Here is a 57,671-nt window from a genome sequence, read left to right on the forward strand (position 1 = left end):
AGACGCGCGCTGACAGGCACATCGATAGTCGACGCGCCGATGGGAACGGGAAACAGCGAAGCCGCCGTAAGAACGGCGGCCAGCGCAACAGACTTGCAGGCAGAGGAAGCCCGACCCCGCTTATCCGGCACGGCGAATCCTGCGGGACGAACCGGAAGCACCGCTCGTATCCTCGAAGAGGGCAGCGAGCTGCTCGGTCATCGCGCCGGCCAGTTCGTCCGCATCGACGATGGTGACCGCGCGGCGGTAATACCGCGTCACGTCATGGCCGATACCGATTGCCAGTAGTTCCACCGGCGAACGTGTCTCGATCTGCTCGATGACGGCGCGCAGGTGCCGTTCCAGATAGTTACCCGGATTGACCGACAGGGTGGAATCATCGACCGGCGCACCATCCGAAATCATCATCATGATCTTGCGCTGCTCGGGGCGGCCGATCAGGCGGTTATGCGCCCACATCAGCGCCTCGCCGTCGATGTTTTCCTTGAGCAGTCCCTCGCGCATCATGAGGCCGAGATTGCGCCGCGAACGCCGCCATGGGGCATCGGCCGACTTGTAGATGATATGGCGCAGATCATTGAGGCGGCCCGGCGAAGCGGGCTTGCTGTTCGCCAGCCACTGCTCACGCGACTGCCCGCCCTTCCACGCCTTGGTGGTGAAACCGAGGATCTCCACCTTCACGCCCGAACGCTCCAGCGTACGGGCCAGAATATCGGCGCAGGTGGCCGCAACCGTGATCGGCCGGCCGCGCATCGAACCGGAATTGTCGATGACGAGCGAGACGACGGTATCGCGGAACTTGGTGTCGCGCTCCTTCTTGAAGGAGAGCGGCTGCATGGGATCGATGATGAGCCGCACGAGCCGGGCAGGATCGAGATAACCCTCTTCCAGATCGAAATCCCAGGAACGGTTCTGCTGCGCCATCAGGCGGCGCTGCAGCCGGTTCGCCAGCCGCCCGACCGCGCCCTGAAGATGGGCGAGCTGTTTGTCCAGGAAGGCGCGCAGACGGTCAAGCTCGGCCTCGTCGCAGAGTTCCTCGGCGCGGATTTCCTCGTCGAATTCCTCGGTGAAGATGCGGTAATCGACCTTCTCGTTGAAATCGTCGAAGGGGCTGTTGGGGCGGCGGGTCTCGCCGGGCGTTTCGGAATCCTCGTCGAGATCGTCGGACATTTCCTCGTCCGACATCTCGGCGCCGTCCATCTCGCCTTCTTCCATTTCCTCCTGCGAGGCCTCGTTCTCATCGGCGGGCGTCGCGTCGGAGCCGGCCTCTTCCTCGACCTGCTCTTCCTCGGTCTCGTTGGTGCGCGGCTGGTCCTCGTTGGACTCCGCTTCCTGGCTTTCCGGCTCGTTATCCTCGTCGCCGAAATCTTCCGCCATCTGCATGGAAGTCAGCATCTTGCGCACCAGCCGCGAAAACGCCTTCTGGTCGGTGATAACGCGTGAGAGATCGTTGAGGTCGCCGGCCGCCTTGTCCTCGATGAAATCGCGCCACAGATCGACAACCTTGCCGGCGCTTTCCGGCGGCTTTTCGCCGGTCAGCTTCTCGCGCACCAGAAGTGCAACGGCTTCCGCAAGCGGCGCGTCATCCTTGTTGCTGATGCCCGAAAAATTCGCCTTGGCATATTTCTCGGTGTTCATGGCGTTGATGTTGGAAGCCATGCCCGGCATGCGCAGCGCGCCGATGGACTCCACGCGAGCCTGTTCGACGGCGTCAAAGATCAGCCGTGCTTCCGCACCCTGCGGCGACATCACCGCATGGGTATCCGCATCATGGCAGGCCAGGCGCAGCGCCATGGAATCGCCGAGGCCACGCGTAATGGCGATTTCCTGTGCGGTGGGTTTCTTGGATATTTCCGGCAGGCGCATGCGTTCGCCGGCAAGGCCCGGCCGCTCATTGGCAAAAACGACCTCGACTTCGGCATCGCCGGCAACGGATCGCACGCATCCGGCAATCGCCTGACGCAACGGTTCCGTATCGACCGCCGTACCCGGTTTCGCTCTGGAATTGTCGCCGCGCCCTGCCATTGTCTTTCCTGTCATTCGTCGGCGCCTGCGGCACGCCCATCCCTAGGATGCGCGGCCGGCCGGCGTCTTCAAGTCATCGGTGATCTTCTCCGGACAGACCGGGGACGATCAGGCGCTGAGAACGATGTTCGCGGCGCTTTCCTTCAGCTCGACACCGAAGGCCCGCTGATATTGCTCGGCCACCAGCGTGCGCTCCAGTTCGTCACACTTGTTGAGGAAGGTCACACGGAAGGCAAAGGCGAGATCGCCGAAGATTTCCGCATTTTCCGCCCAGGTGATAACGGTACGCGGGCTCATGACGGTGGAAAGATCGCCATTGATGAAGGCCGAACGGGTGAGATCGGCCACGCGCACCATCTTGGAAACGGTTTCGCGACCCTTCGGATTGTCGAAGCTCTTCACCTTGGCGGCAATGATGTTCACTTCCTGCTCATGCGGCAGATAGTTCAGCGTGGTGACGATGGACCAGCGGTCCATCTGCGCCTGGTTTATCTGCTGCGTGCCGTGGTAAAGGCCCGTCGTATCGCCGAGGCCGACCGTGTTGGCGGTCGCAAAGATGCGGAAAGCGGGGTGAGGACGGATGACGCGGCTCTGGTCGAGCAGGGTCAGACGGCCGGAGGATTCCAGCACGCGCTGGATAACGAACATCACGTCCGGGCGGCCGGCATCATATTCGTCGAAAACGAGCGCGACATTGTGCTGGTAGGCCCAGGGCAGAATGCCGTCCTTGAATTCGGTGACCTGCTTGCCGTCTTTGAGGACGATGGCGTCCTTGCCGACGAGGTCGATACGGCTGACATGGCTGTCGAGGTTGACGCGCACGCAGGGCCAGTTGAGGCGGGCGGCGACCTGCTCGATATGGGTGGATTTGCCCGTGCCGTGGAAACCGGACACCATGACACGTCGGTTGTGAGCAAAACCGGCGAGGATCGCAAGCGTCGTATCGCGATCGAAAAGATAGTCGGGATCGAGGTCAGGCACATAGGCGTCGCCCTGGGAATAGGCGGGAACCCGCAGATCCGTATCAATGCCGAAAACCTCCCGCACGGACACCGTCGTGTCGGGCAGGTTGGAAATATCAAGGTCGATTTTGCTCATCACGTCTCCAAGGCGGGCGGCAGCCACCCGGCCACATCATCAATCAGGCGGTAAACACGTAAGTTGGCTTAGCAGAAACCTGACTGCTTTAACAATTGATATGCTTGAACAACAGCCCGAAAACGTTCTTCCGAACCACGATCGCCACCATTAGCATCAGGATGGTGCTTTTTGACAAGCTCCTTATAGCGCCTTTTTATGTCTTCCTGCTTTGCGCTGGAAGAAAGACCGAGCGTATCGAAGGCTTTTGCCTCCAGCGTCTTCAGCTTGCGGTCCTGCTGCATGCGGGTGCCGCCTGCCCTCGAGCCACCCGCAAACCCGCCCGCAAAGCCGAAAGGATCGCGGATACGGGCATTGCCGCTGGCAGTGCCGGAACGCAGGGTGGAGTGAAGCGGGCTATCTCGGGCCGTCTTGTTGACGCCCACTGTCCAGGTGGGGCGATGGCCGGTGATCGCTTCCTTCTGGTAACGGGCGATCTCGCTGTCGGAGAGGCCGGAAAAATAATTATAGCCCTTGTTGTATTCCTTCACATGCTCAAAACAGAACAGGAAGAATTGCCCCTCGGCATTGCGGCCGACGGGTGCCCGGTGAATACCCGGCTTGTCGCATCCGTCCCACTGGCAGGTTGGGGCCTGAACCTCAGGTTCCCGCTCCCTTTTCCGGCGCGTGCGGATGCGATCGAAATATTTCGAATCCAGTTTCATGATGCCCTGATTATGGGGTGCGAAAAGCCGCACAACAAGAATTGACAAAGCGGAATGTTACAGGCTTTTAGGGAGCCCCCTTCAAAGACCGAAAACAGAATTGGAGCCCTTCGCATGTCGCTGCGAGACCGCATAGAAACCAAGCTTAGGGAAAGCTTTTCACCGGAACGCCTGAGGGTCGTCGATGAAAGCCAGATGCATGCAGGCCACCAGCCCGATATGACAGGCACGGGCGAGACGCATATGCGTGTCCAGATAGTGTCTGAAAGCTTCTCAGGCAAGTCTCGTGTCGAGCGTCACCGGGCGATCAACGCGCTTTTGAAGCCGGAACTCGATGCCGGGCTGCATGCGCTGGCGATTGAGGCAGCGGCGCCGGGGGAAGTGGTGCGGTTTTAGTCGCGCAGCATTACTTTCGTATTTCCGGGTTAAGAATTCAGTCAGCGCGAATATTCTGCACTCCAAGACAGAACCTTAACTCGGTGGATCACTCGAATGTCGACGGTAGACAATCCTTCGGTCCGCATCGCCGTCATCGGCAATAGCGGCTCGGGCAAAAGCAGCCTCGCAGCAAGAGCCGGTTCGGAGCTGAAATTGCAGGTCTACGATCTCGATCACGTTCACTGGCAGGAGGATGGCCTCAAGCGGGACGAGGCGGACGCGAGACTTCTCGTGACGCAACATGCCAGCACCAGCGACTGGATAATCGAAGGGGTCTATGGCTGGCTGGCCGAAGCAGCGCTGCCTCGCGCGAAAGCGCTGATATGGCTCGACCTGCCTTGGGCAGAATGCCGTGATGGCCTGTTGCGGCGCGGGGTGCAGCACGGCGAAACCGAGGGCGATCAGGCGGCGCTTCTCACTTGGGCAGGAGAATACTGGACACGGACGACGTCATCCTCCTTTGCCGGGCATCTGAAGCTTTACGAAACCTTCAGCGGCGGCAAAATCCGCCTTCAAACGCGGGCAGACGTCGCAGCCCTTGCTCCGCTAACGATAGGGCGTCTCGCCAGCAAGACCGCGCCTTCTGATTAAACGGTGGTCGACCAGTTTATCGCGGATGTTTCTCCGACAGGAAAGACTGCACCTCGGACGCCGCCACATCATCGGCCACGAAGGACTGGCCGATGCCGTGGGTGAGGATGAAGGTGAGCTTGCCGCCCTTGACCTTCTTGTCCTGCGCGATTGCCGCCATCAGCGTCTCGACCGGTGGCAATTCGCCGGGAATGTCCTTCATCGTCGTCGGCAGGCCAACAGCCTTCAGATGCGCCTCGACGCGGGCCGCATCATCAAGGCTTGCGAGGTTAAGGCGGGCGGAGAACTGGTGCGCCAGCACCATGCCGATGGCGACGCCTTCGCCATGCACCAGCCGCTTGCTGTCGTAATTGGTCGCGGCTTCCAATGCATGGCCGAAGGTGTGGCCGAGATTGAGAAGCGCGCGCACGCCGTTTTCCTTCTCGTCGGCCACCACCACATCGGCTTTCGCTTGGCAGCTCGTGGCAATCGCCTGAATGCGGGCCGGGCCACCGGTGCGGATGTCATCCCAGTTCTTTTCCAGCCAGAAGAAGAAATCCGGCTTGTCGATCAGGCCATATTTCACCACTTCGGCATAACCGGCGCGGAATTCCCGCGGGCTCAGCGTATCGAGCACCGCCGTATCGGCCAGCACCAGATCTGGCTGGTGGAAAACGCCGACGAGGTTCTTGCCGTGGCGGCTGTTGATGCCGGTCTTGCCGCCGACGGAGGAATCGACCTGCGCCAGCAGCGAGGTCGGTATCTGCACGAAGCGCACGCCGCGGCGCACGATGCCCGCGGCAAAGCCGGCGAGATCGCCGATCACGCCGCCGCCGAGCGCGATCACCGCATCGTTACGCTCCACCCTTGCTGCCAGAACCGCATCGCAGACAGTGACGAGATGCTCGAAGCTCTTTGTCTTTTCGCCGGCCGGCAGGGTCAGCGAGACGGCCTCGATGCCATCCGTCTGCAGGCCATCCATAAGACCTTCGAGGTAGAGCGGTGCAACATGCTCATCGGTGATGATCGCCGCGCGCCGGCCCTTCAGCCGCGCCGAAATCTCGCCGCCCGCCCGGCCGATCAGGCCCGGCCCGATCAAAATGTCATAAGCGCGCTCGCCGAGCGGCACATGGACGAGACGTTCATCGGCGTGGATTTCGGAAGGCGTCATGGGGATCAGTCTTTCTTTTCGATGCCGGCTATGGCGGCCAGCACTTCGGTCACGATGATTTCCTTGCGGACATCACGGGATTCGATGGTGAGATCCGCCTCCGCATAGATCGGGTAGCGCTTCTCCATCAGGGCCGCCAGCGTGGCCTTGGGGTTTTCGGTCTTGAGAAGCGGGCGGTGGTCGCGCTTGTTGACCCTCTCCCATAACACCTCGAGATCGGCCTTCAGCCACAATGAAATGCCGCCGCGCGTGATGTGCCGGCGGGTATTGTCGTTGATGAAGGCGCCGCCGCCGGTGGAAATGACCTTGGGGCCACCGCGCAAAAGCCGCTTGATGACCCGCGTTTCCAGCGCCCGGAATTCTTCCTCGCCATAGGTGGCGAAAAGCTCCGATATCGTCATGCGCGAAACGCGCTCGATTTCGACATCCGTATCGATGAAAGGAACCTTGAGCTGCTGGGCGACCATGCGGCCCACCGCCGACTTTCCAGCCCCCATCAGCCCGACGAAGACGATGTTGCGCCGTCCGAGCTTTGCCCGCGCTTGCTCCCCGAGTGTGGCCGGGACGGATAAATTCGTTTCATTCATAAATTTGAAAGCCCGTTTGGCATGGATATCTGCAAATGTTTACGAAGCGTCAAGCCAAATTGCTGACTGAATGGTGGTGAATCACAATCAACGCCGCATGCGGCGCGGGGTGGAGCGGGCATTTTGATCTTGTCGCCGCTTTCGCCGCACCGCATATACGTTTCGACCGCCACCTTCACGGAGCCGCCATGCCCACCCTCTTCCGCTTCACGATGATACTGGTGACCATCGCGGGGCTGATCTATGGCGGCATGGTGCTGCTCGTCATGGTCGTCAAACCGCGCGATCGCGAAGTGACGGTGCGCATACCCTCCGAGCGGCTGAACCCGCCCACCACCGAACCGGCAAGGCGCACCCCATGAGCGGACAGCCGACGGCAGGGCGCGACGGCGCGCGGCTGGAAAGTTTTCTGGAAATGATGAGCGCCGAACGGGGAGCAGCCGCCAATACGCTCTCCTCTTACGAACGCGACCTTTCCGATCTCCGCGACTTTCTCTCCGGTCGCGGCCAGTCCCTCACGGAGGCGCAGACACCGGACCTTTCCGCCTATCTGACCCATCTTTCCGCTCAGGGTTTTGCCGCCACCTCACAGGCGCGGCGCCTCTCCTCCATGCGGCAGTTTTATCGCTTTCTTTATTCGGAAGGGCTGCGCGACGATGACCCGACCGGCATCATCGATGCGCCAAGGAAAGGCCTCGCCCTGCCGAAAACCATGAGTGTGGCCGATGTGAACCGGCTTCTTGGGCTTGCGGCGCAGGAAGCGGCAACCGAAGGCCCCGGCCAGCTTGCCCGTATCCGCATGCATCTGCTGCTCGAACTGCTTTATGCCACCGGCATGCGTGTCAGCGAGCTCGTCTCGCTGCCGGTCAAGGTGCTGCGTCAGGAGGGCCGCTTCCTGATGATCCGCGGCAAGGGCAACAAGGACCGCATGGTTCTGCTGTCCCGCGCTGCCATCGAGGCGATGGAAAAATACGAGGCCGCCAGAAAGGCGCTCGCTTCGGAGAAAAGCAAGGTGGCCGCTTCGCAGAAAAAACCGGAGACACCGGAGAGCCAATGGCTGTTTCCTTCGAACGGCAAGGAAGGTCACCTGCCCCGCCAGGTCTTTGCCCGCGACCTCAAGGACATCGCCATTCGTGCGGGCCTAACCCCGTCCGCCGTATCGCCGCATGTGCTGCGCCACGCCTTCGCCAGCCACCTCCTGCAGAACGGCGCGGATTTGCGCGCGGTGCAGGAACTGCTCGGCCATTCCGACATTTCCACGACACAAATCTATACACATGTGCTGGAAGAACGCTTGCAAGAGCTGGTACAAACACATCACCCCCTTGCCAAACAGGGCAAAAACCTTGATTAGAGCGACCGGAACCGCCGGATAATCCGGTCAAACCTTGCGCAAAACGATCGGAAACGGATCTCATGCACAATTATCTCGACTTCGAAAAACCTATCTCGGACCTTGAGGGCAAGATCATCGAGCTGAAGAAGCTTGCCGATGAAGACGAGAGCATAGACACCTCGGAGGAGATCAACCGTCTGGAATCGCGGGTCAACGACGCGATGCAGGACATTTATTCCAAGCTGAATGCCTGGCAGAAAACGCAGGTCGCGCGCCATCCGCAGCGTCCGCATTTCGTCGACTACGCCAAGGCGCTGTTCACCGATTTCACGCCGCTGGCCGGCGACCGCAAATTTTCCGAGGACGCCGCCATTCAGGCCGGTCTTGCCCGTTTCAACGGTCAGCCCGTCGCCATCATCGGCCAGGAAAAGGGCAACGACACCAAGAGCCGCCTGAAGCATAATTTCGGCAGCCCACGCCCGGAAGGTTACCGCAAGGCGATCCGCGTCCTGGAACTGGCTGACCGCTTCTCGCTGCCGGTCGTCACCCTCATCGATACGGCTGGCGCTTATCCCGGCGTTGGCGCGGAAGAGCGCGGACAGGCCGAAGCCATCGCCCGTTCGACGGAAATGTGCCTCAACGTCAAGGTTCCGATCGTCTCCGTCGTCATCGGCGAAGGCGGCTCGGGCGGCGCGATCGCAATCGCCACCGGCAACCGCGTCTACATGCTCGAACATGCGATCTATTCGGTGATCTCGCCGGAAGGTGCCGCCTCCATTCTCTGGCGCGATTCGACCCGTGCCAAGGAAGCTGCGACCAATATGAAGATCACCTCGGAAGATCTGAAATCGCTCGGCGTCATCGACGGCATCATTCCCGAACCCATCGGCGGCGCGCATCGCGATCCGGCAACCGTCATCCATGCAACGGGCGAGGTCATCGCCCATGCGCTGGCCGATCTTTCGCAGCGTTCGGGAACGCAGCTTCGCGCCGAACGCCGCCAGAAGTTCCTGGATATCGGCCGGAACCTCTAGAGCATCTCCAGTAAAATTGCGTAGCGGTTTTACGTCCGGAAAATGCGTCAAAAGAAAGAGTGAGATTGATTTGGCGGTTCGAAGAAAAGCCAAATCAATCTGACACCAGCCTTATTTTCCTTGAATATCGCCCCAACTCGGCCATAGTCCGGTCACATCAACAGATGTATCGGCGGCCGCGGGGGCGGATCCGATTTGAGTTAAGAAGATGTAAACGGTTAATACCGTATTTAAATTACACACGGAACGGTATAGAACTGCCGCCGCTTCGTGCCATCGTCTTTCGGATCAGATCATGCGTTTGACACATTTTGCCCTTCTTGCCTGCACCGCGCTCGTTCTTGCCGGCTGCAACGATACGCTCGAAACCGTCGAACGCGACGTTTCCCACGTCAAGAACAAGGTCGATTACCCGCTGTCTCCCGCCATTCTGGCCGAGATCGACAAGCGCGGCATGGACCGCACCTCGCCGATCATGATCCGCATCTTCAAGGAAGAAGGCGCGCTGGAAATCTGGAAAGCCAGGCGCGACAACCGTTTCGAGAAGATCGCCGGCTACGAGATTTGCGCGTGGTCCGGCAAACTCGGCCCGAAGGTGAAGGAAGGCGACCGGCAGGCGCCGGAAGGTTTCTACAACCTGACCCCAGCCCATCTCAATCCGAATTCCAAATATTATCTCGCCATCAATACCGGCTTTCCGAACCGCTACGATGCCGCCAATGGCCGCAACGGCACCAATCTGATGATCCATGGCGCCTGCTCATCGTCAGGCTGTTATTCGATGACGGATGCGCAGATTCTTGAAATCTACGGTTTCGCCCGCGATGCCTTCAAGGGCGGCCAGAAGACCGTGCAGCTGCAGGCCTTCCCGTTCCGCATGACGGCGGAAAACATGGCCCGCCATCGCCAGAGCGAGCATCTGGAATTCTGGAAGATGCTGAAGGTCGGTTACGACAATTTCGAAGTGACCAAGCGCCCGCCGGAAGTGAATGTCTGCGACAAGAAATACGTCTTCAACCAGCAGACGGAAGGCGGCAGCTTCAACGCGTCGGCCCAATGCCCGGCCATGAGCACGCCGCCGGCGCTCGTCAGCGCGCTTTCGAGCTACGAGAAGACCTACGATCTCGCCTATGAAAAGGCGATGAAGAAATATGATGGCATGGCCTGGTACGACCCGAGCGAGGCGGAGCGCAAGGCGCTGGTCGCCGAAAAGCGCAAGGGCCGCGAGCCCGCCTATGCCCCGACCGGCTCGGCGCTGAAGGCCGGCAAGCTGATGAAGGAAACGGAATATGCTGCGCTGATGGAGAAAAAGGCGCAGCAGGTGACGTCGTCCTCTCCAACCACGACCGCAACCGCCTCGGCCCTGCGCGGCCCGCGTCCTTCGGCGGTACAGCCCGCCACGGCACCGCAATCGAACCCGGCGCCCGCGGCACCGACGATGGTTGCCTCGGCCACCCCCGCAGCCGCCGGTCAGACCGGAACTGCCGCCCAGAGCATCCCGGTTCCAGCCATGAACCCGCTTGCCTATTCCGCAGCACCTGCACCGGAAGCGCCGGAAAAGAAGCCGTTCTGGAAGTTCTGGGCCAAGGAATGAGCGACACGGCCGAGATCGTTTATGATTTGAGGGGGCTTAAATGCCCCCTTCCGGTTTTGAGAAGCCGCAAAAAACTCGCAACCCTGAAGGCAGGCGATGTTCTGACCGTCGAGACGACCGATCCGCTGGCGGTGATCGATATTACCCATATGTGCAATGAGGATGGGCATAGTCTGGTGGAAACGGTTGCGGTGGATAAGGGGCATCGATTTCGGATTGTGAAGGGCGGGTAAGCGACATTCGACGCTGACGGCTGTGGTTTACCCCCCCCTCTGTCCTGCCGGACATCTCCCCCACAAGGGGGGAGAGCAGTTGTAGTGACCGCTCGTTCCCTCGCAAATCTGCTCACAGCGGTCGTGTACGTAGATAAGAGCATTCGGATCAAGCCGCTTGTCGATCTCCCCCCTTGAGGGGGAGATGTCCGGCAGGACAGAGGGGGGTTACCCCGCCCACGCCCCAACCAAAGCTGGCGCAAACTTCAAAACCGCAACCCGGAAACCGCCAGCGGATTATCCGTCATTGCCTGCCTGTCCGGCCGGTCGATGCCCGGCGCGCTGGTAAAGGCCGCGAACAGATCCTGTACGAAGGCTTCGGGCAAATCCTTCGTAATCAGCACCATGCGCGTGCGCTGATCAACCGGGTCCGGCCACGCCGCGAGGCGCTCCGGCGTGTGGAAAATAGCCTGAACCCCATGCAGCACGAGCGGCCGGCCCGGATTATCCGACAGCTTGACGATGGCCTTCATGCGCAGGAGCTTTTCACCATGTGCCGAGCGCAGCAAATCCACGAACATGTCGATCGCCATAGGACTGACCGGCTGATCGTGAATGATCGAAAAGGACCGGATAGATGCATCGTGCCGGTTCACATCGTGATGATGGTGATGGTCATCATGATCGCCATGATGGTGATGTTCATGGTCGTGGTCGTGGTCGTGGTCGTGATGGTGGTCATGGTGATCATGAGCCGTCTCTTCACCCAGCCAGCGGCCGACATCGGCAGTCTTGCTGCCGGCATCGTAAAGGCCGTTGTCCAGAAGCCCCGCAGCGCTCCAATCGGTTTTGTCGCCATCCTCGATGGTCGCACGCGGATTGAGTGCCTGAAGACGGCCTGTCAGTGCGGCAATCGTGGCGGCATCGGCAAGCGCGCGCTTGGTCATCACCAGACGGTCAGCCACAGCGACCTGTTTCACCGCCTCCTGGTGGTTATCGAGCGTGGAAAGGCCGTTCACAGCATCCACCACCGTGATCATGCCGTTCAGGACGAAATTCTGTGCAATGACCGGATTGCCCATGACCGACTGCATGACGGGGGCGGGATCGGCAAGGCCCGTGGTCTCGATCACCACCCGCTTTACCGGCTTCAGCTTGCCGGTCTGGATACCGTCCATCAGTTCCGCCAGCGTATCCACCAGTTCACCGCGCACCGTGCAGCAGAGGCAGCCCTCCGCCAGTTCGATGATGCCCTCACCCGCGCTTTCAACCAGCATGTGATCGATGCTGACATCGCCGAATTCATTGATGATGATCGCCGCATCGCTCATCTCGGGGTCTTTTAGAAGCCGGTTGAGCAGCGTCGATTTTCCGGCGCCGAGAAATCCGGTGATGATGGAAACCGGGATGCGATCGCGAGACATGATTTGCCTGTGTGTTGACGGCTGCTCCGGCATGTCATTGCACGACACAAGAAACCGGAGCCGCATAGAGCGAAAAGAAATCGCCCGAGGCTGGAAGCCACGAGCGACACTGTAATATCATAACATCATCGGCCTGCGAATACACAAAGCGCATCTCAACCGCGCCATTGCCCCCGAGGCCGTCACCGACGATCAGAATGTCGGGCGCGGGATCGGGATCGGCACATTGGCCACTTCGCCCTTGCCGGCCGCGCCCTTGGCGGTGTTCACCGCCACGGTCTCGCTGCCGGGAATGAGGCCGGCGAAGGAATATTCCGGCGGGCGGGTCATTTCCTGAACATAGGGCGAATGGATGACCATGCGGCCAGCCTCGTCGCGGCTTTCGCTGCGCACCTTGGCGGCCTTCGGGTTGCAGATTTCGGCGCTGACATCATTCACCTCACCGGTATCGCCATAGGGCGCCAGTGCGGCGAGCGAAACGCCCTGACCGGAAGGTGCGGTCAGCCCCATCTGCAAGAGATCGGCAGACTGATCGGTGCGCCCGGCAAGACTGTCCGCACCCAGCACCACGGTGATGACCGACCGGCCGTTGCGCACGGCTGACGACACCTGGTTGAAGCCCGACGCACAGATGAAGCCGGTCTTCATGCCATCAGCGCCATCGAAGCGGCCGACCAGCATGTTGAAATTGGCATAGTTCTTCTTGCCGGTGCTGACGCCCTCCAGCGAGAAATAATGGGCATATTCCGGGAACTCACGCTTGATGATCAGCGCCAGCAGCGCCAGATCCCGGGCGGTCGTATATTGTCCCTTGCCGGGCAGGCCATTGGCATTGATATAACGGGTGGAGTTCATGCCGAGGCGCTGCGCCTGCGCATTCATCTGCGCCACGAAATTGTCGCTGGTGCCGCCGATCGTCTCGGCAATCGCCACGGCGATGTCATTGGCGGACTTGATGAGCAGCAGCTTCAGCGCGCTGTCCATGGTCAGCTTCTGGCCGGGCTTGAAATACATTTTCGAGGCCGGCTGGTCGGCGGCCTTCTTGCTCATCACCACTTCCGTCTGCGGGCTGATCTTGCCGGCCTTCATCTGCGAAAAGGCGATATAGGCGGTCATCAGCTTGGTCAGTGACGCCGGATACCACTTACGGAAGGCTTCCTGATGGGAAATCACCTTGCCGGTTTTGACATCGACCACCATTTTCGGATTGGCATTTGCCACGGGCGCCACGGCAACGAGGCCTGCGGTCATGATGGCAACGGCTGCGGAGAGCCGTCTGGCGGCGTTTGGCGATTTCACTGTGTTTGGCAAGGCTAGTCCTCGAATTCCCGTCTTCGGTCGGGGAATGGCAATATTCACCATATATGTCCTAGCAATGGCAAAGTACATTGATTACGTCAATTATGCGGCGCACTATCCACCATGGAGGATAGGATTTTACCACAAGCCGCACCGATGAACCCAGGAATGAACGAATGCCGATTTTGAACAGAGCCGCCGAACTCCAGCAGGAAGTCAGCGAATGGCGGCATCACCTGCATGAAAATCCCGAGATCTTGTATGACGTCGACAACACCGCGGCCTTCGTTGCGGAGAAGCTGAAATCTTTCGGCGTTGACGAAATCGTGACCGGTCTCGGCCGCACCGGAGTGGTCGGCATCATCAGGGGCAATCTTTCCGGCAATCGCACCATCGGTTTTCGCGCGGATATGGATGCCCTTCCCATCGTTGAAGAAACCGGCAAACCCTGGGCCTCAAAAACGGCGGGCGCGATGCATGCCTGCGGCCACGATGGCCATACCGCCATGCTGCTCGGCGCGGCGAAATATCTCACCGAGACCCGCAATTTCGCCGGCTCGATCGCCGTCATTTTCCAGCCTGCTGAAGAAGGCGGCGCGGGCGCTCTCGCCATGGTCGAGGACGGGCTGATGGAGCGCTTCGGCATCGATGAGGTCTATGGCATGCACAATATGCCGGGAATTCCGCTCGGCGCCTTCGCCATCCGCAAGGGCGGCATCATGGCGGCACCGGACAAGTTCTCCATCACCGTCAAGGGCCGCGGCGGCCACGCGGCGCAGCCGCACCGCACCATCGATCCCATCACCATCGGCGCGCAGATCGTCGGCAACCTGCAGATGATCGCCTCGCGCAATGCCGATCCGATCCGTTCCGTCGTCGTCTCCGTCACCCGTTTCCAGGCCGGTTCCAGCCACAACATCATCCCCAACGAGGCATTGATCGCCGGCACGGTGCGCAGCCTGGATGAAACGGTGCGCGATCTGGCGCAGGATCGTATCAAGCAGATGGCGGAAGGTATTGCCCTTGCCAACGGCGCGGAAGCGGAAGTCGTCTACGAGCGTTATTGCCCGGTGACCTTCAATCACGCCGCCGAGACCGACCACGCCATCCGTGTGGCCCGCGATGTGGCGGGCGAACCGAATGTCGACCCCGATGTCGACCCTTCCATGGCGGGAGAGGATTTCTCCTTCATGCTGAAGGAAAGGCCGGGCTGCTTCATCTTCATCGGCAATGGCGATTCGGCCGGGCTTCACAATCCGGGTTATGATTTCAACGACGAGGCCATCGCCTACGGTATTTCCTATTGGGTGAAGCTGGCCGAGCAGCGCCTGACGAGCTGATTGCCGGGGCGCGGGAAGAAAGCCGGAAAAGAGATCGACCGCGATGAAGAACGCGGTTGATCCGCGGGCATCGTCGGGTTAAAGAGCAATTCAGTGTCCACGTAGCTCAGCAGGATAGAGCACAGGATTCCTAAGACAAATTGGGGGTTGCGCCCGGAAACGACGCAATCGATCTGCTCAAAGTCGGGGAAAGCTTCGCTGGTCTTCCAGCATGCCAATCCCGAGCCAAGCTCCGGAGAAATCCGGTGAAGGTGTAGAGACTGGATGGGCAGCACCTAAAGGCCTGATGGCCCATGGTGAAGGGACAGTCCAGACCACGAACGTCTTGCCCGACCAGCGGCGGGGCGGCGGTTAAAGCCGAAGTGGTATGAATCCTGGGGTCGGAGGTTCGAATCCTCTCGTGGACGCCATTTTCCTGTTTTATTTGCTATCGAAAATGCAAGGCGCATTTATGCGAGATCAGGAAGATATGATATCAACTGTCAGCGGAGCCACCGAGACCGCCTCCACCTTATTGGCTTTCAGGAAACCGGCAACTAGACCTTCGGCTTTGGCGCTTTCCACAAACGCGGTCAGATAGTTCTCCGCCACCGGACCATGTGTCCGTGCCACTCCCATCGCCTGCTCGATCACCATAAAGCGGCCGGGCAGAAGCCGCAGTCCACCGAACCGGTCCGCGTCCTCTTCGAGTTGCTGGCGAACGCCCGCCGCGACGTCGGCTGACGTTTCCAGGAAATGCTGGACGACGGTGGGGGACGTCGCGGCGCGCTCGATCGCGGCATGTCGAAGTTCTCGTGTAAGATACAGGTCGTAGGCACTGCCCTTGCCCACAACCACCCTGCGGCCCGCAACATCAATGTCTTTCATTTCGGAGAGCGGAGAGCCGTCTCGGACAAGATAACAGCCCTCGATCAGCACGTAGGGGGCGGTGAACGCAATCAGTTGCGCGCGCGCGGGATCGCGAGCGAAGAAGCCGATATCGGCACGGCCTTCCTCAACGGCGGCGACTGCCTTACCCGCTGACTCCAGAACGACAAGTTCGAGCGGGAGGTCCAGCCGCGCAGCCAGCGTCCGGGCAAGATCGACGGAAACGCCTGCGACGCCTCCTGGCACGTCCTTCCGGCTTGCGAGGATCGGATTCCCGACATTTATCGTCGTCCGCAACGTTCCCGAGGGGGCGATCGCGCGTCGAACTTCGGCGATGTCGATGTCTGCCATTTCGCTTCTCCGATTACACTTCCTGCCCGGATGCCTTCCGACCCGGCCTGTTCAGCACTTGCCTGAGGATGAGCGGCAGCACACCGCCTGCCCGAAGAATGCCGACCTCCGCGCTGGTTTCGATTGCCGCTACGGCATCCAGGATCATCGAGGTGCCATCCGCCTTCCTTATTGTCACTGTCACATCGCAACGTGGCGCCATGGTCTGTGGATCGGCGTCAATCACGACGACATCGTCGGCCGAGACGCCGAAGTCAGCGGGCTTGACGCCTGGCGGTAACCGTAGGGGCAACACACCCATGCCGATCAGGTTCCAGCGGTGAATGCGCTCAAAGCTGGTTGCGAGCACGGCGCGGACACCGAGAAGCGCCACGCCCTTGGCTGCCCAGTCACGAGAGGAGCCCATTCCATAACGCTCGCCTGCCAGCACGACCACGGACCTGCCCTCGGTTTGGTATCGTTGCGCCGCGTCCCAGAGCGACAGGACATCGCCCGATCCGGCGTGAATGGTGGAACCGGCGGGAATGTCGTGGCCGAGAAGATTGCGCACCGTCTTGTTGGTGAACAGGCCACGGATCATCACTTCCCAGTTGCCACGGCGCGACGAGAAGACGTTGAGGTCAAGGGGGTTTTCCCCGCGTTCGATCAGATGGCGCCCGGCATCGCCCTTTGCGGGGATCGCGCCGGCCGGTGAAATATGGTCGGTCGTGATGTCATCGCCGACGACGAGGATCGGATGCGCCTCATAGGTTCCGAGTTTGGTACCCTTGCCGAAACTCGCGAATGGCGGACGGCGGATGTAGGTGGATGTCTCATCCCAGGGAAACAACGTCGTTGTTGGAGCCGGAAGCTCCTTCCACGCCCTGCTCGCTTCGGCGGCATCGTAAGCGGGCGCGAAGTCCTCGATCTTCGATGCGGCAGCCAGGGCTTCGTTGATCTCCGCAGCACTCGGCCACAGCATGGAGAGGGTCACCGGCGTACCGTCCTTTGAAACCCCGATCGGATCCTTCATGATATCGAGTTCGACGGTCCCGGCGAGTGCGAAGGCCACGACCATTGGCGGCGAGGCGAGGAACCCGGCCTCCAGCTGGGGATGGACGCGCCCGGGAAAGTTGCGGTTTCCCGAAAGCACGGCGACCGGAAGGATGCCACGCTTGGCCATCGCATCCGCGACCGGCTCGGTCAGCGGGCCGGAATTGCCGATGCATGTCGTGCAGCCGTAACCCACGATACCGAAGCCGATGGCTTCGAGATCGGACAAAAGCCCTGCCCGCACGAGATAACGCTCCGCCGTCGGCGAGCCGGGAGCGGTGGATGTCTTGACCCAGTGCGGAGGACGGAGCCCATAGGCCTTCGCCTTGCGGGCCAGAAGTCCAGCAGCGATCAACAGACGTGGATCGGACGTATTGGTACAGCTAGTGATGGCCGCGATCGCGACCGAACCGTCGTTCGGTTTGCCCTCGACGGAAGGCGCGCCGCCGTTCTTTTTCATTCCCGCGATTGCGCTACGGGTTTCGCTGACCGCAATCCGGTCCTGCGGGCGGCGGGGGCCTGCGAGGCTAGGCTCGACGCTGGACAGCTCGAGATCGATTGTGGACGTGTAGCGCGGATTGGCGTTCGGATCGAACCAGATGCCGACCCGTTTCGCGTAGGTCTCGACGAAAGCAGCGTGTACCGACCTGCGCCCGGTGGCGAGAAGGTAATCGATCGAGTGGCGGTCGATCGGGAAATAGCCGCTATTCGCCCCGAATTCGGGCGTCATGTTGGCGACGACCGCACGGTCGCCCGCCGTGAGGTTTGACACACCCGGGCCGTAGAACTCCACGAACTTGTCCTGCAAGTCGATCTGGCGGAGCAGATGGGTAACGACAAGCGCCAGGTCGGTCGCAAGAACACCCTCCCTCAGCGCCCCCGTCAGCCGGACGCCGACAACATCGGGAACGCGAAGGGCGACAGGCATGCCGAAGAAAACGCTTTCCGCCTCCAGCCCGCCGACACCCCAGGCCAGCACACCGATCCCATTGATCATCGGCGTATGACTGTCCGTCCCGATCAGCGTGTCCGGCATGGCCCACAGCCTGCCGTCGCGCTGCACCGACGTCACGACCGTCGCGAGCCGTTCGAGGTTGAGCGTGTGCATGATCCCGGTTCCCGGCGGATGCGCCCGGAAGTCGGCAAGGCTGTTGGTCGCCCATTTCATGAAACTATAGCGCTCGGCATTACGTTCATACTCCCTCTCCATGTTGCGCGCGAGCGCCGCCGAAGTCCCGAAAGCATCGACGGCGACCGAGTGATCGGTGGAGACATCGACGGGAACCACCGGGTTGAGCAGGGCCGGATCGCCACCTGCCTCGGCAAGCGCCGAGCGCATTCCGGCGATATCCACGAGCGCGGGCCCGCATGTCGTGTCGTGCATCAGCACCCGGTTCGGCAGGAAGGGGATTTCGACATCGCTCTGGCCCGTTTCGAGCCAGGCGAGCATAGCATCCTTGGCACGAAAGGCGTCGTCCCCTGCCGTACGGAGAACGTTCTCCAGCAGGATGCGATGGATATAAGGCATGCGCACCAGACAATCGCCAGCCTCGGCCGGAAGATCGATGATGTCGTGGCTGACGCCGTTGATGTCGAATGTGGTGCGCATGCTGTTTTTCCATTCAGGCTTTGCGGGAGAACGTGCGGCCGGCGTGGAACTGTCCGGTCGGACTGTCATCGGCGTCGGGAGCCGGGAAACGCATGAACCATGTCATGAAGAATGAAATCACGAGAAGCACCGCCAGGAACAAAAGGCCGCCGAGCGGGCTGCCTGTCGCCGTCTTGGCCCAACCCATCGCGTAGGGTCCGACGAAACCGCCGAGGTTGCCGATCGAGTTGATCGCCGCAATCGATACCGCCGCCGTTGAACGTGACAGGAAGAGGCTCGGCAATGACCAGAACGGCGATTTGAACGCATAGATGCCGGCGAGAGCCACCGAGATGAGGCCGATCGCGACATAGGGATCGTGCGTCAGGCCTGTAGCGGCCAGTGCGAGCCCTCCGATCAGGAGCGGTACGGCACTATGCTTTTGCCGTTCGCCCGTGCGGTCGGAACTCTTGGACCACAGGACCATGGCGACGGTGGCGATCGCATAGGGAACCATGGCGACGAGGCCGATCTGGGTATGTGTCAGCGACTTACCGAAGCTCTGGATGATCTGGGGCATCCAGAGGCCGATCCCGAGATTGCCGACCTGATAGATGAAATAGATCGCTGACAGGAAAAGCACTTTCGGGTTGGAGATTGCAGCCCACAGCCCAAGATGCTGGACGTTCTTGCGCTTGTTATGGTCTTGGGCAAGCTCGCCGACCAGCCAGTTGCGCTCGTCCTCGGTCAGCCACTTCGCCTTCTCCGGGCGGTCTGTCATGTAAAAGTAGTTGAAGACGCCGGCCAGGATCGCGGGCAACCCTTCGAGCACCAGCATCCAGCGCCAGCCCGCATGTCCGAACCAGTTCACGTTGTCCATGATCCAGGTGCTGAGCGGCGCGCCGAGCAGATAGGAAGCCGGGATAGCGGCGGTGAAGAACGCCACCGTCGTCGCCTGTTCCTTGGCGCGGAACCAGTAGGTGAGATAGATGATGATACCGGGGAAGAAGCCTGCTTCCGCGACGCCGAGGAGGAAGCGGAGTGTATAGAGCTGCCAAGCTTCCTGAACGAAGCCCGTCAGGACCGCAACTGCACCCCAGGTGAGAAGAATACGCGAAATCCAGATGCGCGAACCGTATTTCTGGAGGGCGACGTTGCTTGGAACCTCGAACAGAAAATAGCCGATGAAGAAGATTCCCCCCGCAAAGCCGAAAGCTTCGGCGGAAAGCGCAAGGTCCTTGTTCATCTCCAGGGCCGCATATCCGAGATTGGCGCGATCCAGATAGGAAATGACATAGAGGATGAAACAGTAGGGCACGATTCTCCAGAAGACTTTACGCGTGGTCGTCTTCTCAAGCGTGCTCGTATCGGTGAGCGTCATGGCTCCCTCCCAAAGGTGTTTATGTCGCTTGCCTCCCAAGGCAGGAGCTTTATTTACATATTATAGTTATAAAATGCAATTGCGATTTTTGAAAGATAGGCTTATCAGGTTCTGGGAGATAAGGAGGAGACCTGGGAAATGGAAAATTGTGGCGATCTGGTCGTTTATGTCGGCGCACGAACAACGCGGCAACGCAACGCGCGCGGCAACGGCCTCAATGTGTACCGTCTTCGCGATGGCATGCAGTGGGAACACCTCCAGCTCCTCGAGATGGAAAACCCGTCCTTCCTGACATTCGACCGAACCGGCCAGTTCCTGCACACCGTCCACGGCGACTCGGATCGGGTGACTTCCTTCTCGATCGAACGATCGACAGGCAAGCTGAGGCAACTGGGAACGCAATCGACGCGGGGACGCAATCCGGTCGATCTCTCCTTCGATCCGACGAACCGATACCTTGTCGTGGCAAATCACGTTACGTCGTCGATCGTCCTTCTTCCCCGCCTCGAGAACGGATCCCTCGGCGAGGTATGCCACCTTGCCGCAATTAACGGGGGAATCGGCCCGCATCGCGTCGAGCAGCCCATGCCCAAGCCTCATCAGGTGGAATTCGATCCGAGTGGCCGGTGGATCGCGGTGCCGGACAAGGGTACCGATACGGTCCTCATCTACGAGATCGACGCGGCGAACGGAACCCTGCGGGAAGCGAGTGCCTGCGCCGCGCGGGAAACGTCGGGTCCCAGACACATCGCGTTCCACCCCAGCGGCCGCCTCGCCTATGTTGTCAACGAGCTCGATTCAACTGTCACCGCGTACCGTTTCGATCCCGACAACGGACGCCTCTCGCCCTTCCAGATACTCTCGGCCCTTCCCGACACCTTCACCGGAAACAGCCGCGCTGCCGAAATCGCGGTATCGGGCGACGGACGGTTCGTCTATGCCAGCAATCGCGGCAGCGACACCATCGCGGTCTTCGAGCTGGACCGCTCCGGCCACATGCGTCTCGCCGGACATTGGGCGACCGGCGGAAAGACACCGAGATTTTTCACAATCCTTCCAAACGGCGTCCTTCTCGCGGCAAACGAGGATTCGGACACCGTGACCGCGTTCGACATAGACGCAATGACCGGTCGCCTGTCTGCGAGGGATGAGGTGCTCTCGGTCGGGAGCCCTGTCTGCATCGTCTTCAAGGCGCAGGACTGATGGACGTCAGACCTTCGGGGTCTTGATGCGGCTTGCGCCCATGATGTGGGTGAATAGAAACGCCGCAGCCTCGTTTCGTCGCCCGTCCTCAACGAGATCGAGGATATGGAGATGTTCCGCCGTCTGCTTCGGCAGGCGGCTGCGGTCGATGGTGATGTGATATTCGATGAGGCGGCGAAGCCTGTTGATCCGCTTGATGGAGTCGAGGAAGAACTCGTTGCGGGAGCATGCGACGAGCATCTCATGGAATTCGTTGTTGGCCTTGAAGATATCGGCACGCGACCAGGTCTCGAAACCACCGTCGCGCAAGGCGGTCTGGACCTCGCGGGCGCGCTTCAAGCCCTCGACGTCGGGCTCGAACGTCGGCAACAGCATCGCCTGCTGCTCGATCACGGCCCGAAATGCATATCCATCCTCGTAACTCTGTCTGGACGTCAGAGCCTGGCGGAACGCCCACCCATTCCCCGGCAGTCGCTCGATCCAGCCTTCGTCAGCGATGCGGTGCAGAACTTTCAGGAGACGGGTTCTGGGGACGTCGTAGAAGCGCATCAACTCGTTTTCGCTGACGCGCTCCTCAAGCTTGCCCGACAGACGGTCTTCGGCCATGCGGAAGTAGATTGCCTCGTCGCCCGCCGTGTCCATATCGTCGTTGGCGGTTTCAAGCGCGATATTCTCAGCGTCGACGGCAAGGAAGTAGCCCCTGTTTGGCTCGGCCCGGACGATGCCATCTCCTTCGAGTTTCTGGAGAGCGCTCAGGATCGGTGCACGCGAGACCCGAAACGTGTCGGCCAGCATCTGCAATGGCAGGTGCTGGCCCTGCTGCATGCGGTTCGTCTGCACATATTCGATGATGTTGCTGCTGATCTGTGGTACCAGGCTTTTCCTAGCCATCCGCCGCCCTGTCCTGTTCGTCGCATGCTCGCGATGTCCCTTTAAGGAACATCGCGCCATGTTACCATAGCGCGATGGGTCGATGGTCGCCACTCAATCCTCGTCCTGCTGGAAACGTGACAGCCCGCGGAAAATGAACGGTGCGACGAGAGCGACGACCGCGATCCCGATCATGATGGCCGAACTCGGATGTTGTAAGAAGACAATCGGATCACCGAGGCTCATCTGAAGCGAGCGACGCAATGCACTGTCGGCAAGAGGCCCAAGGATAAGGCCAACGACAGCAGGGGCGATCGGATAATCGAAACGCCGCATGAGAAATCCGACGACACCGAATCCGGTGAGCAAGAGCAGTTCGACGACGGATGGATTCGCCGCGATCGTTCCCATGGAAGCGAAGACCAGAATTCCGGCGTAAAGCCATGGAAGCGGGATTTTCAGCAGTCTGATCCAGAGGCCAACCAGCGGTAAATTAAGCACCAGCAGCATCACGTTGGCGATGAACAGGCTCGCGACGAGGCCCCATACGAGATCGGCGTGCTGAGCGAAAAGGAGCGGTCCAGGCTGGATGTTATATTGCTGGAATCCCGCAAGCATCACCGCCGCCGTCGCGGACGTAGGCAGGCCGAGCGTCAGCAACGGCACGAGCGTTCCTGCCGCGGAGGCATTGTTCGCCGCTTCGGGGCCCGCAACGCCCTCAATCGCGCCTTCGCCGAATTCCTCGGGTTTGCGGGACAGCTTCCTTTCGATGTTGTAGCTGAGGAATGTCGGGATTTCCGCGCCGCCTGCCGGAAGCGCGCCGATCGGAAAACCGATGAAGGTTCCGCGCAACCAGGGTTTCCACGACCGGCTCCAGTCCTCCTTCGTCATCCAGATCGATCCCTTCACCGGGATCGGCTTTTCCGGCTTGTAGAGATGTCGGGACGCCACGATCAGGGCTTCTCCTATGGCGAACAGGCCGACCGCGAGCGTCGTCACCTCAACCCCGTCGAGAAGTTCGGGGACGCCGAAGGTCAGACGTGCCTGACCCGTAAGCTGGTCTATGCCCATAAGACCGAGCCAGAGGCCGAACGCCAAGCTCGTCAGACCACGGAGCGGCGATGATCCGAACGTCGCCGAAACAGTGACGAACGCAATCAACATGAGGCCGAAATAGTCCCACGGCCCAAACTTGACCGCGACTTTGACGAGGACGGGCGCGAGGAAGGCGAGGCCGACCGTTGCGATCAGGGCCGCAACGAAAGATCCGATTGCGGCCGTGGCGAGCGCCGGACCGCCCCTTCCCCTGCGCGCCATCTGATTGCCTTCGAGCGCGGTCACCACCGACGCGCTTTCCCCGGGCGTATTCAGAAGGATCGCGGTCGTCGAACCACCGTACATCCCGCCATAATAGATGCCCGCGAACATGATGATGGAACCGCCGGGATCGAGTTTGAAAGTGACGGGAAGCAGAAGCGCGACCGTCAGCGCCGGGCCGATACCGGGAAGCACGCCGACCGCCGTGCCGATGATGACCCCGATTGCCGCGTAGATAAGGTTCGCGGGATCGATGGCAATGGCGAAGCCCTGGAAAAGATAGATGAGGGTGTCCATGGCGACCTCAGAACAGCCGCTCAAGCGGGCCCATAGGCAACGCGAGCGTCAGAAGCTTGTTGAAAAGAAGGAAGATGATGATGCCGAGGATCGCGCCAAGACAAATATCGGTGACGAATGCCTTGCGGCCGAAAGCGCGCGCCGTGAAGGCGAAAAGCAGCGTCGAGCCCAGAATGAACCCGCCCCCTGCCCAGATGGACACGATAAGTCCCGACAGGGCGAGACCGATCCAACCGACGGCCTTCCAGTCGACCTCCTCGTTCTCGACATCGTTCGGCTTGAACGCGCTGATCAAATGGCCGGCCGCCAGAATTGCGAACAGGATCGCAACGAAATATGAAGCCGCGGTGGCGTTCATTCCGTATGTGGCCCGTACGACCATTCGGCTCGCGTCCCAGTAGGTCACGGCGGCGATAGCGAAAAGCACGATGGCGATGACCGCCGCGGGGCGGTTGTGGATAAAAGCTGGTTTGCTGGTCATTGTTTCCTCGTCGCCGGGATGCCGCAGACGGGGCATCCCGGTCTTGGGAGAAATCAGTCGGCAAGGCCGATGGACTTCAGAATGCCGTGCACGCGCTCGGTCTCCGAGCCGATGAACGTCTTGAATTGACCGGATGGCGCGTAGTAGTCGGTCCAGCCGCGCGTCTTGAGAACGCCCTGCCACTGTTCGGATTTTACCGTCTTCTCTACGGCAGCCTCGATAGCCTCAAGGTCAGCGCCCTCAACGCCGGGACCGGCGAAAACTCCGCGCCAGTTGACGAGTTCGATATCAAGACCCTGTGCCTTCAGCGGCTTGGCCTCGATTCCTTCGATAGGCTCGGGATAGGAGATAGCCAGAGCGCGGAGATCGCCGGACTTGATCTGGCCTTCCCATTCACCGTAACCGGAAACGCCTGCCGTCGCCTGCCCGCCCAGCATGGCCGCCAGGGATTCACCACCACCGGAGTAGGCGACGTAGTTGATCTTCGCGGGATCTTCGCCAGCGGCCTTGGTGACCAGCGCAGCAAGGATGTGGTCCGCGCCCCCGGCGGAGCCGCCGACCCAGATGGCCTTGGCAACGTCGGTCTTGATGGCCTTGAGCAGGTCATCCATGGTTTGGATCGGGGAGTCCTTGGGAACGACGATGACAAGCGGATCACCTGTCAGGCGGGCGACCGGCGTGACCTGCGTAAGATCCACGGGCGACTTGTTCGAGATGCTGGCGCCGACAAGGGTAATGCCCGCGACGAGGAGTTGATTGGGACTGCCCTTTGCCGACCCAACAAACTGCGCCAGCCCGACCGTGCCGCCGGCTCCCGGAACGTTGACGACCTGCACGCTCTTTGCCGCCCCCGTGGCCATCATGACTTCCTGGAGCGAGCGGGATGCCGAGTCCCACCCGCCGCCGGCTCCGGCCGGCGCAGTGATGGTGAGCTCAAGGCCCTGCGCCATCGTGGCGTTCGCCCCCGACATCGCGGCAGTGGCGGCGATGGTTGCAGCCACGAGAAATTTTCTGAGATGAAGCATTGCGACGATCCTCCTTATCGCGTGAACCCACCTCCATGGGTATGACGAGGAGAAACTGCATTATATAATCATAAAAGTAAATGGATATTCCGTGCTTCTTTGTGAAGAGATTGGTCGCAGCCGGCCAGGCTCGCATACAGTCAGTCACGGCTCATTCCCTCGCTTGCCTGTTTCGATGCTGCTCATCGGGCATCCAGCTGACGCTTCCATGCCTATCGCACTTGGGGAAGGCTGCTTGCTACGATGCTGGCATCGACCGCTTCATAACTTGCAAGGTCGATCAGATCGTAGAGTTTGGCACGGGTCTGCATCCTGTGGATGGCATCCGTCACGGCTCCCCGCCGAGCAAGCTCAGCATAAAGTTACTGCTGCGCCTTGCTGGCGCCCCGGAGCGATGAGACGGGCCAGATAACCATCCGGTAGCCGAGCGCCTGCAGCGCGTCGGCCGTCATGGCGGGAGAACGACCGAATTCCGTCATATTGGCCAAAAGAGGTACGCCGTCCATAGCGGCTGCGAACTCGGCGAACATGGCCTCGGTCGTCAAGGCCTCAGGGAAGATGGCGTCCGCTCCGGCCTTCACATATAGACGAGCACGATCGATCGCCCGTTCCATTCCTTCATCGGCCACCGCGTCTGTCCGTGCGACGATCACGAGAGACCGCCGGGCCCGGGCCGCCGCCGCAATCTTCGCGGCGATGTCCGCAGCGGTGGCCAGCTTCTTGTCGTTCAGATGACCGCATTTCTTCGGCAGCACCTGATCTTTCATCGTCCGCCTGGAGCGGGACCGATCACCGTTTCTCGCTGATATACAGATAACGATCTACGATAATTTCACTTTCCCCAAGCCGTTTCTGATAAATTTCCTTTCGGTCGTGCACCCGTTCCGCAACCCTTTGCGAAGGGATGTTTTCAGGCGTGGTGATGCTGACCACCCTGGGCAAACCAAGGTTGTGAAAGGCATAGTCGCGACAGGCAATGGCCGCTTCGGTCGCCAGACCCTTTCCCCAGAAACCGCGCCAGAGATGATACCCTATTTCCGGCTCAAGGCCCGCAGGGGTCCTCTGCAGCGTAATTCCACAATCGCCGATGATCTCTTCCGAGATCGAATCGACGACGGCCCAGAGACCGAAGCCATGCCGGTCGTAACTATCGAAAGCCAGTTCCTGAAACCAGGCAAGGGTTTGTGAAGGTGACTTGGTACTCGGATAGAATTGCATGCAGTCCGGGTCAGCGTAGATCCGGCTCAATGCGGCCAGATCAGCGCTCTCGACTTTCCGCAGATGTAATCGTCTGGTCCTTATGATGATCGACACGCGAACCCCTCCAGCGCCATGCCGCACCCTGCCCCCATCTCTTTATGAAGGCAACACCGTCGCCCCTCCTTCCGCCATTCTCGGTTCAGTGGAGGACTTGGCAGAGAAATTCACACGACTTTCCGGACCGGCATGCCTGTCCGAAAGGTCGATTTCCGGCGCAGTCCGCTGCACACCTATACCGCCACCGGGGTAATCCAGCGCGGATCGGCACTTTCGGCGCTGTCCACCACCGCCTCCACGAAGGCGACACCCTTCAGCCCGTCATAGGCAAGCGGAATGTTGCGGCCGATCGCACCGGGCTCGCGTCCCGCCTTGCGGGCGCAGATGGCTTCCGCGAAACCGGCATAGAGGTTCGCAAAGGCTTCAAGATATCCTTCCGGATGGCCGGGCGGAGTGCGGGTGCGGACCTTCGCATCTTCGGAAAGATCGTCCGCGCCGCGCTTGATGGTCTGCACGCGCCCGTTAAGCGGCGTATAGACGAGTTCGTTCGGCTGTTCCTGAAACCATTGCAGCGAACCGGTCGCGCCGAAAACCCGCAGACGCACGCCGTTGGAATTGCCGAGCGCCACCTGCGACGACCAGAGGAGCCCCCGCGCGCCGCCCTCATAACGCATCATCACATGGGCGTTGTCATCCAGCGCCCGCCCCGCCACGAAAGTGGCGAGATCGGCGGTGAGCGACTGCAGTTTCAGCCCGGTTACGAAACCGGCCAGATGATAGGCATGGGTGCCGATATCGCCGATGGAGCCGCCGCGGCCGTTCTTCTTCGGGTCGGTGCGCCATGCCGCCTGGGCATTGCCCTGCTGTTCGATGGCCGTTGCCATCCATTCCAGCGGATATTCCACCTGCACGGTGCGAACCTCGCCGATCTCACCCGCCGCGACGCGCGCACGCGCTTCGTGCACCATCGGATAGCCGGAATAGGTATAGGTCACCCCAACGAAGCGGCCGCTTTCCCGCGACAGTTTTTCCAGCGCAATGGCGTCTTCCAGCGTCGCGGTCAGCGGTTTTTCGCAGATCACGTCGAAACCTGCCTCGATCAACGCCTTCGCGATCGGATAGTGGGTGAAATTCGGTGTGCAGATTGCAACCGCATCGACACGATCCTCGCGGGCAGCCTCGCCGGTAATCAGCTCCTGATAGCTGCCATAGCTGCGGGCCGGATCGAGTCCCTCATTGAGGGCGAAGGCGCGGCCCCTTTCGGGATCGACATCGAAGGCCCCGGCCACAAGCACCCATTTGCCGTCAAGGCGTGCGGCAAGACGGTGGATATTGCCGATATAGGCTCCCTGACCGCCGCCGATCATGCCCAGACGAAGTGGTCTTTCGCTAGTCATTATTCCTCCAGCCCCAGCATGGCGCGGTTGGCATTGCGGTTCGCACCGGATTTGACGAAATCGTCAAAGGCGCGGTCCGAAACACGGATGATGTGGTCAGTGATGAAACGCGCGCCTTCCGACGCCCCGTCCTCGGGGTTCTTGACAAAACATTCCCACTCCAGCACCGCCCAGCCATCAAAGCCGTAGGTCGTCAGCTTGGTGAAGATCGCCCCAAAATCGACCTGCCCGTCGCCGGGGCTGCGGAAGCGGCCGGCCCTTTTGGACCAGGGCTGATAACCGCCATAGGCGCCCGATTTTCCGTCTGGACGAAACTCGGCATCCTTGACGTGGAAGGTTTTTATCCGCTCGTGGTAGTGGTCGATGAAGGCGAGATAATCCATTCCCTGCAGAACGAGATGCGAGGGATCATACATCAGGTTCGCCCGGGGATGTTCCTTGACCTTGTCGAGAAACATCTCCCAGCTGTGGCCGTCATGCAGGTCTTCGCTGGGATGGATTTCATAGCAGACGTCCACGCCATGGGCGTCGAAGTCGTCGAGGATCGGCGTCCAGCGGCGCGCAAGCTCGTCAAAGCCTTCCTCCACCAGCCCTTCCGGCCATTGCGGATAGGGATAAAGGTAGGGCCATAAAAGCGCCCCGGGGAAGGTGACATGGCGGTCGATGCCGAGGCGCTTTGAGGCGCGGGCGGCAAAGCGCAGCTGTTCCTCGGCCCATGCCCGACGCTTTGCGGGATTGCCGCGCACATGTTCCGGCGCAAAACTGTCCATGATCGCATCATGGGCAGGGTGAACCGCCACAAGCTGCCCGGTAATGTGGGAGGCGAGTTCGGTGATCTCCAGCCCATGCTCGCCGAGCATGCCCTTCAGATCATCACAATAGGCATCGCTTTCCGCCGCCTGTTTCATGTCGATCAGGCGCGTGTCCCAGGTGGGAATCTGCACGCCCTTGAAGCCCTTGGCCGAGGCCCACGCCGCCAGCGAGGCAAGCGAATTATAGGGCGCCTCATCGGCCGCGAACTGCGCCAGAAAGACGCCCGGCCCCTTGATGGTCCGCATCATCCTATTCCTCCAGCTTTTTCGCCGGCACCGGCGCGTCGTCGTAACCGCCATAGACCGACTGATCGAAGGGGATAACCGCGCCCGTCATCATGCCGCTGTCTTCGGATGCCATCCAAAGGATGGCGCGGGCCACTTCAAGCGGATCGAGGATGCGCCCGAACGGCTTGGCAGCCGCTGCACGGTCGATGAAATCGGGATCGCCAGTCTCGGAAAGGACAAGCTTGCGCTCGTGATCGGAATTCATCCAGCCGATATCGAGCTGGTTCACATGGATACGATGGCGCATCAGCGAAAAGCCGGCATGGCGGGTGACGGTGGCAAGCGCGCCCTTGGACGCCGCATAGGGCGCAAGGAACGGCTGGCCTGTCAGACCCGACATTGATCCGACATTAACGACACGACCCTCGATCCCCTCGCGGATCATCACCTTTGCCGCATCCTGAATGAGAAAGAATGGCGCGCGCGTATTGACCGCAAACATCCGGTCGAAAAGCTCGGGCGTCGTGTTGAGCATATTGCCGCGATCCGTCAGGCCCGCCGCGTTAACGAGGATATCGACCCGACCAAAGCGTTTGTCCGTCGCCGGAATGATGCTGCGGACATCATCGATATCGCCGAGATCGGCCGCGACCATCTCTACCGGCACGCCGGATTTCTGCGTGATGGTATCCGCGACCGCCTGTCCTTTTTCCACACCGCGCCCGACGATGACGATGCCGGCCGCGCCCGCCAGCGCAAACACCTGCGCAACCGCCGCGCCCAGCCCCTGGGTTCCGCCGGTAATAACGGCGATCTTTCCTTCAATACGGTTCATTTCACGACCTCATAACCAGCGGCGTCCATCACGCGCAGCAATTCCCTTTGCCCCTTGCGGGCCATGTCCAGCGGCGGGTTCCTGATCGGATCCTGTTCCGCCTCGACCACGAACCAGCCCTCGTAACCTTTCGACGCCAGCGCCTTGACGATTTCCCCGAAATCCAGGCTACCGTCACCCGGCACGGTAAAGGCGCCCTTGATGACGGCATCGAGGAAACTCTCCCGGCTTCTGTCCAGCCCATCGACAACCTCACGCCGGATATCCTTGGTGTGGACATGGGTAATGCGCGCATGGTGGTTTTCAATGACACGCATGACATCGCCGCCCGCAAAGGCCATGTGCCCGGCATCAAACAGCAGGGGCACGGAGGAGTGCTTCATGAAGAGATCAAGTTCCGGCTCGGTCTCCACCACGGCCGCCATATGGTGATGGTAAGAAATCGGCATGCCCTTCGCCGCGCACCAGTCGGCAAAGTCGGACATCTTGCGGCCATAGGCCGCCATGCCGGCCTCGTCGAGCCGGGGCTTCGTGGCAAGCGGTGCGGAGCGCACGCCCTGAATGGAGCGCGCCGTTTCACCATAAACGATGCAGGGCGCGCCGGCGGCGATGAAGAATTCCATCTGCTGCGCGATGCGGTCTTTCTCCGCCTCGATGTCACCATCCAGCAGCAGGCCGGAAAACCAGCCGCCGCATACCGATATGCCGTAACGGTCGAGGATCGGCCCAAGCTCCGCCATATCCATCGGAAACCGGCGCCCGGTCTCCATACCGGTAAAGCCGGCTTCGCTTGCCTGCCTCAGGCATTCCTGAAGGCTCACATCATCGGAAAGCTCGGCGAGATCGTCATTCCACCAGGCGATCGGCGCGATACCAAGTCTTGCTTTCATCTCAGACCCCCACTCGCTGCGCCTTGCGGATGTTTTCCTGCGCGGCGCGGGCGGCACGCACTGTCTCGAAACTGGAGACGGAGGGAACACCGACATCCCAGTCGGCGTCACCCGGCACCCATTTCCAGGCATCGGAAACGATGGAGATGACGGTCACGCCATCATTGCCCTGCGCCCAGATCATCGCGTCTTCAAGATCGGCAAGGCTTTCGGCCCTGCGCGCATGGGCGCCCATGGCTTCCGCATGTTTGACGAAATCGACATGCAGCGGATTTTCTCTGTCCCTGACGCGGCAATCGGTCAGCAGATTGTTGAAACCCGGAACGCCCTTGGCCTGTTGCAGACGGTTGATGACGGCATAGCCGCCATTATCGCAGACCACCACGATCATCCGGTGCCCGGTAAGCGCGGCTGAATAAATATCGGAGTTCATCATCATGTAGGTGCCGTCACCCAGCATGACGATTGGAACGCCGCCGGCACCGCCCGGCCCTTCCTGCGCCATGGAGCAGCCCCAGCCGGCAGCGATCTCATAACCCATGCAGGAAAACCCGAATTCGCAATCGAACGTATTCGGGTTCTTGACCCGCCAGCCCTTGGTCACCTCACCCGGCGTTCCGCCCGCCGCCGCAATCAGCGTATCTTCGGGCCGCGCAACCCGGTTCAGCACGCCAACCACCTGCGCATAGGAAGGAACCGGCGCATTGGTGATGCGCTGGTGTTCGTTGAGCAGATTGTCCCATTCGGCGAATAGCATTTTGGCCCGCTGCATATGGGTAGCATCGGCCTTATAGGCGCCGAGCGCGTGGTCAAGCTCGTCGATCGTCTCCAGCGCATCGCCGACCACGGAAAGCGCCCGGTGTTTCACCGCATCGAAGCGGGCGGCGTTGACGGAAATGAACTGCGCATCGCGGGAGAAAGCCGTCCAGGAACCCGTGGTGAAATCCTGAAGCCTGGTACCGATTGCCAGCACGACATCCGCCTCCTTGGCCAGCGCATTCGCCGAGGTCGATCCGACGATACCGATCGGCCCGGCATGGACCGGATGGTGATGGGTGAGCGCGCCCTTGCCGGCGATGGTTTCGACCACGGGAATGCCGCGCTTTGCAGCGAAATCGGCAAGGCGTTCTTCCGCCAGCGAATAACGCACGCCGCCGCCGGAAATGATGAGCGGACGTTTCGCCTGCGCCAGCAGCCGGGCGGCAGTCGCCACAGCGTCACGGTCAGGACGCGGCCGAGGAATTTTCCAGACCTTCGGTTCAAAAAAGACTGCCGGATAATCGAAAGCGATTTCCTGCGTATCCTGCGCAAGGCCGATAAAGGCCGGGCCGCAATCGGCCGGATCGAGCATCGTGGCGACCGCCTGCGGCAGCGATTGCAGCAATTGTTCCGGCAGCACGATCCTGTCCCAGTAACGCACCACGGATTTGAACGCGTCATTGACGGTCAGTGTCGGATCGCCGAAATGCTCGACCTGCTGCAGAACCGGGTCCGGCAGGCGGCTTGCGAAAGTATCGCCTGCAATGAGGAGAACGGGCAGCCGGTTGGCCATGGCGACGCCGGCGGCGGTCACCATGTTCAACGCCCCCGGCCCGATCGAAGTCGCAGCGACCATGATCTGCCTGCGCCGCTTTGCCTTGGTAAAGCCGATTGCGGCAAGCGCCATGGATTGTTCATTCTGCCCGCGCCAGGTCGGCAACTGGTCCTGCACCGTCTCCAGAGCTTCGGAAAGGCATGTGACATTGCCGTGCCCGAAAATGGCGAACACGCCTGCAAACAGGGGAACGCGCTCTCCGTCGATCTCGGTAAACTGGTTGCACAGGTAACGTACTAGCGCCTGGGCCATGGTCAGGCGTAAGGTCTTCGCGGTCATCTCGCCTCCTCCTGCGGATGGTTGTTGATATGTTTTTGGAATGCATATTGACAAATTCGATACTTTGCAATGATTATTGCCAAATACCTCGGGAGGAAAATTTCAATGCTGAGAATTGCAGTGCTTGGCGTGGGCCGTATCGGCCGCATGCATGCGGAAAACATCGTCGCTCATCCACGCGCGACACTGGCTGGTGTCTTTGATGTATACGAGCCCTCGGCGAAAGAAATTGCCGAAAAGCTTGATGTGACACGATTTGAGTCGGCCGAGGCGGTTTTTGCCTCGCCTGAGGTCGACGCCGTGCTGATCGCCACCTCAACCCCCACCCATGCGGATTTGCTGGAAAAGGCGGTTGCCGCCGGAAAACCGGTGCTTTGCGAAAAGCCGATCGATCTCTCCCTCGACCGCGTCAACGCCTGTGCAACAAAAATTGCCGGCAGCGATGTACCGATCATGCTCGGCTTCGTCCGGCGTTTTGACAGCGGGCACCGCGCCGTGCGTGAGGCCGTCGAAAACGGAACGATAGGCGATCTGCATCAGGTCGTCATCACCTCGCGCGACCCCGGCATGGCTCCCGCCGCCTATATCGAAATGTCGGGCGGCATTTTCCGCGACATGACGATCCATGATTTCGACATGGCCCGCTTCATTCTGGGTGAAGAGATCAGCCAAGTCTCCGCTACCGGTTCACGGCTGGTCGACCCGGCGCTGATGGAAAAATGCGACGACTACGACACCGTGACCGTGGTGCTGAAAACCGCTTCGGGCAAACAATGCACGATCAGCAATTCGCGCCGCGCGGTTTATGGCTACGATCAGCGGGTGGAAGCCTTCGGAAGTGCCGGTATGGCGATTTCCGAAAACCGGACGCTCAATCACCTGCGCCTCCACACCGAAACCGGCACCGACCGGGCAGCACCGCTGATGAACTTCTTCATCGACCGGTATGCCGATGCCTTCGCAGCGGAAATCAGCGCCTTCGTCGATGCGGTGGAACAGGGCAAGGCACCGGAAGTCGGCTTCGAAGACGGCCGGCTGGCATTGCTTCTCGCCGAAGCGGCGATCCGCTCTGTCGCCGAGGGGCGCACCGTCAACACAAGCGAGATCGGGTAAACCATGTACGCGAATTTTGGACTTTTCATCAATGGCCACTGGCTTGCCGGTGCCGCAACGGGAGAGGTCGTCTCTCCGGTCACCGGCGCCGCGCTCGGCGAGGTGATGCTTGCCAGCGCCGATCAAACCCGCGATGCGATCGACGCGGCCGCTGCGGCCCTTCCGAAACTGCGCGCCATGGGCGGCTTCGCGCGTGCAGAAGCGCTGCACCGGGCAGCCGACGAAATGTTGCGCCGTGCCGACGAGGGCGCGAGAATGATCTCGCAGGAGACCGGCAAACCGATTGCCCAGGCGGGCCGTGAATGGACGCTTTCCTGCGACCAGTTCCGCTGGTTCGCCGAAGAAGCACGCCGCATTTATGGCCGCATCGTCGACAGCCGGGTGCCCGGCGGACGATTTGAGGTGACCCGCGAAGCCGTCGGTATCGTCGGCGCTTTCACCGCCTGGAATTTTCCGGCCGCCCTTCCGGCCCGCAAGCTTGCCCCGGCGCTCGCCGCAGGATGCCCCGTCGTGCTGCGCCCCTCATCCCAGACGCCGGGTGTCGCCATGGTCATGGTCGATTGCCTGAGGGCCGCCGGCTTTCCCGATGGCGCCGTCAATCTGGTTGTCGGTTCGACCGCCGATACCTATGGCCCGATCATGGCGGACAAGCGCGTGCGCAAGGTGTCGCTGACCGGCTCCACCCGGGTCGGCCAGCAAATGATCCGTGACGCTGCTGAGACCGTGAAGAAGGTCTCTATGGAACTGGGCGGCAATGCGCCCCTCATCATTTATGACGATGCGGATCTCGACAACGCGCTCGATCTTGCCGTGCCCACCAAATTCGCCAATTGCGGCCAGGTCTGCGTCACGCCGGATCGAATCTTCGTCCACGAGAGCCTGCACGACGCCTTTGTTGATGGTTTCGTGGCCCGCGCGGCGAAGATCAGGCTTGGCGACGGGCTTGATGCCGATACAGGAATGGGGCCGCTCATCAATACCGGTCGCCTTGAGGACATCGAGGCGGTGGTCGCCGAGGCCGTGCGCGCCGGTGCAAAAATCGCCCATGGCGGCAAACGCCCCTCACACCTGAACCACGGTTTCTTTTTCGAGCCCACCGTGCTGACCGGCGTGACGGACACGATGAAGGTTTTTGCCGAAGAAAATTTCGGTCCGATTGCCGCAATCACCCGCTTCAGCACCGAGGACGAGGTTCTGGAGCGGGCCAACGCCTCCGACATGGGCCTCTCCGCCTATGCATTCACCCGTTCTCCGGACAGGGCACGACGAACGGTAGCGGCACTGAAATCCGGCATGGTCGGCATCAACAGCTTCGCGCTCGCCGCATCCGAAGCGCCTTTCGGCGGCACCAACCATTCCGGCATGGGGCGTGAGGGTGGTATCGAGGGGATAAGCGATTATCTCGAAACCAAACTCGCCCAGATCGTCTTTTGAAGACGAATATTCTTGCAGGAGAAAATCATGCGGAAAAACAAATTGAAGGAAATCTGGGCCGAGGGACGTCCGGTGCTGCATGGCTGGCTGTCCATTGCCAGCCCGTTCAGCGCCGAAATCATGGCGGCGCAGGATTATGACGCCATCTCCATCGACATCCAGCACGGCGCGGTTGACTACAAGGACGTACTCGGCATGTTCCAGGCAATGCGCGCTTCCGACAAGGTGCTGATGGCGCGGGTGCCCTGGCTCGATCCGGCGTGGATATCCAAGGTTCTGGATGCCGGGGCCTATGGCATCATCTGCCCGATGATCAACAACCGGGCGCAGGCCGAGCAATTCGTTCGTTACATGCGCTACCCGCCGCTCGGGGAGCGCAGCTTCGGCCCCACCCGCGCCGTTTACGCCGCAGGCGGCAATTATGCCGCGGAAGCCAATGACGAAATCCTCGCCTTTGCGATGATCGAAACGGCAGAGGCGATGGACAATCTCGAAGAAATCGCCTCCACCCCCGGCCTCGACGGGATTTATGTCGGCCCCGCTGATCTGAGTTTCTCGCTTTCTAAAGGGCAACTGACACCTGCCTTCGACCGCGAGGAGCCTGAAGTCATCGACGCCATCAAACGCATCCTCGATGCCTGCCACCGCAACGGCATCAAGGCCGCCCTCCATTGCGGCACGGCGGATTACGCGGCCCGTGCAGTGGAATGGGGTTTCGACATGACCACCGTATCAGGCGATTCCCGCCTGCTGGCCGCTGCAGCGACGGAATCGACCGCGACCTGGCGCAAGCTGGTGGAAAAGACCGCCAAAAAAACCGATGGCAAAGGGGGGTATTGAATGCCGAACCTTCTCGTGGCCGGAAAACTTCATCCTTCCGGCGAGGCCATGCTGCGTGACCTGCCGGCCCTCGGCTTCTCCGTCCGCTATATCGAAGACGTTTCCGAAGCCTCCTACGCCCCCTTCATCGAGGAAGCGGATGCCATCGTCATTCGCACACAGCCGCTTTCGGCAGCCACCATTGCCAAGGCCGGACGGCTGAAAGTGGTGTCCCGCCATGGGGTGGGTTACGATAGCGTCGATCTTGCCGAACTCAACCGCCGCAACATCGCGCTCACCATCGTCGGCGATGTCAATTCCGTCTCCGTCGCCGAACATGCGATGATGCTGCTGCTGGCGGCGGCAAAGCGGGCCATACTCGCCGACCGCGCTGTCCGGGAGACCGGACAGTGGAGCTGGCGCAACAGGCTGGAGCAGCAGGAAATATCCGGCAAGAACCTTCTCATCCTCGGTTATGGCCGGATCGGGCGGCATCTCGCCAGAATGGCTTCGGGTTTCGGCATGCATATCCGCGCCTACGACCCCTACCTGCTGCAATCGGGATGGCCCGAGGGGCCGACAAGACCCGTATCGCTGGAAGAGGGCCTGCCCTGGGCCGACTATATTTCCGTGCATATTCCCAAGGGAGCAAGCCCGGCAATCGGGGCCGCGGAAATCGCGCTGATGAAACCCGGCGTCGTCCTGTCAAACACGGCCCGTGGCGGTGTCGTTTGTGAAAAGGCGCTCAGCGAAGCGCTTGCCTCGGGTCATGTCGGTGCGGCCGGGCTTGATGTCTTCGACGACGAGCCACCGGAAAGCTCCTCCCCGCTGCTATCGCAGTTCAATACCGTCCTGTCGCCGCATATTGCCGGGCTTACGACGGAATGCGGGGAGAGGATGGCCATCGCATCCATCCAGAACGCCGTCAACTACCTGAAAGGGACGATCGATCCCGGCCTCATCGTCAATCCGGAATTTGCCCATGTCTGAAAAACCCGTTCTACGCGTCGGCCTCATCGGCACCGGCTTCATGGGCAAAGCCCATGTCTTCGGTTTCGCCTCTGCCCAGAAGGTCTTCGACCTCCCCTACCGGATCGAACTGCACACCGTTGCCGACATCACCGAAGATGCGGCTGCACGGGCAGCTGCGGATTTCGGCTTCGCCCATTCCACAGCGGACTGGCGCAGCATCATCGCCGATCCGGATATCGACCTCGTCGACATCACCGCGCCGAACGCCCTGCACAAGGAAATGGCGCTTGCCGCGATTGCCGCCGGCAAACATGTCTATTGCGAAAAACCGCTGGCGCCGCTTGCTGCGGATGCCGGCGAGATGGCCGCAGCCGCGGCTGCCCGTGGCGTCAAAACGCAGGTGGGCTTCAACTATCTCTGCAATCCCATGCTGCGGCTGGCGCGGGAAATGGTGGCGGCAGGCGAACTCGGCAAGATACGCGGTTATCGTGGTCTGCATGCCGAAGATTATATGGCCGACGCCGCAGGCGCCTTCACCTTCCGCCACGATCCCGCCGGCGGCGGTGCGCTTGCCGATATCGGCTCGCACGCACTTGCCACCGCCGAATTCCTGCTTGGTCCGATAATCGAAGTGATGGGGGATTGCGTGACGCTGATTGCCGAGCGGCCGGATGGCAAGGGCGGTACACGCAAGGTGGAAGTGGACGATGTGGGGCGCGCCTTCCTGCGTTTCGCCAATGGCGCGCAGGGCTCGGTCGAAGGCAACTGGATCGCCACCGGCCGCAAGATGCAGCATGATTTCGAGATCTACGGCGACAAGGGTGCGCTTTATTTCACACAGGAGCGGTTCAACGAGCTGCATTTCTATTCCGCCGCTGACCCGGCCGGCCGCCGTGGCTTCCGCAAAATAGAGGCCTCTCCTGACCACGCGCCCTATGGCCGCTTCTGCGTCGCGCCCGGCCATCAGCTCGGCTTCAACGACCTGAAAGCCATCGAAATCGAGGGTTATCTCCGGGCGATCGCGGGACAGGCACCTGAGCCTTTCGGCTTCGCTGCCGGCCTGCGCATCCAGCGGCTGGTCGAGACGATCCAGCGCTCGTCATCCACAAGGCAATGGATGGATGTCGACGCCTGAAATCCCGGATTAAGCGGCGGGCTGCGGACCTTCATGCCTCTTGGAAAACCGCAATAAATATTGCAAGATCATGCCATGAAGCAACAACCGCAGCCCGTCGACCCTCCGAAAGATTACGAAGAACTGATCCGCCTCATCCATGATCGTCATGATCAGATGAGCAAGACCTATCAGCGGATCTCCGTTTATCTGACGCAGAACCCCAATGAAGTCGCCGTGCATTCGGTCAATACCATTGCCGAGCGGCACAACATCCACGCCTCCAGTTTTGTGCGGTTTGCGCAGTCGCTGGGCTACAAGGGTTTCAAGGAACTCCAGGCGCTGTTCCAGAAACGGCTGGCCACGGCGGCTCCGGGTTTCGAGGCACGCGTGCGCGCGCTCGACGATGAATTGCAGAGCCGCGAGGACCGTTCGGAATATGGTTTCCTTCACGATCTGGTCGTCAGGGATATCGCCTCGCTACAGGACCTGCTCGAACGCATCAGCGCCGAACAGCTCGGAACCGCCGCCGATCTGATCGAGGCCGCCAGTACAGTCTATCTCGTCGGCCAGCTGCGCTCCGCACCGGTGGCGGAGCTGCTGCGTTACATCCTCACCATGCTCGGTAAGCAATGTATCCTTCTCGATCCCGGCGGCGGCCTCGCCACCCATATGGCGCGGACGATGAAGACCGGTGACGTGCTGATCGCGGTGTCGTTCCGATTTTACGCGACGGAAGTGGTGAATATCGTCGAGGAGGCGGAAAAGATCGGTGTGCCCACCGTGGCAATTTCCGACAGTACCCTGTCGCCGCTGGCAAAATCCGCAAAGGTCCTGTTTTCGGTCCCCGAGCATGATTACAGCTTTTCCCGGTCTCTGGCCGCGCCGATGTGCCTTGCGCAGGCTCTGGCCGTCGCCGTTGCCGCACGGGTTCAGAAGAACGAAACGGCGCCGCGCATTCCGACGGTGACCGGCCTCTAGGCACTCACACTCAAAGCCCTGTCACGCCGTCCCAGATCAGCTTCACCGCCACCAGCGCCACGGACACATAGGTCAGCGGATAAAAGATCGAGGCGCGCATGTGGCGCACCGTCCAGGCGCCAAGCCATGTGGAGACGATAGCCAGCGGCACCATCAGGGCGGCGCGGCCGAGATTTTGCGCGCCGAAACCGCCAAGAGCCGCATAGGGCACGAGCTTCAGCACATTGGTAATGGCAAAGAACATCACATTGGTGCCGGTAAAAACCTTCGGATCCATGCGAAGCGGCAGCAAATAGACCTGCAGCGGCGGCGCGCCGGCATGGGCGACGAAACTGGTGTAACCCGCAAGCAGGCTCCAGAAGCGTCCCGCCATCGGCCGCTCCTTCGCAACCGTCACCAGAACGCCCCTTGAAAGCACGACGCGCAGCACGAACACGGCCGAGACAAGGCCGACAATCAGGCGCACCACGGCATCCGAGGTGATCTCGGCGGTCATCCAACCAAGCCCGATGCCGAGAACGGCTGCCGGCAGGAGCTGGCGCATGATCCGCCAGTCGACCCATTTGCGCCAGGCGGCCACGCCGACCATGTCCATGACCACCAGAATGGGCAGCAGGATCGCCGCCGCCGTGACCGGTGACATCACCAGCGCCATCAGCGGCACGCCAAGCAGGCTCATGCCGCCGAGCCCGCCCTTGGAAAGCCCGACCAGCACGACGGCAAGCACGGTGACGCCCAGTTCCAGAGGAGAGTTGAAAAGGTTCAAGTGCATCTCCTCGGCATTGCCGCCGGCACCCCTGCCGGGGCACCGCGCGCATGGATATCAGCCCTTCCTGAGCCGGGCTTTTTGACGGTAGACATCAGCAACGACCGCGCTGACGATGATCAGTCCCTTGACGATCTCCTGATAGTAAGCATCCACACGCAGAAATGTGAAGCCCGACATCATCAGACCGAGGATCACCGTGCCGATAACGGTGCCGAAAATGCGTCCCCGCCCGCCGGAAAGGGATGTGCCGCCGATGACCGCCGCGGCGATGGCGTCGAGTTCATACATCATGCCCATGCCGGCCTGCGCCGTTTCCGCACGCGCGGCGGTGACGATGCCGGCGAGGCCCGCGAGCAGGCCGGCAATGGCATATACCTTGACCAGATGCAGCTGGACATTGATGCCCGACACCCGGGCCGCCTGCATGTTCGCGCCGATCGCATAGGTGAACTTGCCATAACGCGTATAACGCAGGGCAATGTGGAAGGTGACGGCGACGAGCAGGAAGATGACGACAGGCCATGCGCCCGAGCCGATCGACGCGAAGCTCTCCGTCGGGAAGGAGATCGGCTGCCCCTTCGTATACCACTTGGCGATGCCGCGTGCGGTCACCATCATGCCAAGCGTGGCGATGAAGGGCGGTATTCCCGTCACCGCGATGAGCATGCCGTTGACGATGCCGGCGATCAGGCCAAGACCGAGGCCGACGACCAGCGGCACCACCACGGGCATATCGGTGAGCGCCGGATAGATCGCCCGGGCGAAATCGCTGCTTTGCGCAAAACTCATGGCGATCATGGCCGTCATCGCCACCACCGAGCCCGAACTGAGGTCAATGCCGCCGGTGATGATGACCTGGGTGACCCCGACGGCGATGATGCCGACGACGGAGACCTGCAGGATCATGATCGTCAGGCGCTGCGGACTGCCGAGAAAGCTTTGCCCCTGCACGAACCAGCCGAGCAACTCAAACACAAGTGCGACGCCGATCAGCACGGTCAGAATATTCAGTTCCTGCGGCAGCTTGCGCCTTTTCCGTTCGACCGGTTCGGTCTGTACGCTATCCATGATTTTTCCTCCCCGGCATTGCCGCCGTCGCAGCCTCAGCGGGCCGCCAGTTCCATGATTTTGACTTGGTCCGCTTCGGCGCGATCGAGAATCCCGGTCATATGCCCCTCATGCATCACGACAATCCGGTCGGACATGCCGAGAACCTCCGGCAGTTCCGACGAGATCATGATGACGGCGACACCTTCCTTCGCCAGACTGGAAATCAGGCGATGGATTTCCGCCTTGGCGCCGACATCGATGCCGCGCGTCGGCTCGTCGAGAATGAGGATTGCCGGTTTTGTCAGAAGCCAGCGGGCGATCAGCACCTTCTGCTGGTTGCCGCCGGACAGGTTTTCGATCCGCTCGTCGAGATCGGGCGTCTTGATACGCAGCGCCTTCTTCATGTCGTTGCACAGCACCGTCAAACCGCGTTCATCGACATAACCCATCGCCGCATGGCCATTCTGGAGGGCCGCGATCTGCATGTTTTCGAGGATCGAAAGCAGCAGAAAACAGCCGGTTGCCTTGCGGTCTTCCGTCAGCAGCGCCATGCCCCTGCGCATCGCATCCGCCGGCGAGTGGATCGTGACCGGGGCACCGTTGATGCGGATGGTCCCTTCGCTCGCCGGCACCACCCCGAAAATCGCCTCGGCGACGTTGGAACGGCCGGATCCCACCAGCCCCGCCACGCCGAGGATTTCACCACGATGCAGATCGAAGGAAATACCGCGGAAAACGCCGGACAAGCCGAGATCGCGGACCTCGAGAACCACGTCGCCGATCGATGCCTCCTGCTTGGGAAACATGTTGGTGATCTCGCGGCCGACCATCATTCTGATGATGTCGTCCCGCGTGACATCGGTGCTCGCATGGGTTCCGACATATCGCCCGTCGCGGAACACCGAAAACTCGTCGGCGATCTCGAACAGTTCGTTCATCTTGTGGGTGATGTAGACGATGCCGATATTGCGTGACCGCAGGTCGCGGATGATATCGAAGAGATGCGCGACCTCGGACTCCGTCAGGGCCGATGTCGGCTCATCCATGATGAGCACGCTGGACTGGTAACTGACGGCCTTGGCGATTTCGACCATCTGCCGCTGCGCCACCGTCAGCGTGCTGACCTCCGCCGCCGGATCGATATTGATCTTCAGCTGGTTAAACAGCGCCTGCGTCTCCGCCAGCATTTTCGCATGGTCTATGAGGCCGAGACGGTTTTTCGGCTCGCGGCGGATCCAGATGTTCTCCGCCACGGTCATCCAGTCCATCAGCGCCAGCTCCTGATGGATCATGGCGATGCCGCGCTCCAGCGCATCCCGAGGACTTTTGAGGCGGACATCCTCTCCCCGCAGCCTGACGGTGCCGGCATCCGGGCTGTAGATACCGGCGATGATCTTCATGAGCGTCGACTTGCCGGCGCCATTTTCGCCCATCAGCGCGTGCACGGAACCGGGGCGCAGCCGAAACTGCACATCATCCAGCGCGACGACACCCGGGAATTCCTTGCGCACCCCCTCGATTTCGAGAAGGTATGGGCCGGCGGCCTGCTTGAAGCGTTCGATCGCCTCTAAGGTGGTTGTGGAAATCATATCTCACCCGTCCTTTATCCGGCCAGTGGCCGGGCCGTGATTTGCTGTGCCGGCGACCGAGGCAATGCCCGGTCGCCGGCCACAAATCAGTTGTTGGACTTGTATTGAGCAACATTGGCGGGGGTGACGAGTTCAAAGGGCACATCGACCTTGTGCTCGAATTTTTCGCCACGCGCGATTTTAAGGACGGTATCGAGAGACCCTTCGCCCTGCCCCTTGGCGGACTGATAGACGGTGACGTCAAGGTCGCCCGCTTCCATCGCCGCCAGCGCATCCTGCGTTGCGTCAACACCGGCGACGATGACATCCTTCATGCCGACACCGGATGATTTCAACGCCTGGATCGCGCCGAGCGCCATCTCATCATTGTTTCCAAGCACGATGGTCGGCTTCATGCCGGATGTGATCCAGTTCGTCATCAGGTCCATGGCGGGAGTGCGCATCCAGTTCGCGGTCTGCGCATCCAGCACCTTGATGTCCTTGCAGGCATCGCTTTTGAGTACACGTTCAGCCGCCGCGGTGCGGCCGCGCTGGCCGGTGGTGCCGAGTTGCCCCATGAGAATGACCGCATCGCCCTTGCCACTGGCAAGCTTGCAAACCTCGGTCGCCTGCAATTCGCCGGCCTGCTCCTCATTGGAACCGACCCATGCCTGCTTTTCCGGGAATTTTTCCATATTGGCCGGCAGCATGTTCACGAAGACCAGTGGAATACCCGCCTGATCGGCGATCTTCGACATCGCCCTGCCGGAATCCGCATCCACCAGCATGGTGATGATGCCATCAACACCAGCCGCCACGAAGTTTTCGATCTGCGACTGCTGGCGGGCGATATCGCCCTGCGCATCTTCCATCTGGACTTCGACGCCGAGGTCCTTGGCATGGCGCTGAATGTTGTGACGCAATACGGTGAGATAATTGTCGTCGAAAAGCGACATTGCCACGCCGATCTTCTCGGCATGGGCAGCGTTTGCCATCAGGGCGCAGAATGCGGTTGTGATTACGATTTTTTTGATCACGAGATTTTCTCCTCCTCTTTTCCCCGCACGTGACGAATGTGTGCGATCACCCAAACCGGCGCCTCCCGGCCGTCTCCAGGGCATGGCTTCGCCGGTGACGGATGCAGCAGCAAAATCCGCCTCAAGCGAAGTCATGTCCTGTCGATCAGTCGAAACGGCAGCACTGTTTGCGCGCAGCTTTAGTGCTGCGCCCGTCTCTCCCATGCGACCGGGTATTTTCCGGGCGCAGTTTCAACATAGCGGGATGGAACAGGATTCGCAACAAAAATTGCAGAATTTCTATACGGCAATAAAATTTCCAAAATCTCACTCGTGGGCCCTGGGGCCATCATACGCCGGAAGATGATTGAGGAGAGCGCCGGGCCCGGATGCCGCGGCTTCGCCGACCGCACCGCGTGACTGGAGCGTTGTCGCATTTCCGGAGGGAAACCCGAGAGCCACTTTTCCTGGATATGTTCTATATCGCTTTTGGGGAACAGCAGTTGAAAGCGGCACCGTCAGGCCGCAAAACTCACTCGACGAAAATCCGCACGCTCGAGGCGCGGCCATCGGCATCGATCACCGTGAGGGTGGAAAACCCTTGCCCCTCGGGTCGCCACTCGCTGTTGCGGCGATGGGAAGCGTCGGGCAGAGGCATGCCATTCGCGAGCCAGCGGAAGGGAGCACGCCCGCCCTGCAGCTTCAGCACCAGCGGTGAAATGCCCGACTGGCCGGAAAGCTCAACCCTTGCTCCTTCCGGCGGATAAACGATGCGCGGGGCGCTTTCGCGTCTCGAGGCCGAAAGCAGGCCGCTTGCGGTCAGGGTGAAACGCCGCTGGTTGGCGGGAAGGTCGGTGACGGCAACGCGTGCGACACCGGAGGGTGCGCCGGGCATCGGCGTGATCGCCACACCGGATTTTGCGAAGGCCTCGAACAGGATCGGGGCCGCTGTCGCGTAACCGGCAATACCCGGCACCGCGCCATTATCAGCCCGGCCGACCCAGACGCCGATCACGTGCCGCCCGTCATAACCCACCGACCAGGCATCACGATAACCGTAACTCGTGCCGGTCTTGTAGGCGATGCCGCGCTGTTTCATGCCGAGCGGCGGCAGCACGCCGGAAAGTATGTCGGAAACATTCCAGATCGCAGCATCGGAAAACAGCCGGTCACCGGCAAGGCGTTCAGGGACTGACCGGACGCCGTCGCCCAACCGCACGGGATCACCGCTGCCGGCAAGCCCGGCATAAAGCTGCACCAGATCAACAAGCGAGATACCCGCCCCGCCAAGCGCAATGGCAAGTCCGGGCGCCTCGCTTGACGGCAGCACCAGCCGGACGCCTGCCCGCCGGAACCGCACCATCAGCGCCGATGGGCTGACGGCATCGAGCAGCTTGACGGCGGGTACGTTGAGCGACAGTTGCAACGCCTGCCGGATGCTCACATCGCCCTGATAATGCATATCGAAATTGCGCGGTCGATAACCGGAAAAATCCGCCGGGCGATCCTCGATGATGGTTTCCTGCCCGACAAGACCATCTTCAAAGGCAAGGCCATAGATGAACGGCTTCAGGGTGGAGCCCGGCGAGCGTATCGCCCGGCTCATCTCAACGAAACCACGCCTCGCCGTATCGAGATAATCCGCCGAGCCGACCTCCGCGAGAATATCGCCGGTCTGCGCGTCGGCCATGACGATGGCGACGGAGACCTTCTCGCCTAGCTTTTCCGCCGCATGGCGGGCAACCCACTCGAGCTCCCGCTGGATCGGCAGTTTCAGCGTCGTGCGCGCTTCTGTGGTATTCGGAAATTTCGCCCGCGCAGCGACTGCCATATGCGGCGCATAGGCCGGCAGGTCGCGCCGGCTGGCGGGCACGGCGGAAAGAGACGCCCGCTCCGCTTCCCCTTCGCCCACCACGCGCTCGACGGCAAGCCGTTGCAGCACCCGCTCGCGCGCCTGCCTTGACGCTTCCGGAAAACGGTCCGGACGACGTTTCTCCGGCAGCTGCGGCAGCGCCACCAGCAGGGCCGCCTCCGCCGTATCGAGCCGGCCTGGTTCCTTGCCGAACCAGGCGAGGCTTGCGGCCCTGACGCCTTCGAGATTGCCACCATAGGGCGCGATATTCAGATAGAGATCGAGGATATCAGCTTTATCGAGCCGTCTTTCGATCTGGAGGGCCCGTATGGCCTGCAGCAATTTTGCCGAGAATGAGCGGTCGGCACGCGGCTCGATCAACCGCGCCACCTGCATGGAAAGAGTCGAAGCGCCGGAGACGATCCGGCCGTTGCTGGCCAGTTGCCAGGCGGAGCGCATAAGCGCCCATGGGTCGACCCCGTGATGATCGTAGAACCGCTGATCCTCATAAGCGACCAGCATGCGCAGGAACTGCGGATCGACCTCGGCTGCAGTCGTTTTCAGCCGCCAGCGGCCATCCGCTGTCGCAAAGGCGCGCAACAGCTTGCCGTCGCGGTCCAGCACCTCGAAGGATCGTTGCTGCGCAGCCTCCAGCGGCGGCGGATAGGCCTTGTCCAGTGCATCAAGACCGAAGGCCGCGCCGCCGAGAAGCAGCGCGGCTGACACGATGCCGACGATGATCGCCTTGCGTCGCCTCATGGGGTTGCCGAGCGCACCTCCATGCGGCCGGTTGCCGTGCGGGCGGCAAATTGCGGCCGGTACATATCCTCAACCGAGGCTGCCGGATGGTCATAGGTGCCGGGGGTAACGGCGCGGACGACATAGGCAAGCGTGATCTCCGAACTTTCGCCGGCCGAGCGGTCGAAGGCCGCCACGAAGCGGTCGTAGCGGAATTCGGTATGGGCCGCTTCCGTTTCCGGCAACCAGTCGAAATTCGAAAGCGCTGCCGAATTGACGAGGCTCGGATTGTCGATTTCGAAACCGGAGGGCAAGAGATCCGTCACGAGAATGCGCGACTGCCAGTTATTTTGCGGCACGACGTTCAGCACCGCGACATAACGCTCGTTTTGCGTGACCTCGCTCGGGTTCACCTCCGCGCCATCCATGGAATAATAGGTGCGGGTGATGGTGAAGCCCTCGCCACCCGCCGCAAGCGGTTGGGCCGGCGGTGCCACGGTGGTGACAACAGCCGTAACCGGATCGGCCGAGGCATTGGCGATCTTCAAGGGAGCTGCCAGCAATTCATCGCCGCTCATCCGCTTGCCGAAACCGCCGGTCTGCAGGTCGCCGTTCACGTCGAGGCGGATATCCTTGTCCTCGCCTTTGACGGCACGGGCGGCCAGCAGCATCCAGGCCTGTTCCTGGGTGCTGGTGTATGGCTTCTTTTCCCATTCCTTGGCCACCGCACCGGCAAGCTGCGGCACGACGGCCGGAACCGGACGGCTTTCGGCCGCAAGCGCCAGCGTCGCCGCGCCGTCACGCAGGGCAGAGCCATAATCTGCCCGCGCCAAGCTGACATTGGTGGCACGGCTTGCCATATCGAGCGAAGCGCCGAACACACTCTTCGAACGGGCCTGATCGCCATAAAGCGAAAGCGCGGCGGCAACCTGCGCCTTGGCAAGCGGCGTCGGGAAATCGGCAAGCGCCGTATCCGCGTAATAACGCAGATCGTTGATCGCCGCCTTGCGGTTGCGTGCCAGCACATAAAGCGAATAGGCGATCTCGTTACCGCGATCCTTGACGTTGCTGTCATAGGAAAGGCCGTTCTGCAGATTGTTCAGCGCCTGCACCATGGCCGCTTCGGGAACATCATAATTCTGCTCGCGGGCCCGGGTCAGGAAGTCGCTGATATAGGCATCGAGCCACAGATCGCCATAACCCGGCGACCAGAGGCCGAAACTGCCGGAACTGGACTGGAAGGACAGCACCCGGTAGATGGCCTCCTGCACCCGCTTGCGGGTATCGGGGTCTTCGGCCATGCCGCTATCCTTGGTCAGCTCCGAGACATAAAGCAGCGGCAAAGCGCGGCTCGTCGTCTGCTCGGCGCAGCCATAAGGATATTTATCCAGCATCATCACCAGCGCCGGAATATCGAAGGCCGGCGAACGCGTTACGTTAACGGCGACGGAAGAGCCGAGCAGCATGCTGTCGGCCAGAAGATCGCCGTTGATCGTCAGGCTGCTGTTCGGCGCAATCTTGATTTCGCGCCGCGTTGTGACAGGCAGAACGGCCGGGCGCACTGGAACATTCAGAACCTGCTCCAGCGAGACACCCGCAGCATTGGAAACCTTGATGGTGATTGCGCCATTACCGGGCTGTTCACCCGTCAGCGGAACGGTCAGCGACGACTTTCCACCCTTTTGCAGCGCCAAGGTCTGCGACATCTCGCCTTGATCAACCGTCAAGGCCGTGTTGCTTGTCACGTCCAGCCGGTAATCGCCGGCCTCGCCGTCGGTATTGGCGATATCGAGCCGCAATTGCGAGACATCGCCGGGGGCGAGGAATTTCGGCGCGCTGGCCGTGACCACGACGGGATCGCGGATGACGGCATCGGAAACCGCATGGCCAACACCCGTCTTCGTCCAGGCCACAGCCATGATGCGCGCCGTGCCGTTGAACTGCGGAATATCGAAGCTCACCGTTGCCTTGCCGTTAGCGTCGAGTTCGACCGGACCGGCAAAGAACGCGACCAGCTTTTCGGTGGGCGGGCTGCCCTGAAGGGCTGCCCCGCCGCCATCACCACCGGTGCGCAGCCTGCCGGTAGCGCCAAGCGAACCGTCAATCAGGCGGCCATAGAGATCACGGATTTCCAGCCCCAGCCGGCGCTGGCCGAAATACCATTCATCCGGCTTCGGCGGTTCATAGCGGGTGAGGTTCAGGATGCCGACATCTACGGCCGCAACGATGGCATAGGCCTTTTCGCCGACACCAGCGCCCGCAACCGTGATCGGAATTTCAAGCGGCTGGCGCGGCAGCGTCTTCTGCGGCGCGCCGAGGGTGACGGCAAGCTTGCGCTCGGCCGGATCAACGGCAAGCCATTTGATGCCGATGGCGCGCATCGGCATGCGGCTTTCCTGCGCATCGCCGGGCCGGAACAGCGTGGCCGTGACGTAAGCGCCCGCACCCCATTCCTCGGTGACCGGAATGTCGATCTCGCCGCCATCCGCGCCGATCTCGGCATTCTGAACGGAAATCAGCTTCTCGGAACCGGACGTGATCATCAGCTCGCCGGCAAAACGTGAGGAAACCTTGAGTTTCGCAGTATCGCCGATCTTGTAGCTCTGTTTGTCCAGCGCAATTTCCAGCGCATCCGGCGTTTCGGTCGAGCTTGCCTCAACGTAAAAACCGGCATCGAATTCAACGCTGGAAACCGGTGCGCCATTACCGGCACCCTCCACTTCCAGCCGGTAGCGGCCCCAGGTGACCGGCACGGAAATCTCGCCGCCACTGGCATCGACGGACAAGCTGCCGGCTTCCTGCTGCTTGGTATATTCCACCGGCTCGTAACGCCAGGAATTACCCTGACGATACCATTGATAGTTCCGCTCGACCTTGATGAGCTTCCAGTTGAGGCCGCTCATCGGCTGTTTTACGCCATCGGCATCAACGCCGATGATGTGGAAACGGCCAACGGAATTCTGGGCGAGGTCGCCCGAAAATTGCGGCTTGATGCCGATGACAGAGGCTTCCGCCTTGATAGGCAACGTCAGCGAGCGCTCCACGGCACGCCCACCCGCCTCCTGCATGCGCACGGTGATGTTGGCGGAAAGCAGCTGCGTGGTGGAGGGCAGGTCGATTAGATCGACATTGAAGCTCGCCTTGCCCTCTTCATCCAGAACCGGCAGATCGGCAAGCGTGGTGCGGTTTTCCTCTTCGCTTTCCTCATCGGCCAGACCAAAGAAATAACCTTCGAAATCGGCGCTGGTGCGCGTCGGCTTGATGGCGACCTCGCCTTCCAGCGTCAGGCCGGCAGCGGGCGCGCCATAGAGATAACGGCCATCGACGTCGATTGCCGTTTCCGCAGCCGGGTCGATCTGTTTTGCCTTGCTGGAAAGATCGAACTCGGTGCGATCAGGCACGAAATCATCGACGAGGAAGCTCTTTTCGCTGATGGCAGCCGTCTTCGGGTCGGTATGGATGCGCATTGTCCAGGTGCCGCGCATCGCATTTGCCTGCAGAGGCAGATCGACCGCGTGGCCGCCCAGCGCCTTGCCGTCGCTGACGAAGCGCCGGTCCTCGACACCGTCAGGGCGCGAGAAGATGAAGGTGAGCGGCAGATCCTCGATTGCCTTGCCGTCGACATCGCGGGCAAGCGCTGCGGCATGCACGGTCTCGCCGGCGCGGTAAATGCCGCGCTCGGTCCAGCTGAACACATCGATCGCGCCGGGGGCGGCACGTCCCGTCACGCCGCGGTCGGAGAGATCGAAGCCGGCGCGTGTCATGTCGAGGAAGACGTAATCCTTGTCGCCGTTGCGTGCGGTGAGGATTGCAGGCGCCTGCGCAGCCGTGCCGCGCATCAGGCCGGCGGAAAACACCGCGCGGCCGTCCGCATCGGTCTTCGCGGTGCCGAGTACCTCATTGTTTTTGGCAAGCAACTGCAAATCCACGTCGGCGAGCGGCTTGGCGCTGCCAAGGGCGCGGACGAAGACATTGAGCCCGTCAGTTCCGGCATAGGTGGTGATGCCGGTATCGGATACGAGAAACCATTGCGTGGCGCGCGAATCCCAGGTTTCCGGTGCGGTGCCCGGCGGCACGGCGGTCAGCACATAGATGCCGGGTTTCCGCTCCGGCAAGGCCTCATCCACCGGGAAGCTCGTCACCACATCCTTGTTGAGATCCGGCTGGATATCGATCGAGCCTTGCCAGACGAGTTCGCCGAGCTCGTTTTCGATGCGGTCGGCATTGTAGCCGTCCATCTGCGTCAGAAACTGCGAATTCGCGAGCAGCGAGGTGATGTTGCGGTCGCCGACGCGATAAAGCTTCAGATCGGCCTTGTCGGCATTCACAGAAACAATCGGGATGCCACGGCGCGCGGTGCCCGGCAGGACGAAATTCTCACCCGTGAAGCGTACGCTTGCGGCGCGGTCACGCACGTAGATATCGAGATCGACCTGCTTTTCCAGGGGCTCTTCCACCGAAGACGGCAGGCCGGCGCGCAGCGCGATCTTGTAGCGCTGGCCATGGGTCAGGCCTTCCACGCAGATCTCGCTGCCCTTCGCTTCGATGGCCTTGGGGGCTGCCCCATCCAGCGTGATGAAGGAGGAATAATCGACGCCGTTCTTCACCAGCGGTTCGGAAAACTGCACGCAGGCGCGCGGGCTGACGCTATCCGTATCCACGGTGTTGTTGATGACGCGGAAACCCTGACGCGTGCGCAGATCGGCATAGGCCGCCTTTGTCTGTGCGTTGTCGGTGAGCGCAAGGCTCTCCTTATAGGCATTGAGTGCTGCGCGATAATTCTGGGTTCGCTCAAAAGCCTTCGCCAGCCGGTTCAGGGCCTCGGTGCGGGCGCTGACCGTGCGGCTCAGCTGATAGGCGTTGATGGCGGCGGACGCCGCCTGCCCGGCAATCGTATAATTATCGGTGACCTGTGCCGCCTTTTCTGAAAGCTCCGCCCAGAGCGCGCCATCGTCAGGCGTGATTGCGAGGGCCTGTTTATAGGTCGTGACCGCATCGGGAATATTGCCCGCAGCTGCCTGCTGCCGCGCCGTCTGCACGAGGGTTTCCAGCCCCTGCTGGCCCTCACCATCATCCGCCGCAAGGCCGGATTTCAACCGACGCGCTTCCTGCTGCAGGCTGTCGGTCACGAAAGACAGGCGCTGCGGCGCGCCGATATCGGCTTCCGTGGCCACTTCCACGATCTTGCCGGCAACCGCGCCCGGGAAAGCGTTCAGCTGATTGAAATCCGACTTGAGGAAGCACCATTTCACCTTGGGATTGTAGGTAAAGGCCTTGCAGGCGGTATCGCCCACACAGATCTCACCGCATTGCTCCAGCGAAACATTCTGCTCCGTCCTGAGATCGAAGCCGAAATAATCGCCATTTTGGGTGGTAACGACCTTGCGGGAAGGCTCCGCCGCCATGGCTGGCGGAAAAATGAGGGCGGTTGAGACCGCAACCAACGAAATCCGGACGAGCGCGCGCAACGACATCAGTTTTCTCCCCGCAACAGACATGTTGGGCGGGACTCTGGTCAAATCCACGCATGGTTGTCAACGCATCTTCGTCAATTCACGCCATGCAATGCGTAAAGGCGGGGGTAAGCAGAAAGGTTAGTCTTCTATTTTGCGCGCCTCCGAGATCAGCATGATCGGCACGCCGTCGCGGATCGGATAGGCAAGCCTGGCGCTTTCGGAGATGAGTTCATTGCGGGCGCGGTCGTAGGAAAGGCGCCCCTTCGTCAAGGGGCAGACCAGAAGCTCCAGGAGCTTGGGATCGACATTGCTCATCCTGTCGTCCATGGGTGGCGATCCTATTGCAGCACGTTGCCGCCCTCGCCCGATCCCTGGGCAAGAACGATCTCGGTAATGGCGATCAATGTCTCGGCCCGCGTCTTCAGATCAGGCGCTTCCAGCAGCGCCTGTTTCTCAGCCGGTCCGAAGGGAGACATCATGGAAAGCGAATTGACGAGAACACGATTGCCCGCCCTTTCCACGCTTTCCCAATCCGCTTCCAGCTGGTTCGCGTCAAGAAACGAGCGGAACACTCGGAGCAGATTTTCGCGGTCAACGGCCTCTTCGTCATATTCGCCGGAAAGATCGGCGATGAAAGGCGCATGCCGGAAGCTGCGATAGGGTTTGCCCGCCTCCACCTCTTCCAGCAGGCGGAAACGGCACACACCGGTGAGCGAAATGATATAACGGCCATCACCGGTTTCTGAAAAGGATGTGATGCGGCCGAGGCATCCGACTGCGCTCAGTGGCCCGCCTTCAAGGCTTGCCTCGATGACGTGAAGGGCCGGCTGCACCATACCGATGAGCCGATGGCCCGCCAGTGCCGTGTCTATCATGGCGAGATATCGCGGCTCGAAAATATTGAGCGGAAGATGGCCTTCCGGCAACAGCAGGGCGCCTGGCAGGGGAAATACCGGCACGGTTTCCGGCAGATCGTCGTTCTTCACATATCTCACATTTCCGACATGCATGGGAATCAAGCCCCCTGTTCATTGCTGCCCGGCCGGCGGTTCAACCGCCACGGCCGGGATATGCCCGCATTACGAAAACAGTATCGCCGAAAGCTTCCTGCGGCCGGCAACCGTTGCCGGATCCTTGAAGCCCCAGGCCTCGAAAAACTCCAGAAGCTGGCGGCGCGCGCCGTCATCATCGAAAGTCCGGTCCTTGCGCATGACGTAGAGCAGATGATCGGCGGCCTCATCGCGCCGGCCTTGAGCATTCAGCACCTTGGCAAGCTTCACCCGCGCCTCGTGACGATCGGGATCGAGCGCCAACTCGCGCTCCAGCGCCACCGGGTCGCCGATCTTGCGAGCTTCCTCATATTGCGCGATCTTTTTCGAAACGAGCTGAATGCCCGCATCTTCGGTAAGTTCCGCAGGCAGCGAAGAGAGCAGTTCGCTTGCCCGCTCATATTGGCCGGCCGCGATCATGCATTCGGCGATCCCGGCAATCGCTACGGGATTTTCCGGATCGGCCTGCATGACGGCACCGAAAAGCTGCGCGGCACCGTTAAAATCGCCATCCGCCAGAAGCTGCTTCGCCTCCGTCAGAACAGCCTCGATCTCGGCCTTGGGATCGCCCGCGTCGGGCCCGGCTATCTTCTCGATGAACTGCTTGATCTGGCTTTCCGGCACCGCACCCATGAAGCCATCCACCGGCCGGCCGTCGGCAAAGGCGACGATGGCCGGAATGGACTGGATACCGAGCTGGCCGGGAATCGACGGGTGGTCGTCAATATTCAGCTTCACGAGCTTCACGCGGCCATTCGCCTCGTTGATGACCTTCTCGAGCACCGGCGTCAGCTGCTTGCACGGGCCGCACCAAGGTGCCCAGAAATCCACCAGAACCGGCTGGCGGCGCGATTCCTCAAGGACGTCCCTAGAGAAACCCGCCGTCGTGGTGTCCTTGATGTGGCCGGAGGCCGCACCGTTCAGCTCACCATTATGGTGGGCGCTTGCGGTCATCTGCCCGCTATAGGAACCGCCGTAAGGATTATTCGTGCCGCTCATGCCGGTCTCCCGTAACCTCTGTCACATGTCTTATTTGAAGCAAAGATCGTATCTCACTCGCTGACTTTCAAGACAAGCGGCGCATGTCCGGTTGCCTCAAGAAAGCGAACGAGATCCTTGGACGCGATCGTCGTTGTCTGGTCGTTGGAAAGCGGATGGCCATTGACCAGCTCGTTTTCCAGAAGCCCGCTGTCGAGCACAAAGGTGACCTGCCTGTCGGTGTCGTTGATGGCTCCGAACACCGTCACAGAGCCCGGCACGACGCCGAGATATTCGAGCATTTTTTCCGGTCTGCCAAAGGACACGCGGCTTGCCGCACCGATGGTCTTGTGAACGCTCTTCAGATCAACGACCGCATTTTCCTCAACGGTCAGAACGAAATACTGATCCTTCTTGTCCTTCACAAAGAGGTTCTTTGTATGGCCGCCGGGAATGAGGTCGCGCAGTGACTGGGACTCGGCGACGGTAAACACCGGCTCGTGCTGCTTTGTGGCGTGGGAAATGCCGAGCCCGTCGAGAAACTCGAACAGCTCCGTTGCCGTCTTCCGGGAATTTTCCGCCATATCCTGCCGCCTGCCTCTGCCGATTCCACTATCCTTGTTTCCTGATTAAGGGGGCAACTGACGCTTGGCAACGCAGGAAAAACCAGCGGGAGGAAAAATTCTCAATCATTTCCGCCGCTTGTCGCATTTCTCAAAGAAATTTTCGTGTTTTTGTCATTTCCCTGTTGCATTCCAAAATCGATTGAGCGATATAGCGCCCGTCGCCACTTGGCGGCCCACGGTTCAGCGAACTACCCCGGACCGGTGGATTTGAGCGGGTGTAGCTCAGGGGTAGAGCACAACCTTGCCAAGGTTGGGGTCGAGGGTTCAAATCCCTTCGCCCGCTCCAAATTTCCCAGAGATCGAATACTCATCAAAGTGTCCATTCCCTCGCGCGTCGCCTCGTTCCGTGTCATGCGGCTTGACACTTGGCCTTCCCAGCACCCCTGTCGGCAAAGCGCGACGGAAATTATCCCCCAGGCGGAACCTATGCGGAAGATATCCGTTTCAGACCCGAGGCTCCTAACCTCAGTTCCCCTCTGATTGCCCGCCATGAGCGGGCATTTTTTTACCGGCGCCCCGGGAACAGCTTATGTGCGCAACACGTTCTCCTGCGTTGTTCAACGCGGGGAAGAGCCATGTCCGCATATCCCAGAAGAATTCTCTTGATTGCCGCACTCACCACCTTGTCGATATCAGGCACATCGCTTGCCGCAGATATGACGGTTTATCGTGAGGAACGGGTTTCGCCGTATAAAACACATCATCAACCGCGGCGGATCGAAAACATCCATTCAAATCCCGCAGAAACGCGCTGCGGCGAAAATATCGTCTCCTACCGCTCCCCTTACGAACGGTATACGGAACCGGTCACGCTCTGCCATCCGCCGATAAACTGGAGAACAGGGCCATCAACAGCAACAATATGGTCGCCTTGATCTTGCCATAATTCATTTGATGTGCTTTTGTGCAGCCGCCCTTGTGGGAGGGGGTAGAGGTTGAGACCCGCTGGCTGCATTTTGGCAGTAGGCGGGTTTCCCTTTTTTTGGGCGACACTTACCGGCAAATACCATCTGATCCATCGTTTCTCGGATTTGGAGAAACAACGAAACCCGTCGCGAAACGGTGCAGATTTGATTTTTCATAGGAAGGAAAGTGGTAGCGGGAGAGGGACTTGAACCCCCGACACGCGGATTATGATTCCGCTGCTCTAACCACCTGAGCTACCCCGCCACAGGGGAAACGTGACAGTCATGTGACCGGCCGCTCCATCAGGATGAGCGGCTTATAAGGTGCCGCTCCCCAAAGTGTCAAGCGCAAGATGCGCAAAAAATTCGCTTTCCACATCGCTGCAAAAAGCGAATGGTTTCAGGCGGCAACCGGCTTTTCGAGAAGCGCCTTGAGCGACGCCTCGGCTTCCGCCGAGCGTTCCGACCGTTCGATGAAACCGCCGCCATAAACGCGGGCATCCGCGCCCGGCGCGGAATAGAGCACGCAGGCCTGACCGGGGGCGACACCCGCCTCCCCCGTCATCAGGTCCACATAGATGCCGTTTTCATCGGCATGCAGCACCGCTTCGGTCGGCGGGCGGGTGGAGCGCACCTTTGCAAAGCAGGCAAAGCCCTGACCGGCATCATCCGTCAACTCGCCGTCGCCCAGCCAGTTCATGTCACGCAGATAGACGCGGCGGGTTTCCAGCGCTTCACGCGGGCCAACGATCACCCGGCGGCCCCGTGCATCGAGATGCACGACATAAAGCGGCTCGCCCGTCGCGACGCCAATGCCGCGACGCTGGCCGATCGTATAATGTACGATGCCATCGTGGCGGCCGAGCACGCGCCCGTCGAGATGGACGATATCGCCCGCCAACGCCGCATTCGGCTTCAACTTGTTGATGATATCGGTATATTTGCCCTGCGGCACGAAACAGATGTCCTGGCTGTCGGCCTTCTTGGCCACCACAAGCCCCATATCTTCCGCCAGCGCCCGCGTTTCGGCCTTGGAAAGGCCGCCGAGCGGAAAGCGCAGATAGTCGATCTGCTCCTGCGTCGTGGCGAACAGGAACCAGCTCTGGTCACGGTCGCTGTCGATCGGCCGATAGAGGGCGCGCCGCGCCGGCTGGCCGGGAACGGGATTGGGACGCGAGCGGATATAATGGCCGGTCGCCAGCGCATCGGCGCCCAGTTCCTGTGCAGTCGCCAGCAGATCGGCGAATTTTACCGTCTGGTTGCAGGCCACGCAGGGGATCGGCGTCTCGCCCATCGCATAGGCTTCGGCAAAGGGATTGATGACGGTTTCGCGAAACCGCGCTTCGTAGTCCAGCACATAGTGGGGAATGCCCAGCGTCTCGCAGACCCGGCGCGCATCGTCGATATCCTGCCCCGCGCAACAGGATCCGGCGCGGTGCACGGCAGCGCCATGGTCGTAGAGCTGCAAGGTGATGCCGAGGACATCATAGCCCTCGCGCTTGAGGATACCGGCCACAACAGAAGAATCGACGCCACCGGACATGGCGACAACGATCCGGGTATCTTCCGGCCTCTTGTCAAAATCGAGCGTATTCACGTTTTTTCCCATCGTCAGTCATAACGGGGGTAAAGGCCCCGCCGCCTGTCGGTCATCCGCCACGAGAACCCTTGGCCATCGATCGGGCCGTTTGCTCGTCATCCTGCGGATTTAAGGGCTGCATATAGAAAGGAATGGCCGCGCACGCAAGTACGGGGCGGAAAACCGCCCCGTAAAGCCGTCAGATTCGGGTCGTAACAAGGCCGTTAAGCACCGGCCGTCTTCTGGCCACTGCTGCCGAACCACCTGTCGCGTTCTCGCCACAGGGCCGGCAAGGCCAGCAATCCGATGGCCGTGAAGGCGATCAGCGTCTTGTTAAGCTGCGACAGTTCCGCCGTGCGGCCATCCAGATAATAGACGCCATACACGATCGCGACGTGCCAGACATAGACCTGCAGCGAGTGGCGGCCGAGCAATTGCAGGAACTTCAGCGACAGCACCCAGATGACGCCTTCGGCGATGGAGCGCACGAGCGGGCGGTGGTGATGGGGACCCGCAATCACCAGCCAGGTGAGGCCGACACCAACGGCAAGGAAGTTGATGAGGTAGACCGGGCCGAAATCGGCGCGGATTTCCATCGTGGAAAATTTCCCCATCATGAATTCCGGCATCAGGCCCCAGGCCGTGGCGATGCGCAGCGGCATGAAGAACAGGCAGATGACAAGCGCGGCCTTCGGCAGCCACGTATGCTCAGGCGAGAAAATCGCCTTCCACGGAATGCGGTTCTGCGCCGTCATCGCGCCCATCACCAGCGCCGAATAGAAGACAAGCTGCCAGCCGAGCAGGTTGAAGCTGACGCGGATACCCTGCTCGTCCGCGCCCTTGACGAGTTCGTTGAGCGGCGTCGTCACGATTTGCTGCAGGCCAAGCTGACCCGCCATCCAGACCAGCAGGGAGCCGGCCATGACATAGGCCCACTTGCCGTCGAGGCAAAGCTTCACCAGAACGGGCGCAAAAATCATGTAGACGATATATTGCGGCAGAATATCCATGAAGGTCGGCTGGAACAGGAAGGTGGCAATCGCCGCCAGACGCAACGGATCATCGAAGGTCGTCATGCCGAGCCAATTGTACCAGATATAGGGGGCGTGCGGGATG

The 57,671-nt window shown here is 60.8% G+C and carries 49 protein-coding genes, 2 tRNA genes and 1 pseudogene (2 of these 52 only partly in view); 17 read left to right on the plus strand and 35 right to left on the minus strand.

All coding sequences use genetic code 11. The annotated features are described in order from the left end of the window. The 4 genes from AC5YUO_RS17880 to AC5YUO_RS17895 form a co-directional block, all read right to left on the minus strand. On the minus strand, nt 1-131 hold the 5' end (the start) of the coding sequence (locus AC5YUO_RS17880; protein ID WP_496156198.1) for an esterase-like activity of phytase family protein. 895 nt of this gene lie to the left of the window's left edge; only the first 131 of its 1,026 coding nucleotides appear in the window; the start codon lies at nt 129-131; the stop codon falls past the left edge of the window. Continuing rightward, complete coding sequence (gene cobT / locus AC5YUO_RS17885) at nt 121-2,025, minus strand: cobaltochelatase subunit CobT (protein WP_400814030.1); 1,905 nt, start codon at nt 2,023-2,025, stop codon at nt 121-123. The genes AC5YUO_RS17880 and cobT overlap by 11 nt, the downstream gene beginning before the upstream one ends. Nucleotides 2,026-2,133: 108 nt before the next feature. Beyond that, the gene (gene cobS / locus AC5YUO_RS17890; RefSeq protein WP_003523293.1) at nt 2,134-3,123 is read right to left on the minus strand and encodes a cobaltochelatase subunit CobS; all 990 of its coding nucleotides are present in this window, start codon (nt 3,121-3,123) and stop codon (nt 2,134-2,136) included. A 68-nt stretch (nt 3,124-3,191) separates the two neighbouring features. Beyond that, nucleotides 3,192-3,827 carry a J domain-containing protein gene (locus AC5YUO_RS17895; protein WP_269346727.1) on the minus strand — a complete coding sequence of 212 codons (636 nt, stop codon included), beginning with the start codon at nt 3,825-3,827 and terminating at the stop codon, nt 3,192-3,194. 114 nt (nt 3,828-3,941) lie between these two features. Between AC5YUO_RS17895 and AC5YUO_RS17900 the strand changes: the two genes are divergently transcribed. After that, nucleotides 3,942-4,223, plus strand: a complete 282-nt coding sequence (locus AC5YUO_RS17900; RefSeq protein ID WP_400813898.1) for a BolA family protein — start codon at nt 3,942-3,944, stop codon at nt 4,221-4,223. A gap of 96 nt (nt 4,224-4,319) precedes the next feature. Then, complete coding sequence (locus tag AC5YUO_RS17905) at nt 4,320-4,856, plus strand: P-loop NTPase family protein (protein ID WP_496156199.1); 537 nt, start codon at nt 4,320-4,322, stop codon at nt 4,854-4,856. A gap of 16 nt (nt 4,857-4,872) precedes the next feature. Here the strand turns inward: AC5YUO_RS17905 and aroB are convergent, their stop codons facing one another. Both aroB and AC5YUO_RS17915 read right to left on the minus strand, forming a co-directional pair. Then, nucleotides 4,873-6,006 carry a 3-dehydroquinate synthase gene (gene aroB, locus AC5YUO_RS17910; protein ID WP_496156200.1) on the minus strand — a complete coding sequence of 378 codons (1,134 nt, stop codon included), beginning with the start codon at nt 6,004-6,006 and terminating at the stop codon, nt 4,873-4,875. A gap of 5 nt (nt 6,007-6,011) precedes the next feature. After that, complete coding sequence (locus AC5YUO_RS17915; protein WP_400813894.1) at nt 6,012-6,593, minus strand: shikimate kinase; 582 nt, start codon at nt 6,591-6,593, stop codon at nt 6,012-6,014. Nucleotides 6,594-6,781: 188 nt separating this feature from the next. On the opposite strand from AC5YUO_RS17915, the gene AC5YUO_RS17920 reads away from it, so the two are divergent. The 5 genes from AC5YUO_RS17920 to AC5YUO_RS17940 all read left to right on the plus strand — a co-directional run bounded on the left by AC5YUO_RS17920 (nt 6,782) and on the right by AC5YUO_RS17940 (nt 10,790). After that, on the plus strand, nt 6,782-6,955 hold the full coding sequence (locus tag AC5YUO_RS17920) for a histidine kinase (protein ID WP_496156201.1): 174 nt from the start codon (nt 6,782-6,784) through the stop codon (nt 6,953-6,955). Beyond that, a complete protein-coding gene (gene xerD / locus AC5YUO_RS17925; protein ID WP_496156202.1) occupies nt 6,952-7,947 on the plus strand; it encodes a site-specific tyrosine recombinase XerD in 996 nt (331 codons plus the stop codon). Before AC5YUO_RS17920 ends, xerD begins: the two co-directional genes overlap by 4 nt. Before the next feature lie 62 nt (nt 7,948-8,009). Then, nucleotides 8,010-8,963: an acetyl-CoA carboxylase carboxyltransferase subunit alpha gene (locus AC5YUO_RS17930; RefSeq protein ID WP_496156203.1), complete on the plus strand. Its 954-nt coding sequence runs from the start codon at nt 8,010-8,012 to the stop codon at nt 8,961-8,963. A 295-nt stretch (nt 8,964-9,258) separates the two neighbouring features. Beyond that, a complete protein-coding gene (locus AC5YUO_RS17935; RefSeq protein ID WP_496156204.1) occupies nt 9,259-10,557 on the plus strand; it encodes a L,D-transpeptidase family protein in 1,299 nt (432 codons plus the stop codon). Beyond that, entirely contained in the window at nt 10,554-10,790 is a 237-nt protein-coding gene (locus AC5YUO_RS17940; RefSeq protein ID WP_400813881.1) for a sulfurtransferase TusA family protein, read from the plus strand. The genes AC5YUO_RS17935 and AC5YUO_RS17940 overlap by 4 nt, the downstream gene beginning before the upstream one ends. A gap of 245 nt (nt 10,791-11,035) precedes the next feature. Here the strand turns inward: AC5YUO_RS17940 and AC5YUO_RS17945 are convergent, their stop codons facing one another. Together AC5YUO_RS17945 and AC5YUO_RS17950 are read right to left on the minus strand one after the other, a co-directional pair. After that, nucleotides 11,036-12,193 (minus strand): CobW family GTP-binding protein, encoded by a 1,158-nt coding sequence (locus tag AC5YUO_RS17945; protein ID WP_496156205.1) that lies wholly within the window; start codon nt 12,191-12,193, stop codon nt 11,036-11,038. Between the two features lie 192 nt (nt 12,194-12,385). Beyond that, nucleotides 12,386-13,444 carry a D-alanyl-D-alanine carboxypeptidase family protein gene (locus AC5YUO_RS17950; protein WP_496156515.1) on the minus strand — a complete coding sequence of 353 codons (1,059 nt, stop codon included), beginning with the start codon at nt 13,442-13,444 and terminating at the stop codon, nt 12,386-12,388. A 224-nt stretch (nt 13,445-13,668) separates the two neighbouring features. On the opposite strand from AC5YUO_RS17950, the gene AC5YUO_RS17955 reads away from it, so the two are divergent. Further along, entirely contained in the window at nt 13,669-14,832 is a 1,164-nt protein-coding gene (locus AC5YUO_RS17955; RefSeq protein WP_496156206.1) for a M20 aminoacylase family protein, read from the plus strand. A gap of 459 nt (nt 14,833-15,291) precedes the next feature. Here the strand turns inward: AC5YUO_RS17955 and AC5YUO_RS17960 are convergent, their stop codons facing one another. The 3 genes from AC5YUO_RS17960 to AC5YUO_RS17970 are packed head-to-tail and all read right to left on the minus strand — an operon-like array spanning nt 15,292 to nt 20,051. Next, nucleotides 15,292-16,050 carry a transporter substrate-binding domain-containing protein gene (locus AC5YUO_RS17960; RefSeq protein ID WP_496156207.1) on the minus strand — a complete coding sequence of 253 codons (759 nt, stop codon included), beginning with the start codon at nt 16,048-16,050 and terminating at the stop codon, nt 15,292-15,294. Nucleotides 16,051-16,063: 13 nt separating this feature from the next. Further along, nucleotides 16,064-18,691, minus strand: a complete 2,628-nt coding sequence (gene acnA / locus AC5YUO_RS17965; protein ID WP_496156208.1) for an aconitate hydratase AcnA — start codon at nt 18,689-18,691, stop codon at nt 16,064-16,066. Nucleotides 18,692-18,704: 13 nt separating this feature from the next. Further along, on the minus strand, nt 18,705-20,051 hold the full coding sequence (locus AC5YUO_RS17970) for an MFS transporter (RefSeq protein WP_496156209.1): 1,347 nt from the start codon (nt 20,049-20,051) through the stop codon (nt 18,705-18,707). A gap of 138 nt (nt 20,052-20,189) precedes the next feature. Between AC5YUO_RS17970 and AC5YUO_RS17975 the strand changes: the two genes are divergently transcribed. Continuing rightward, entirely contained in the window at nt 20,190-21,254 is a 1,065-nt protein-coding gene (locus tag AC5YUO_RS17975; protein WP_496156210.1) for a lactonase family protein, read from the plus strand. 6 nt (nt 21,255-21,260) lie between these two features. Here the strand turns inward: AC5YUO_RS17975 and AC5YUO_RS17980 are convergent, their stop codons facing one another. From AC5YUO_RS17980 to iolD, 11 genes and pseudogenes are all read right to left on the minus strand, one after another. Beyond that, nucleotides 21,261-22,145 (minus strand): GntR family transcriptional regulator, encoded by an 885-nt coding sequence (locus tag AC5YUO_RS17980; RefSeq protein ID WP_496156211.1) that lies wholly within the window; start codon nt 22,143-22,145, stop codon nt 21,261-21,263. A gap of 93 nt (nt 22,146-22,238) precedes the next feature. Next, complete coding sequence (locus AC5YUO_RS17985; RefSeq protein ID WP_496156212.1) at nt 22,239-23,738, minus strand: tripartite tricarboxylate transporter permease; 1,500 nt, start codon at nt 23,736-23,738, stop codon at nt 22,239-22,241. A 7-nt stretch (nt 23,739-23,745) separates the two neighbouring features. After that, nucleotides 23,746-24,219, minus strand: coding sequence for a tripartite tricarboxylate transporter TctB family protein (locus AC5YUO_RS17990; RefSeq protein WP_496156213.1), 474 nt, complete (start codon nt 24,217-24,219; stop codon nt 23,746-23,748). A 53-nt stretch (nt 24,220-24,272) separates the two neighbouring features. Then, complete coding sequence (locus AC5YUO_RS17995) at nt 24,273-25,244, minus strand: Bug family tripartite tricarboxylate transporter substrate binding protein (protein WP_496156214.1); 972 nt, start codon at nt 25,242-25,244, stop codon at nt 24,273-24,275. Between the two features lie 212 nt (nt 25,245-25,456). Beyond that, a pseudogene (locus AC5YUO_RS18000) lies at nt 25,457-26,011 on the minus strand (isocitrate lyase/phosphoenolpyruvate mutase family protein); the annotation flags it as partial. A 22-nt stretch (nt 26,012-26,033) separates the two neighbouring features. Next, nucleotides 26,034-26,558, minus strand: coding sequence for a GNAT family N-acetyltransferase (locus AC5YUO_RS18005; RefSeq protein ID WP_400813852.1), 525 nt, complete (start codon nt 26,556-26,558; stop codon nt 26,034-26,036). A gap of 176 nt (nt 26,559-26,734) precedes the next feature. Then, nucleotides 26,735-27,898, minus strand: coding sequence for a Gfo/Idh/MocA family protein (locus AC5YUO_RS18010; RefSeq protein WP_496156215.1), 1,164 nt, complete (start codon nt 27,896-27,898; stop codon nt 26,735-26,737). Then, nucleotides 27,898-28,956 carry a sugar phosphate isomerase/epimerase family protein gene (locus AC5YUO_RS18015; RefSeq protein WP_127755894.1) on the minus strand — a complete coding sequence of 353 codons (1,059 nt, stop codon included), beginning with the start codon at nt 28,954-28,956 and terminating at the stop codon, nt 27,898-27,900. The genes AC5YUO_RS18010 and AC5YUO_RS18015 overlap by 1 nt, the downstream gene beginning before the upstream one ends. 4 nt (nt 28,957-28,960) lie before the next feature. Then, a complete protein-coding gene (locus AC5YUO_RS18020; RefSeq protein ID WP_496156216.1) occupies nt 28,961-29,773 on the minus strand; it encodes an SDR family oxidoreductase in 813 nt (270 codons plus the stop codon). Further along, nucleotides 29,770-30,663, minus strand: coding sequence for a myo-inosose-2 dehydratase (iolE, locus tag AC5YUO_RS18025; protein ID WP_496156217.1), 894 nt, complete (start codon nt 30,661-30,663; stop codon nt 29,770-29,772). Before iolE ends, AC5YUO_RS18020 begins: the two co-directional genes overlap by 4 nt. Nucleotide 30,664: 1 nt before the next feature. Continuing rightward, nucleotides 30,665-32,536, minus strand: coding sequence for a 3D-(3,5/4)-trihydroxycyclohexane-1,2-dione acylhydrolase (decyclizing) (gene iolD / locus AC5YUO_RS18030; protein WP_496156218.1), 1,872 nt, complete (start codon nt 32,534-32,536; stop codon nt 30,665-30,667). A 105-nt stretch (nt 32,537-32,641) separates the two neighbouring features. Between iolD and iolG the strand changes: the two genes are divergently transcribed. From iolG to AC5YUO_RS18060, 6 genes are all read left to right on the plus strand, one after another. Further along, on the plus strand, nt 32,642-33,649 hold the full coding sequence (gene iolG / locus AC5YUO_RS18035; RefSeq protein WP_496156219.1) for an inositol 2-dehydrogenase: 1,008 nt from the start codon (nt 32,642-32,644) through the stop codon (nt 33,647-33,649). A 3-nt stretch (nt 33,650-33,652) separates the two neighbouring features. After that, complete coding sequence (locus AC5YUO_RS18040) at nt 33,653-35,083, plus strand: NAD-dependent succinate-semialdehyde dehydrogenase (protein ID WP_496156220.1); 1,431 nt, start codon at nt 33,653-33,655, stop codon at nt 35,081-35,083. A gap of 27 nt (nt 35,084-35,110) precedes the next feature. Further along, a complete protein-coding gene (locus AC5YUO_RS18045) occupies nt 35,111-35,923 on the plus strand; it encodes an HpcH/HpaI aldolase family protein (RefSeq protein WP_309590609.1) in 813 nt (270 codons plus the stop codon). Then, the gene (locus tag AC5YUO_RS18050) at nt 35,924-36,892 is read left to right on the plus strand and encodes a hydroxyacid dehydrogenase (RefSeq protein ID WP_262517875.1); all 969 of its coding nucleotides are present in this window, start codon (nt 35,924-35,926) and stop codon (nt 36,890-36,892) included. Beyond that, nucleotides 36,885-38,009, plus strand: a complete 1,125-nt coding sequence (locus AC5YUO_RS18055) for a Gfo/Idh/MocA family protein (protein WP_496156221.1) — start codon at nt 36,885-36,887, stop codon at nt 38,007-38,009. The genes AC5YUO_RS18050 and AC5YUO_RS18055 overlap by 8 nt, the downstream gene beginning before the upstream one ends. Nucleotides 38,010-38,084: 75 nt before the next feature. After that, the gene (locus AC5YUO_RS18060) at nt 38,085-38,969 is read left to right on the plus strand and encodes a MurR/RpiR family transcriptional regulator (protein WP_496156222.1); all 885 of its coding nucleotides are present in this window, start codon (nt 38,085-38,087) and stop codon (nt 38,967-38,969) included. Between the two features lie 10 nt (nt 38,970-38,979). On the opposite strand, the gene AC5YUO_RS18065 is transcribed toward AC5YUO_RS18060, so the two are convergent. The 10 genes from AC5YUO_RS18065 to AC5YUO_RS18110 all read right to left on the minus strand — a co-directional run bounded on the left by AC5YUO_RS18065 (nt 38,980) and on the right by AC5YUO_RS18110 (nt 54,029). After that, on the minus strand, nt 38,980-39,735 hold the full coding sequence (locus AC5YUO_RS18065; protein ID WP_237681410.1) for a sulfite exporter TauE/SafE family protein: 756 nt from the start codon (nt 39,733-39,735) through the stop codon (nt 38,980-38,982). A 57-nt stretch (nt 39,736-39,792) separates the two neighbouring features. Continuing rightward, nucleotides 39,793-40,806, minus strand: a complete 1,014-nt coding sequence (locus tag AC5YUO_RS18070) for an ABC transporter permease (protein WP_080819439.1) — start codon at nt 40,804-40,806, stop codon at nt 39,793-39,795. Between the two features lie 35 nt (nt 40,807-40,841). Next, nucleotides 40,842-42,377: a sugar ABC transporter ATP-binding protein gene (locus AC5YUO_RS18075; RefSeq protein ID WP_496156223.1), complete on the minus strand. Its 1,536-nt coding sequence runs from the start codon at nt 42,375-42,377 to the stop codon at nt 40,842-40,844. A gap of 86 nt (nt 42,378-42,463) precedes the next feature. Further along, the gene (locus tag AC5YUO_RS18080; RefSeq protein WP_161991693.1) at nt 42,464-43,390 is read right to left on the minus strand and encodes a substrate-binding domain-containing protein; all 927 of its coding nucleotides are present in this window, start codon (nt 43,388-43,390) and stop codon (nt 42,464-42,466) included. A 514-nt stretch (nt 43,391-43,904) separates the two neighbouring features. Next, nucleotides 43,905-45,983 (minus strand): penicillin-binding protein 1C, encoded by a 2,079-nt coding sequence (gene pbpC / locus AC5YUO_RS18085; protein WP_496156224.1) that lies wholly within the window; start codon nt 45,981-45,983, stop codon nt 43,905-43,907. Next, nucleotides 45,980-51,436: an alpha-2-macroglobulin family protein gene (locus AC5YUO_RS18090; RefSeq protein ID WP_496156225.1), complete on the minus strand. Its 5,457-nt coding sequence runs from the start codon at nt 51,434-51,436 to the stop codon at nt 45,980-45,982. Before AC5YUO_RS18090 ends, pbpC begins: the two co-directional genes overlap by 4 nt. Nucleotides 51,437-51,556: 120 nt before the next feature. Continuing rightward, entirely contained in the window at nt 51,557-51,745 is a 189-nt protein-coding gene (locus AC5YUO_RS18095; protein WP_003497541.1) for a Trm112 family protein, read from the minus strand. Nucleotides 51,746-51,756: 11 nt separating this feature from the next. Next, the gene (locus AC5YUO_RS18100; RefSeq protein WP_496156226.1) at nt 51,757-52,428 is read right to left on the minus strand and encodes an LON peptidase substrate-binding domain-containing protein; all 672 of its coding nucleotides are present in this window, start codon (nt 52,426-52,428) and stop codon (nt 51,757-51,759) included. Between the two features lie 69 nt (nt 52,429-52,497). Beyond that, complete coding sequence (trxA, locus tag AC5YUO_RS18105) at nt 52,498-53,466, minus strand: thioredoxin (protein ID WP_496156227.1); 969 nt, start codon at nt 53,464-53,466, stop codon at nt 52,498-52,500. 53 nt (nt 53,467-53,519) lie between these two features. Continuing rightward, nucleotides 53,520-54,029, minus strand: a complete 510-nt coding sequence (locus AC5YUO_RS18110; protein WP_496156228.1) for a prolyl-tRNA synthetase associated domain-containing protein — start codon at nt 54,027-54,029, stop codon at nt 53,520-53,522. Nucleotides 54,030-54,282: 253 nt separating this feature from the next. Between AC5YUO_RS18110 and AC5YUO_RS18115 the strand changes: the two genes are divergently transcribed. Then, nucleotides 54,283-54,357 (plus strand) — tRNA-Gly (locus AC5YUO_RS18115). A gap of 289 nt (nt 54,358-54,646) precedes the next feature. Further along, nucleotides 54,647-54,946 carry a hypothetical protein gene (locus tag AC5YUO_RS18120; RefSeq protein ID WP_496156229.1) on the plus strand — a complete coding sequence of 100 codons (300 nt, stop codon included), beginning with the start codon at nt 54,647-54,649 and terminating at the stop codon, nt 54,944-54,946. Between the two features lie 218 nt (nt 54,947-55,164). Here AC5YUO_RS18120 and AC5YUO_RS18125 read toward each other — a convergent pair. The 3 genes from AC5YUO_RS18125 to AC5YUO_RS18135 all read right to left on the minus strand — a co-directional run. Next, a tRNA-Met gene (locus tag AC5YUO_RS18125) sits at nt 55,165-55,241 on the minus strand. A gap of 135 nt (nt 55,242-55,376) precedes the next feature. After that, nucleotides 55,377-56,573 (minus strand): tRNA 2-thiouridine(34) synthase MnmA, encoded by a 1,197-nt coding sequence (gene mnmA / locus AC5YUO_RS18130; RefSeq protein ID WP_496156230.1) that lies wholly within the window; start codon nt 56,571-56,573, stop codon nt 55,377-55,379. 206 nt (nt 56,574-56,779) lie between these two features. Further along, on the minus strand, nt 56,780-57,671 hold the 3' portion of the coding sequence (locus AC5YUO_RS18135) for an OpgC family protein (RefSeq protein ID WP_496156231.1). The gene runs 299 nt beyond the window's last position; the window shows 892 of its 1,191 coding nt (coding positions 300-1,191); its start codon lies beyond the right edge, outside the window; its stop codon occupies nt 56,780-56,782.

The sequence above is a fragment of the Agrobacterium sp. LEGMi-208b genome (assembly GCF_059511785.1).

What these genes read in the sequence shown, in the direction of transcription:
- trxA (WP_496156227.1), bottom strand. Translation starts at nt 53,466, where the DNA reads ATGAGCGGCACGAATAATCCTTACGGCGGTTCCTATAGCGGGCAGATG.
- xerD (WP_496156202.1), top strand. Translation starts at nt 6,952, where the DNA reads ATGAGCGGACAGCCGACGGCAGGGCGCGACGGCGCGCGGCTGGAAAGT.
- iolD (WP_496156218.1), bottom strand. Translation starts at nt 32,536, where the DNA reads ATGACCGCGAAGACCTTACGCCTGACCATGGCCCAGGCGCTAGTACGT.
- AC5YUO_RS18090 (WP_496156225.1), bottom strand. Translation starts at nt 51,436, where the DNA reads ATGTCGTTGCGCGCGCTCGTCCGGATTTCGTTGGTTGCGGTCTCAACC.
- AC5YUO_RS17955 (WP_496156206.1), top strand. Translation starts at nt 13,669, where the DNA reads ATGCCGATTTTGAACAGAGCCGCCGAACTCCAGCAGGAAGTCAGCGAA.
- AC5YUO_RS18120 (WP_496156229.1), top strand. Translation starts at nt 54,647, where the DNA reads ATGTCCGCATATCCCAGAAGAATTCTCTTGATTGCCGCACTCACCACC.
- AC5YUO_RS17950 (WP_496156515.1), bottom strand. Translation starts at nt 13,444, where the DNA reads ATGACCGCAGGCCTCGTTGCCGTGGCGCCCGTGGCAAATGCCAATCCG.
- AC5YUO_RS18110 (WP_496156228.1), bottom strand. Translation starts at nt 54,029, where the DNA reads ATGGCGGAAAATTCCCGGAAGACGGCAACGGAGCTGTTCGAGTTTCTC.
- AC5YUO_RS18055 (WP_496156221.1), top strand. Translation starts at nt 36,885, where the DNA reads ATGTCTGAAAAACCCGTTCTACGCGTCGGCCTCATCGGCACCGGCTTC.
- AC5YUO_RS18100 (WP_496156226.1), bottom strand. Translation starts at nt 52,428, where the DNA reads ATGCATGTCGGAAATGTGAGATATGTGAAGAACGACGATCTGCCGGAA.
- AC5YUO_RS17995 (WP_496156214.1), bottom strand. Translation starts at nt 25,244, where the DNA reads ATGCTTCATCTCAGAAAATTTCTCGTGGCTGCAACCATCGCCGCCACT.
- AC5YUO_RS17985 (WP_496156212.1), bottom strand. Translation starts at nt 23,738, where the DNA reads ATGGACACCCTCATCTATCTTTTCCAGGGCTTCGCCATTGCCATCGAT.
- cobT (WP_400814030.1), bottom strand. Translation starts at nt 2,025, where the DNA reads ATGGCAGGGCGCGGCGACAATTCCAGAGCGAAACCGGGTACGGCGGTC.
- AC5YUO_RS17920 (WP_496156201.1), top strand. Translation starts at nt 6,782, where the DNA reads ATGCCCACCCTCTTCCGCTTCACGATGATACTGGTGACCATCGCGGGG.
- AC5YUO_RS17905 (WP_496156199.1), top strand. Translation starts at nt 4,320, where the DNA reads ATGTCGACGGTAGACAATCCTTCGGTCCGCATCGCCGTCATCGGCAAT.
- AC5YUO_RS18095 (WP_003497541.1), bottom strand. Translation starts at nt 51,745, where the DNA reads ATGGACGACAGGATGAGCAATGTCGATCCCAAGCTCCTGGAGCTTCTG.
- AC5YUO_RS18050 (WP_262517875.1), top strand. Translation starts at nt 35,924, where the DNA reads ATGCCGAACCTTCTCGTGGCCGGAAAACTTCATCCTTCCGGCGAGGCC.
- AC5YUO_RS18020 (WP_496156216.1), bottom strand. Translation starts at nt 29,773, where the DNA reads ATGAACCGTATTGAAGGAAAGATCGCCGTTATTACCGGCGGAACCCAG.
- iolG (WP_496156219.1), top strand. Translation starts at nt 32,642, where the DNA reads ATGCTGAGAATTGCAGTGCTTGGCGTGGGCCGTATCGGCCGCATGCAT.
- cobS (WP_003523293.1), bottom strand. Translation starts at nt 3,123, where the DNA reads ATGAGCAAAATCGACCTTGATATTTCCAACCTGCCCGACACGACGGTG.
- AC5YUO_RS18045 (WP_309590609.1), top strand. Translation starts at nt 35,111, where the DNA reads ATGCGGAAAAACAAATTGAAGGAAATCTGGGCCGAGGGACGTCCGGTG.
- AC5YUO_RS17980 (WP_496156211.1), bottom strand. Translation starts at nt 22,145, where the DNA reads ATGGCTAGGAAAAGCCTGGTACCACAGATCAGCAGCAACATCATCGAA.
- iolE (WP_496156217.1), bottom strand. Translation starts at nt 30,663, where the DNA reads ATGAAAGCAAGACTTGGTATCGCGCCGATCGCCTGGTGGAATGACGAT.
- AC5YUO_RS18010 (WP_496156215.1), bottom strand. Translation starts at nt 27,898, where the DNA reads ATGACTAGCGAAAGACCACTTCGTCTGGGCATGATCGGCGGCGGTCAG.
- AC5YUO_RS17935 (WP_496156204.1), top strand. Translation starts at nt 9,259, where the DNA reads ATGCGTTTGACACATTTTGCCCTTCTTGCCTGCACCGCGCTCGTTCTT.
- AC5YUO_RS17975 (WP_496156210.1), top strand. Translation starts at nt 20,190, where the DNA reads ATGGAAAATTGTGGCGATCTGGTCGTTTATGTCGGCGCACGAACAACG.
- AC5YUO_RS17945 (WP_496156205.1), bottom strand. Translation starts at nt 12,193, where the DNA reads ATGTCTCGCGATCGCATCCCGGTTTCCATCATCACCGGATTTCTCGGC.
- acnA (WP_496156208.1), bottom strand. Translation starts at nt 18,691, where the DNA reads ATGCGCACCACATTCGACATCAACGGCGTCAGCCACGACATCATCGAT.
- AC5YUO_RS17990 (WP_496156213.1), bottom strand. Translation starts at nt 24,219, where the DNA reads ATGACCAGCAAACCAGCTTTTATCCACAACCGCCCCGCGGCGGTCATC.
- AC5YUO_RS18040 (WP_496156220.1), top strand. Translation starts at nt 33,653, where the DNA reads ATGTACGCGAATTTTGGACTTTTCATCAATGGCCACTGGCTTGCCGGT.
- AC5YUO_RS17895 (WP_269346727.1), bottom strand. Translation starts at nt 3,827, where the DNA reads ATGAAACTGGATTCGAAATATTTCGATCGCATCCGCACGCGCCGGAAA.
- AC5YUO_RS17930 (WP_496156203.1), top strand. Translation starts at nt 8,010, where the DNA reads ATGCACAATTATCTCGACTTCGAAAAACCTATCTCGGACCTTGAGGGC.
- AC5YUO_RS17900 (WP_400813898.1), top strand. Translation starts at nt 3,942, where the DNA reads ATGTCGCTGCGAGACCGCATAGAAACCAAGCTTAGGGAAAGCTTTTCA.
- pbpC (WP_496156224.1), bottom strand. Translation starts at nt 45,983, where the DNA reads ATGAGGCGACGCAAGGCGATCATCGTCGGCATCGTGTCAGCCGCGCTG.
- AC5YUO_RS17960 (WP_496156207.1), bottom strand. Translation starts at nt 16,050, where the DNA reads ATGGCAGACATCGACATCGCCGAAGTTCGACGCGCGATCGCCCCCTCG.
- AC5YUO_RS17915 (WP_400813894.1), bottom strand. Translation starts at nt 6,593, where the DNA reads ATGAATGAAACGAATTTATCCGTCCCGGCCACACTCGGGGAGCAAGCG.
- AC5YUO_RS17970 (WP_496156209.1), bottom strand. Translation starts at nt 20,051, where the DNA reads ATGACGCTCACCGATACGAGCACGCTTGAGAAGACGACCACGCGTAAA.
- AC5YUO_RS18070 (WP_080819439.1), bottom strand. Translation starts at nt 40,806, where the DNA reads ATGGATAGCGTACAGACCGAACCGGTCGAACGGAAAAGGCGCAAGCTG.
- AC5YUO_RS18015 (WP_127755894.1), bottom strand. Translation starts at nt 28,956, where the DNA reads ATGCGGACCATCAAGGGGCCGGGCGTCTTTCTGGCGCAGTTCGCGGCC.
- AC5YUO_RS17940 (WP_400813881.1), top strand. Translation starts at nt 10,554, where the DNA reads ATGAGCGACACGGCCGAGATCGTTTATGATTTGAGGGGGCTTAAATGC.
- AC5YUO_RS18060 (WP_496156222.1), top strand. Translation starts at nt 38,085, where the DNA reads ATGAAGCAACAACCGCAGCCCGTCGACCCTCCGAAAGATTACGAAGAA.
- aroB (WP_496156200.1), bottom strand. Translation starts at nt 6,006, where the DNA reads ATGACGCCTTCCGAAATCCACGCCGATGAACGTCTCGTCCATGTGCCG.
- AC5YUO_RS18075 (WP_496156223.1), bottom strand. Translation starts at nt 42,377, where the DNA reads ATGATTTCCACAACCACCTTAGAGGCGATCGAACGCTTCAAGCAGGCC.